Origin of the sequence: Enterobacter cloacae complex sp. IR5428 (genome assembly GCF_049238585.1) — a bacterium.
Classification (GTDB): domain Bacteria; phylum Pseudomonadota; class Gammaproteobacteria; order Enterobacterales; family Enterobacteriaceae; genus Enterobacter; species Enterobacter intestinihominis.
In genome coordinates this window covers 398,662-455,096 of the sequence record NZ_JBMKHV010000002.1, presented here as the reverse complement: position 1 = coordinate 455,096, position 56,435 = coordinate 398,662, and the positions used below count along the sequence as shown (strand labels likewise).

54 protein-coding genes and 1 riboswitch (1 of these 55 running past the window's edge) are annotated in these 56,435 nt (G+C 56.3%); of the genes, 28 read left to right on the top strand and 26 right to left on the bottom strand.

Annotated features, from left to right (window positions below):
* Positions 1–541, top strand: partial view of a bifunctional D-glycero-beta-D-manno-heptose-7-phosphate kinase/D-glycero-beta-D-manno-heptose 1-phosphate adenylyltransferase HldE gene (gene hldE, locus ACOTXC_RS04505; RefSeq protein WP_015571898.1) — the end only. The gene continues 890 nt to the left of window position 1, outside the view; the window shows 541 of its 1,431 coding nt (coding positions 891–1,431); its start codon lies beyond the left edge, outside the window; its stop codon occupies positions 539–541.
* Between the two features lie 114 nt (positions 542–655).
* Here hldE and ubiK read toward each other — a convergent pair whose 3' ends face one another.
* Positions 656–952 (bottom strand): ubiquinone biosynthesis accessory factor UbiK, encoded by a 297-nt coding sequence (ubiK, locus tag ACOTXC_RS04500; RefSeq protein ID WP_000566823.1) that lies wholly within the window; start codon positions 950–952, stop codon positions 656–658.
* A gap of 120 nt (positions 953–1,072) precedes the next feature.
* Positions 1,073–1,223: riboswitch (FMN riboswitch) on the top strand.
* A gap of 105 nt (positions 1,224–1,328) precedes the next feature.
* Here ubiK and ribB point away from each other — a divergent pair.
* On the top strand, positions 1,329–1,982 hold the full coding sequence (gene ribB / locus ACOTXC_RS04495) for a 3,4-dihydroxy-2-butanone-4-phosphate synthase (RefSeq protein WP_003862538.1): 654 nt from the start codon (positions 1,329–1,331) through the stop codon (positions 1,980–1,982).
* 44 nt (positions 1,983–2,026) lie between these two features.
* Here ribB and ACOTXC_RS04490 read toward each other — a convergent pair whose 3' ends face one another.
* From ACOTXC_RS04490 to zupT, 5 genes are all read right to left on the bottom strand, one after another.
* Positions 2,027–3,088, bottom strand: coding sequence for a type 1 fimbrial protein (locus ACOTXC_RS04490; RefSeq protein ID WP_048965607.1), 1,062 nt, complete (start codon positions 3,086–3,088; stop codon positions 2,027–2,029).
* Complete coding sequence (locus ACOTXC_RS04485) at positions 3,072–3,833, bottom strand: fimbrial biogenesis chaperone (RefSeq protein WP_023306972.1); 762 nt, start codon at positions 3,831–3,833, stop codon at positions 3,072–3,074. The genes ACOTXC_RS04490 and ACOTXC_RS04485 overlap by 17 nt, the downstream gene beginning before the upstream one ends.
* 9 nt (positions 3,834–3,842) lie before the next feature.
* The gene (locus ACOTXC_RS04480; protein WP_045307993.1) at positions 3,843–6,287 is read right to left on the bottom strand and encodes a fimbria/pilus outer membrane usher protein; all 2,445 of its coding nucleotides are present in this window, start codon (positions 6,285–6,287) and stop codon (positions 3,843–3,845) included.
* Positions 6,288–6,363: 76 nt separating this feature from the next.
* Entirely contained in the window at positions 6,364–6,924 is a 561-nt protein-coding gene (locus ACOTXC_RS04475; protein ID WP_022649431.1) for a fimbrial protein, read from the bottom strand.
* A 266-nt stretch (positions 6,925–7,190) separates the two neighbouring features.
* Entirely contained in the window at positions 7,191–7,964 is a 774-nt protein-coding gene (gene zupT, locus ACOTXC_RS04470) for a zinc transporter ZupT (protein ID WP_022649430.1), read from the bottom strand.
* A 130-nt stretch (positions 7,965–8,094) separates the two neighbouring features.
* Here zupT and ygiD point away from each other — a divergent pair, with 130 nt between their 5' ends.
* Positions 8,095–8,883, top strand: a complete 789-nt coding sequence (ygiD, locus tag ACOTXC_RS04465) for a 4,5-DOPA dioxygenase extradiol (protein WP_421767436.1) — start codon at positions 8,095–8,097, stop codon at positions 8,881–8,883.
* Between the two features lie 81 nt (positions 8,884–8,964).
* Here the strand turns inward: ygiD and ACOTXC_RS04460 are convergent, their stop codons facing one another.
* The 3 genes from ACOTXC_RS04460 to tolC all read right to left on the bottom strand — a co-directional run bounded on the left by ACOTXC_RS04460 (position 8,965) and on the right by tolC (position 12,462).
* Positions 8,965–10,125 carry a glutathionylspermidine synthase family protein gene (locus ACOTXC_RS04460; protein WP_022649428.1) on the bottom strand — a complete coding sequence of 387 codons (1,161 nt, stop codon included), beginning with the start codon at positions 10,123–10,125 and terminating at the stop codon, positions 8,965–8,967.
* 2 nt (positions 10,126–10,127) lie between these two features.
* On the bottom strand, positions 10,128–10,793 hold the full coding sequence (locus ACOTXC_RS04455) for a DUF1190 family protein (protein ID WP_006811983.1): 666 nt from the start codon (positions 10,791–10,793) through the stop codon (positions 10,128–10,130).
* A 190-nt stretch (positions 10,794–10,983) separates the two neighbouring features.
* On the bottom strand, positions 10,984–12,462 hold the full coding sequence (tolC, locus tag ACOTXC_RS04450) for an outer membrane channel protein TolC (protein ID WP_022649426.1): 1,479 nt from the start codon (positions 12,460–12,462) through the stop codon (positions 10,984–10,986).
* A 203-nt stretch (positions 12,463–12,665) separates the two neighbouring features.
* Between tolC and nudF the strand changes: the two genes are divergently transcribed.
* Genes nudF through parE form a run of 5 tightly spaced genes read left to right on the top strand, consistent with a single transcriptional unit; the run spans position 12,666 to position 17,074 of the window.
* Positions 12,666–13,298 (top strand): ADP-ribose diphosphatase, encoded by a 633-nt coding sequence (nudF, locus tag ACOTXC_RS04445; protein WP_022649425.1) that lies wholly within the window; start codon positions 12,666–12,668, stop codon positions 13,296–13,298.
* Complete coding sequence (locus ACOTXC_RS04440) at positions 13,295–13,717, top strand: DUF1249 family protein (RefSeq protein WP_003862516.1); 423 nt, start codon at positions 13,295–13,297, stop codon at positions 13,715–13,717. The genes nudF and ACOTXC_RS04440 overlap by 4 nt, the downstream gene beginning before the upstream one ends.
* A 27-nt stretch (positions 13,718–13,744) precedes the next feature.
* Entirely contained in the window at positions 13,745–14,572 is an 828-nt protein-coding gene (cpdA, locus tag ACOTXC_RS04435; protein ID WP_022649424.1) for a 3',5'-cyclic-AMP phosphodiesterase, read from the top strand.
* Positions 14,572–15,153 (top strand): esterase YqiA, encoded by a 582-nt coding sequence (gene yqiA / locus ACOTXC_RS04430; protein WP_023306967.1) that lies wholly within the window; start codon positions 14,572–14,574, stop codon positions 15,151–15,153. The genes cpdA and yqiA overlap by 1 nt, the downstream gene beginning before the upstream one ends.
* A gap of 28 nt (positions 15,154–15,181) precedes the next feature.
* Complete coding sequence (gene parE / locus ACOTXC_RS04425; RefSeq protein WP_058700593.1) at positions 15,182–17,074, top strand: DNA topoisomerase IV subunit B; 1,893 nt, start codon at positions 15,182–15,184, stop codon at positions 17,072–17,074.
* Positions 17,075–17,200: 126 nt separating this feature from the next.
* Here parE and ACOTXC_RS04420 read toward each other — a convergent pair whose 3' ends face one another.
* Positions 17,201–19,330, bottom strand: a complete 2,130-nt coding sequence (locus ACOTXC_RS04420; protein WP_110129214.1) for a TonB-dependent siderophore receptor — start codon at positions 19,328–19,330, stop codon at positions 17,201–17,203.
* 384 nt (positions 19,331–19,714) lie between these two features.
* On the opposite strand from ACOTXC_RS04420, the gene ACOTXC_RS04415 reads away from it, so the two are divergent.
* The 5 genes from ACOTXC_RS04415 to ACOTXC_RS04395 are packed head-to-tail and all read left to right on the top strand — an operon-like array spanning position 19,715 to position 24,376.
* On the top strand, positions 19,715–20,527 hold the full coding sequence (locus tag ACOTXC_RS04415) for an ABC transporter ATP-binding protein (protein WP_023306964.1): 813 nt from the start codon (positions 19,715–19,717) through the stop codon (positions 20,525–20,527).
* On the top strand, positions 20,524–21,507 hold the full coding sequence (locus tag ACOTXC_RS04410) for a FecCD family ABC transporter permease (protein ID WP_022649420.1): 984 nt from the start codon (positions 20,524–20,526) through the stop codon (positions 21,505–21,507). Before ACOTXC_RS04415 ends, ACOTXC_RS04410 begins: the two co-directional genes overlap by 4 nt.
* The gene (locus tag ACOTXC_RS04405; RefSeq protein ID WP_421767435.1) at positions 21,504–22,544 is read left to right on the top strand and encodes a FecCD family ABC transporter permease; all 1,041 of its coding nucleotides are present in this window, start codon (positions 21,504–21,506) and stop codon (positions 22,542–22,544) included. The genes ACOTXC_RS04410 and ACOTXC_RS04405 overlap by 4 nt, the downstream gene beginning before the upstream one ends.
* Positions 22,545–22,553: 9 nt before the next feature.
* Positions 22,554–23,504, top strand: coding sequence for an iron-siderophore ABC transporter substrate-binding protein (locus tag ACOTXC_RS04400; RefSeq protein WP_023306962.1), 951 nt, complete (start codon positions 22,554–22,556; stop codon positions 23,502–23,504).
* Positions 23,501–24,376 (top strand): MurR/RpiR family transcriptional regulator, encoded by an 876-nt coding sequence (locus ACOTXC_RS04395; RefSeq protein ID WP_015571883.1) that lies wholly within the window; start codon positions 23,501–23,503, stop codon positions 24,374–24,376. Before ACOTXC_RS04400 ends, ACOTXC_RS04395 begins: the two co-directional genes overlap by 4 nt.
* A gap of 467 nt (positions 24,377–24,843) precedes the next feature.
* Here the strand turns inward: ACOTXC_RS04395 and ACOTXC_RS04390 are convergent, their stop codons facing one another.
* A complete protein-coding gene (locus ACOTXC_RS04390; RefSeq protein ID WP_022649417.1) occupies positions 24,844–25,683 on the bottom strand; it encodes an AraC family transcriptional regulator in 840 nt (279 codons plus the stop codon).
* Positions 25,684–25,849: 166 nt separating this feature from the next.
* On the opposite strand from ACOTXC_RS04390, the gene ACOTXC_RS04385 reads away from it, so the two are divergent.
* From ACOTXC_RS04385 to ACOTXC_RS04375, 3 genes are read left to right on the top strand one after another with little or no spacing between them, the layout of a single operon-like run.
* Complete coding sequence (locus ACOTXC_RS04385; RefSeq protein ID WP_421767434.1) at positions 25,850–27,664, top strand: DUF2264 domain-containing protein; 1,815 nt, start codon at positions 25,850–25,852, stop codon at positions 27,662–27,664.
* A 31-nt stretch (positions 27,665–27,695) separates the two neighbouring features.
* Entirely contained in the window at positions 27,696–28,961 is a 1,266-nt protein-coding gene (locus ACOTXC_RS04380) for an oligosaccharide MFS transporter (RefSeq protein ID WP_022649415.1), read from the top strand.
* A gap of 28 nt (positions 28,962–28,989) precedes the next feature.
* Complete coding sequence (locus tag ACOTXC_RS04375; RefSeq protein ID WP_045622724.1) at positions 28,990–30,177, top strand: glycoside hydrolase family 88 protein; 1,188 nt, start codon at positions 28,990–28,992, stop codon at positions 30,175–30,177.
* Positions 30,178–30,189: 12 nt separating this feature from the next.
* On the opposite strand, the gene ACOTXC_RS04370 is transcribed toward ACOTXC_RS04375, so the two are convergent.
* From ACOTXC_RS04370 to qseB, 6 genes are all read right to left on the bottom strand, one after another.
* Positions 30,190–30,717, bottom strand: coding sequence for a hypothetical protein (locus tag ACOTXC_RS04370; protein ID WP_022649413.1), 528 nt, complete (start codon positions 30,715–30,717; stop codon positions 30,190–30,192).
* A 39-nt stretch (positions 30,718–30,756) separates the two neighbouring features.
* Positions 30,757–31,197, bottom strand: a complete 441-nt coding sequence (gene lysM, locus ACOTXC_RS04365; protein WP_022649412.1) for a peptidoglycan-binding protein LysM — start codon at positions 31,195–31,197, stop codon at positions 30,757–30,759.
* Positions 31,198–31,348: 151 nt separating this feature from the next.
* The gene (locus ACOTXC_RS04360; RefSeq protein WP_003862506.1) at positions 31,349–31,663 is read right to left on the bottom strand and encodes a putative quinol monooxygenase; all 315 of its coding nucleotides are present in this window, start codon (positions 31,661–31,663) and stop codon (positions 31,349–31,351) included.
* Positions 31,664–31,693: 30 nt separating this feature from the next.
* Positions 31,694–32,275 (bottom strand): NAD(P)H-dependent oxidoreductase, encoded by a 582-nt coding sequence (locus ACOTXC_RS04355; protein ID WP_022649411.1) that lies wholly within the window; start codon positions 32,273–32,275, stop codon positions 31,694–31,696.
* Positions 32,276–32,379: 104 nt separating this feature from the next.
* The gene (gene qseC / locus ACOTXC_RS04350; RefSeq protein ID WP_023306956.1) at positions 32,380–33,729 is read right to left on the bottom strand and encodes a quorum sensing histidine kinase QseC; all 1,350 of its coding nucleotides are present in this window, start codon (positions 33,727–33,729) and stop codon (positions 32,380–32,382) included.
* Positions 33,726–34,385, bottom strand: coding sequence for a quorum sensing response regulator transcription factor QseB (qseB, locus tag ACOTXC_RS04345; RefSeq protein ID WP_063147389.1), 660 nt, complete (start codon positions 34,383–34,385; stop codon positions 33,726–33,728). The genes qseC and qseB overlap by 4 nt, the downstream gene beginning before the upstream one ends.
* Positions 34,386–34,524: 139 nt before the next feature.
* Here qseB and ACOTXC_RS04340 point away from each other — a divergent pair, with 139 nt between their 5' ends.
* The 5 genes from ACOTXC_RS04340 to ACOTXC_RS04320 all read left to right on the top strand — a co-directional run bounded on the left by ACOTXC_RS04340 (position 34,525) and on the right by ACOTXC_RS04320 (position 42,007).
* Positions 34,525–34,926, top strand: coding sequence for a YgiW/YdeI family stress tolerance OB fold protein (locus tag ACOTXC_RS04340; protein WP_022649408.1), 402 nt, complete (start codon positions 34,525–34,527; stop codon positions 34,924–34,926).
* A 118-nt stretch (positions 34,927–35,044) separates the two neighbouring features.
* On the top strand, positions 35,045–37,303 hold the full coding sequence (parC, locus tag ACOTXC_RS04335) for a DNA topoisomerase IV subunit A (RefSeq protein ID WP_023298608.1): 2,259 nt from the start codon (positions 35,045–35,047) through the stop codon (positions 37,301–37,303).
* A 163-nt stretch (positions 37,304–37,466) separates the two neighbouring features.
* The gene (gene plsC, locus ACOTXC_RS04330; RefSeq protein WP_022649406.1) at positions 37,467–38,204 is read left to right on the top strand and encodes a 1-acylglycerol-3-phosphate O-acyltransferase; all 738 of its coding nucleotides are present in this window, start codon (positions 37,467–37,469) and stop codon (positions 38,202–38,204) included.
* A 61-nt stretch (positions 38,205–38,265) separates the two neighbouring features.
* On the top strand, positions 38,266–39,678 hold the full coding sequence (gene ftsP / locus ACOTXC_RS04325) for a cell division protein FtsP (protein ID WP_023298607.1): 1,413 nt from the start codon (positions 38,266–38,268) through the stop codon (positions 39,676–39,678).
* A 151-nt stretch (positions 39,679–39,829) separates the two neighbouring features.
* The gene (locus ACOTXC_RS04320) at positions 39,830–42,007 is read left to right on the top strand and encodes a YgiQ family radical SAM protein (protein WP_046618810.1); all 2,178 of its coding nucleotides are present in this window, start codon (positions 39,830–39,832) and stop codon (positions 42,005–42,007) included.
* 89 nt (positions 42,008–42,096) lie between these two features.
* On the opposite strand, the gene dkgA is transcribed toward ACOTXC_RS04320, so the two are convergent.
* Both dkgA and yqhD read right to left on the bottom strand, forming a co-directional pair.
* Positions 42,097–42,924 (bottom strand): 2,5-didehydrogluconate reductase DkgA, encoded by an 828-nt coding sequence (gene dkgA, locus ACOTXC_RS04315; protein ID WP_023298605.1) that lies wholly within the window; start codon positions 42,922–42,924, stop codon positions 42,097–42,099.
* A gap of 105 nt (positions 42,925–43,029) precedes the next feature.
* Positions 43,030–44,193: an alcohol dehydrogenase gene (gene yqhD / locus ACOTXC_RS04310; protein WP_421767433.1), complete on the bottom strand. Its 1,164-nt coding sequence runs from the start codon at positions 44,191–44,193 to the stop codon at positions 43,030–43,032.
* A gap of 195 nt (positions 44,194–44,388) precedes the next feature.
* Between yqhD and ACOTXC_RS04305 the strand changes: the two genes are divergently transcribed.
* A complete protein-coding gene (locus ACOTXC_RS04305; protein WP_017382749.1) occupies positions 44,389–45,288 on the top strand; it encodes an AraC family transcriptional regulator in 900 nt (299 codons plus the stop codon).
* A 45-nt stretch (positions 45,289–45,333) separates the two neighbouring features.
* Here ACOTXC_RS04305 and yghB read toward each other — a convergent pair whose 3' ends face one another.
* Positions 45,334–45,993 (bottom strand): DedA family general envelope maintenance protein YghB, encoded by a 660-nt coding sequence (yghB, locus tag ACOTXC_RS04300; RefSeq protein ID WP_015571869.1) that lies wholly within the window; start codon positions 45,991–45,993, stop codon positions 45,334–45,336.
* Positions 45,994–46,135: 142 nt separating this feature from the next.
* A complete protein-coding gene (gene metC / locus ACOTXC_RS04295; RefSeq protein ID WP_045623055.1) occupies positions 46,136–47,323 on the bottom strand; it encodes a cystathionine beta-lyase in 1,188 nt (395 codons plus the stop codon).
* 251 nt (positions 47,324–47,574) lie between these two features.
* On the opposite strand from metC, the gene exbB reads away from it, so the two are divergent.
* Positions 47,575–48,306, top strand: a complete 732-nt coding sequence (gene exbB, locus ACOTXC_RS04290) for a tol-pal system-associated acyl-CoA thioesterase (RefSeq protein WP_023298602.1) — start codon at positions 47,575–47,577, stop codon at positions 48,304–48,306.
* A gap of 4 nt (positions 48,307–48,310) precedes the next feature.
* Complete coding sequence (exbD, locus tag ACOTXC_RS04285) at positions 48,311–48,736, top strand: TonB system transport protein ExbD (RefSeq protein WP_023298601.1); 426 nt, start codon at positions 48,311–48,313, stop codon at positions 48,734–48,736.
* 91 nt (positions 48,737–48,827) lie between these two features.
* Here the strand turns inward: exbD and ACOTXC_RS04280 are convergent, their stop codons facing one another.
* Positions 48,828–49,265 carry a hypothetical protein gene (locus ACOTXC_RS04280; RefSeq protein ID WP_023298600.1) on the bottom strand — a complete coding sequence of 146 codons (438 nt, stop codon included), beginning with the start codon at positions 49,263–49,265 and terminating at the stop codon, positions 48,828–48,830.
* Complete coding sequence (locus ACOTXC_RS04275) at positions 49,258–49,662, bottom strand: hypothetical protein (RefSeq protein ID WP_023330187.1); 405 nt, start codon at positions 49,660–49,662, stop codon at positions 49,258–49,260. The genes ACOTXC_RS04280 and ACOTXC_RS04275 overlap by 8 nt, the downstream gene beginning before the upstream one ends.
* A gap of 102 nt (positions 49,663–49,764) precedes the next feature.
* On the opposite strand from ACOTXC_RS04275, the gene ACOTXC_RS04270 reads away from it, so the two are divergent.
* Positions 49,765–50,268, top strand: a complete 504-nt coding sequence (locus ACOTXC_RS04270; RefSeq protein ID WP_023298598.1) for an ESA_00282 family adhesion-associated protein — start codon at positions 49,765–49,767, stop codon at positions 50,266–50,268.
* Between the two features lie 43 nt (positions 50,269–50,311).
* Entirely contained in the window at positions 50,312–50,800 is a 489-nt protein-coding gene (locus ACOTXC_RS04265; protein WP_006811956.1) for a TIGR00645 family protein, read from the top strand.
* A gap of 113 nt (positions 50,801–50,913) precedes the next feature.
* Here the strand turns inward: ACOTXC_RS04265 and ACOTXC_RS04260 are convergent, their stop codons facing one another.
* Positions 50,914–51,954 carry an aldo/keto reductase gene (locus ACOTXC_RS04260; protein ID WP_023306937.1) on the bottom strand — a complete coding sequence of 347 codons (1,041 nt, stop codon included), beginning with the start codon at positions 51,952–51,954 and terminating at the stop codon, positions 50,914–50,916.
* 82 nt (positions 51,955–52,036) lie between these two features.
* Here ACOTXC_RS04260 and yghX point away from each other — a divergent pair, with 82 nt between their 5' ends.
* Complete coding sequence (gene yghX, locus ACOTXC_RS04255) at positions 52,037–52,924, top strand: YghX family hydrolase (protein WP_421767432.1); 888 nt, start codon at positions 52,037–52,039, stop codon at positions 52,922–52,924.
* 113 nt (positions 52,925–53,037) lie between these two features.
* Complete coding sequence (locus ACOTXC_RS04250) at positions 53,038–54,585, top strand: methyl-accepting chemotaxis protein (protein WP_161177561.1); 1,548 nt, start codon at positions 53,038–53,040, stop codon at positions 54,583–54,585.
* A gap of 2 nt (positions 54,586–54,587) precedes the next feature.
* Here the strand turns inward: ACOTXC_RS04250 and fucR are convergent, their stop codons facing one another.
* A complete protein-coding gene (fucR, locus tag ACOTXC_RS04245) occupies positions 54,588–55,337 on the bottom strand; it encodes an L-fucose operon activator (RefSeq protein ID WP_058677012.1) in 750 nt (249 codons plus the stop codon).
* Positions 55,338–55,413: 76 nt separating this feature from the next.
* Positions 55,414–56,280 (bottom strand): glutathione-dependent disulfide-bond oxidoreductase, encoded by an 867-nt coding sequence (gene yghU, locus ACOTXC_RS04240; RefSeq protein ID WP_023306934.1) that lies wholly within the window; start codon positions 56,278–56,280, stop codon positions 55,414–55,416.
* Between the last annotated feature and the right edge of the window lie 155 nt (positions 56,281–56,435).

Here is a 56,435-nt window from a genome sequence, read left to right as displayed (position 1 = left end):
ACTCGGAACCTCCACCGTTTCGCCAATCGAGCTGGAAAATGCGGTGCGTGGGCGTGCGGATACCGGCTTTGGCGTCATGACCGAAGACGAGCTGAAAGTGGCCGTTGCCGCCGCGCGCAAACGCGGTGAAAAAGTGGTGATGACGAACGGCGTGTTCGACATCCTGCATGCGGGTCATGTCTCGTATCTGGCGAATGCGCGCAAGCTGGGCGACCGCCTGATTGTGGCGGTCAACAGCGATGCCTCAACCAAACGACTGAAGGGTGAAACGCGTCCGGTGAACCCGCTGGAGCAGCGCATGATAGTGCTCGGCGCGCTGGAAGCGGTGGACTGGGTGGTCTCATTTGAAGAAGACACTCCGCAGCGCCTGATTGCCGGAATTCTGCCTGACCTGCTGGTGAAGGGCGGTGATTACAAACCAGAGCAAATCGCAGGTAGCGAAGAGGTCTGGGCGAATGGCGGTGAAGTGATGGTGCTCAACTTTGAGGACGGGTGTTCAACCACCAACATCATTAAGAAGATCCAGAAAGACAGTCAGTAAAAAACGGGCCAGTTGGCCCGTTTTTTTATGTCGGGTGGCGGCTGCGCCTTACCCGACCTACGCGTTCATGTAGGCCCGGTAAGGCGTAGCCGTCACCGGGCACAACAGACCGCACTATGCCTGGTCATCCACCGGTGGAATAGCTGGCGCTGGCTTCACCTCTTCCGGCGCATTGCGGCTCTCCAGCTCGCTCAGACGCTGTTCCAGCAGCGCCAGCTTCTCGCGGGTGCGCAGCAGCACCTGCGTCTGCACGTCAAACTCTTCGCGGCTGACTAAATCAAGGCGAACCAACTGTGCCTGCAACGTCTGGCGAATTTTCTTCTCAACGTCATCACCAAACTCACGAATACCTTTCGGCATGGACTCATGAACCTGACGCGCGATCTGCTCAATTTTCTTTGGGTCAATCATTGTCGTTTCCCTTGATGAAAAGGTGTTAGTGCCTATTGTAGCGCGTCATGCCGCGGGTTAAACAAAATTGTTTGAAGCTTATGCATTGCCCAGGGTAATCAATAGCGTTATAGTTATCTCGCTTATTCTCAGGGCGGGGCGAAATTCCCCACCGGCGGTAAATCAGCTTAACGCTGAAAGCCCGCGAGCGCTTTGGGTGAATTCTCAAAGGTCAGCAGATCCGGTGTAATTCCGGGGCCGACGGTTAGAGTCCGGATGGGAGAGAGTAACGATCCAGTCGGGCAAGGCCCGCTCACGTTATTTTTTTGCCGCTTGTACGGCGCTCCTAAGACTGCCCTGATTCTGGTAACCATAAAGTTAATGAGGTTTTTTTACCATGAATCAGACGCTACTTTCCTCTTTTGGCACTTCAACTCAACGTGTTGAACATGCACTGGATGCACTGCGCGAAGGCCGCGGTGTGATGGTGCTTGACGATGAAAACCGTGAAAACGAAGGCGACATGATTTTTGCCGCCGAGAACATGACCGTTGAGCAGATGGCGCTGACCATCCGTCACGGTAGCGGCATCGTATGCCTGTGCATCACCGAAGACCGTCGCCAGCAGCTTGATCTGCCGATGATGGTTGAAAACAACACCAGCGCCTTTGGTACCGGCTTCACCGTGACCATTGAAGCGGCACATGGCGTCACCACCGGGGTGTCGGCGGCTGACCGCCTGACTACCGTGCGTGCAGCGATTGCTGATGGTGCAAAACCCTCCGATCTGCACCGCCCTGGTCATGTCTTCCCGCTGCGCGCGCAGCCGGGCGGCGTGCTGACCCGTGGTGGTCATACCGAAGCGACCATCGATCTGGTGACGCTGGCTGGCTTCAAACCCGCAGGCGTGCTGTGCGAACTGACCAACGATGATGGCACCATGGCGCGCGCGCCGGAGTGCATCACCTTTGCGCGTCTGCACAATATGCCAGTGGTGACGATTGAAGACCTGGTTGAATACCGCCGGGCGCATGAGCGTAAAGCCAGCTGAACATGCTGATGTGAAAAAGCCGGGGAAACCCGGCTTTTTTGTTTCTAGTGGTAGTTAATTTTGAACAGTACCACGGTTTCAAACGGCCCGGACTGAATCGCTTTTCCTTCATCCCGCGAAAGTTCAGCCGTGTAGTTTTGCTCAAGATTCATCATATCGCCCGTAAAATCGGCGTATTCCTTGTACTGGTTGAATGTGTAAGGCTCCGTTCCGTTAAGAATACGCAGCTTTAACCCATTCCCTATTAGTACCGCGGTGTCGTCTGCGCTGAGCGTTTCGGTTGTGTAAAATGACGAGTCCATCTTAAATCCGTCCGAGCACTGGGCATCCTGCACTTTGGTGGTTCGTATTGAAAACATGCGAATACGCTTCTGCTGATTCACAATGTCGCGCGCACTGAAGGTGCCGAAGTCGATCTCCTGATTCTCAGGGTAAATGCTAAACGTCGCCCCGCAATCAAGTACCGTAATGTTTTGCAGCCCGTTGATGTGATACTTCAGGTTCTTCGCGTCGGCCATCTGATTAACGCCACCCTTACCGTCAAATTGCACAACGATGTAATCGCTGAGCGAACTGACATAGCCATGCGGCGGCACAGCCTTTATTCTCACGAAAAGTCGTAATCGGGCGACGAACGTGCGCGAAATATGGATATCATCCGGATTACCAGAGCAAATGCGATTCTCCCACCCCATCTGGCGGATTTGAGCAGGGGTGTAAATAGTGATGTTATTGTTGTCCAGACACTGGCGGGTATCCACGCCGTTGGGCTGACCTGTAGCATCGTAATCTATACCTTCATAGGTGACGCCCAGCTCATAATAGGGATCGGTTGCGGCAGGATAAGGATTTACCCAGGCAAAGACATCTTCCGGCTTAAAATTGCTCGAGACGTTGTTATCACACGTCACCGGAATCTTAATGTCATCAGACTCCCATATTTTTTGGCCAATTTGGGCGTTGCTGGGTATGGCAAAGGGGGAGATCGTTTTTGTCTCCTCGACGGAACCGCCAGAGCCACCCAGATAACAGTTAAGCGCCATGGCATCTTCCAAAGGCAGCGCTGAAAGCAGCAATGTAAGCAGGACACTAGCGAGCTTTCGCATCTTTATCGATTTTCCGTTCGGTAAGTTTACATTGCGCCGTTCCGGTGCACTGCACGTCGACTTTTTTCAGGGCACCGTAATCGTCGATATAGCCGATGCTGTAATAACTACCGTGGTAATCGCCGGTAGACGCGGTTGCCGTGGCGAAAGGCGCAATCATCAGACTGTCAAAACCCGGCAGCATGGTTTTAGCATTTTTGCTCAGCCACGCCAGCGTGATGTAGTACGGCGTAGGGTTGTGGACCGTGAGCCCATCCGCGTTGGCGGAAATTTCCATTCGCATTTCAGTCAGTTCGCCGGATTTTTTGCTAATCGCTTCTGGACGCCAGAACAGCTTAATTCGGCTCTGCATTGCTACCTGCATCACGCTGCGCTCCTCGCTGGCGCTGGTGTTTTTTGGCGGTACTTCACGCAGGTTGAAATAAAACAGCGATTCCCTGTCTCCTGGCAGCTGGCGAGTAGTGGCTTGTTTAACAATCCTTATCTGCGACGAGGTGCCCGCTTCGATACGTTGAATGGGGGGAAGCGCCATAAAGTGCGTATCTTCTTTTTGTCCCTTTTCATCTTCAATCCAGGAGAGCGCCAGATAAGGCAGCACCTTGCTCTGATTGTCCACTTTCAGGCTGCTGGCCTTGTCGCTTTCTGGAAAAACAATGCGCGTGCGGTCCAGATTAATGGCTGCGTGGGTAGCAAATGCTGTGCTGGTTAGCATCAGGCACAGGCTTTTAAACGGCGTTAATTTCATGATGATTTCTTACTGACACGGCAGTATCAACTGCATACTGTTTTCTAAGTGAGAAGGTAACGAGAAGCGACACTGTTGGTTGTCGCCCCATGTCACGCGAAACTGCTGTTCTGGCTCAACGGCGGCCAGCCAGACGCGGCCTTCATCGGCCACCATCCCAACCTGCAAATTGCTTGCTTCCAGGCGAACAATCGCCCCGAGAGGTGGCGCTCCTGATGACATTCGCAGAACGCCTGTCACGTCCTTACCTGCGCGCGTGGCAATCTGACGATAACCAATGGCTCCCTCAGTCCAGGTTGAGGTCACGACGCGGTTGTCTACGTCCACGCCATCAGGGAGGTTGTTCAGATTGACCTGCACGCTGGAGGGGGAATAGCTGGAGAATGACGGTAAAACGCCGATGCCAAAACGGTTGGTCTCATCTCGCGACATGTTCAGCGGGATATTGCCTACCCCGTCGGTGCTGACCATCACACGAGGTTCATTACCGTAGCTTCGCCGGTGCAGCGCGGCGCCTTTCGCCGTTGAGGTGAAGGAACCACTCCAGCTCGCGCTGAGGGAGTTATATTCGTCAGCTTTATAGCTGCCTGAGAGATTGAGATCGCCGTACGTAGAATAATGCTGATAATTCCCGCTGACCTGCGCGCCGGAATCTGGCTTTCCGCTCTCCGCGCCTGCGGAAACGCCCCAGGTATTATTGCGATCCGACGTGTCATACCACGACACGTTATGACTCAGCGTGTCGCTGTTACGCAGGTCATAGTTAAGACGATGGTCGGGATCGAGCGGTACGCTGAGCGAGAGATAGAACTGAGTATCGTCACTTTCGTCTTCCTCATCGTAATGCGTTTTACTCCAGGACAGGGTTACGCCGAGGTTCTTCCAGCGGCCCATATCAAAGTTGTAGCCCGCCGTGATGCTGCCGGTCGTGGAAGGTGAATCATTCCACCATGTCTGACGCAGCATGTTGACGTACAGGTTCAGGGATAACGCCGAAATGTACTGGCTTGCCGTCACGCTCAGGGTTTGTTTCTCCGACTGGCGGTCACCGTCGTCATAATCAAGGTAGCGGGCGTAGCTCAAAAACTGGGGGTCTGAGTAGCGGTAGCTGGCAAGCGTAAGCTGACTGCCGGTGGTATCGAAACGCTTGCTGTAGTTAATGCGATAGCTGTAACCCGTCTGACTGCGCTGGTGTGGCAGCTGGCTGGTGGCCTGCGTGACGTCAAAAGAGAGCGCCCCCAGCCAGGCCATATTCTGGCCGATCCCGGCAGCGACGGAACGATAACCGTCGCCATCAGTCAGCGTGCCGCCATACAGGGAGGTGTGTGACAGCATGCCCCAGGAAAATTCGCCGCTCATGAAGGCGTTATCTTCAACGTTATGGGAGGCACCCTGGCGCGCTTTACCCGCCGCGAACTTGTAGCGAACCTGACCCTTGCGCGTTAAAAACGGCACGGACTCGGCAGAGACCTGGAAGGTGCTGACGCGGCCGTCCTCTTCCGTGACTTTGACGTCCAGCGTGCCCTGAACCGACTGGTTAAGATCCTGAATAACAAACGGGCCTGGTGGCACTTTACTTTGGTAAATCACGCGATCGGCAAGGCTTACGGTCACCGTGGCGTTGGTTTGCGCTATCCCGGTAATCTGCGGGGCATAGCCGCGCAGCGACCATGGCAGCATACGTTCTTCGCTGATAAGCGATGCGCCGGTATAGGTAAAGGCGTCAAAAATTGCGGACTGGAAATCCGTTTCACCCAGCGTCAGTTTCGCTCCGATTGAGGGCAGAGGGCGGAACATATATACGCGTGAAAAACGGCCATCCTGCTCTGAGCCTGCTTCAGTATCGCTTCGCGTGTACTGGTAATCGCTTCGCAGGCGCCACGCGCCCATGTTCGCACCGACGGTGCCATAGGTATTGGCGTTGTTATTGCTGCTGCCGCTATTGGGCTGATAATGGCTGGCAAAAAGATTGTAATCCAGTAGTACGCCCGGCACGCCGTTGTCCCAGGTGGATGGCGGCATCCAGTCCACCGCACGGTATTGCAGCCATGCCTGGGGGATCGTCACATTCAGGGATTGGCTATCTTGCTCAAACGTAAATCTGATGTCTGGTCTGGCGGCGAAATCAACGCATCCCTCTTTTTCTGGCAAAGCGTGACGAACCTCATCCTGTAACGCAAATGTATCGGCCAGTTCGGGAGGAATACACACCTGAACCGCGTTATTTATTTCTCTCCAGCGAAGGAGCCAGCCATTTGCCAGCGGAATATCATTAACTGAAACCGTAACGAAATAGCTTCCCGGCGTAACCGATATTTGATCTTTAAAACGTGATAAATCGACGCTGCCGCGCTGATCTTTATCGATGGCGTTTATATTAAATTCAGTGGCAGAGGTAAGTCTCGTCATTAACAGGGATGCAATGATGATTATCCATTGTAATTTGTATGTCATCATCCTGTTACTCGAATATATAAAGGATGCCGACCGGCATGAATTACCAGTCGGCTAATACTGTTACGTAACAGAATTATTTGTACAACAGGACGTAGTTAGCCGTGGCTTCAACCTGGCCTGCCGTCGCAGTTTTACCCGTGGGGACTTCCATAACCGCTTTGAAATGCAGCGTCTGGGTGGTTGATCCTGCCAGCAACTCAACCTCGTTGGATTCTCCCAGCGTGATAGCAGCCTCCGCATTATCCAGCAGACGTACACCCACGTTCTGCGCACCACTTGCATAGGTGTTACTCATCAGGCTGGTGTCTGTCGCGTCTGTCGCTGCGCTGGTGAAGGTGACATCCACTTTGGTAATTGGCGTGTCGGTTTCGTCTGCCGGATCGTCAAGCTGGCAGTTTTCCAGATTAATATCGACCGGAACCGGCGTGGATTTTTTGTTGGCGTTGATAACGGCCGTAGTCACTTCACCCAGATCGACTTCTTTATCAACGCTGTCTGGTGCGATGCTGCACGGTGCGTCAATAACAACACCTTTGAATTTGATTTTGCCAGAGCCTTGATCTTCAGCAAAAGCAGAACCCGACACAATGCCAGCCATAGCCGCTGCTAACAGTAATTTCTTACCCATATACATGGAAATATCCTTTTTCAGAGTGATTCATAATGTGAATATTAATTTCAGAATACTTGCAAAGTATACGGATTGGGGTGGGAATACGCGATTAACGTGACTTAAATATATTTGTAGGTGCTTTTAATTAATATTTTCAGGCTATCTTAAGAGACGCCTTTTTTTGAAATTCTAATGGGTTTATATTTGGTGGGTTATTATAGGGTAAATATATAGGATTGTTATTTTGAATAGTATAATGCCTCCGTATGAAACGGAGGCATTAATTCTTAACCAATACCTGCCGTTTGTAGCAGAACCAGACTCATCCCCATCACTGACATTCCACACAGCACGCCGTAGCTTGGGTTATTGTTGGGATCGATCTCTTTTGCCAGCGGCATCAGCTCATCGACAGAGAGCGCGACCATAATTCCGGCCACGGCAGCCATAATTGCAGCCATTACAACCGGGGATACGAGGCTACCGAGGATCAGCCACGCCAGCACGCCGCCGAGAATTTCAGCCATCCCGGAGATACCCGCCCAAAAGACAGCTGTACGTTTTGAACCCGTGGCGGCATAAACGGGCCCGGCAACGGCAAGTCCTTCAGGAATATTGTGCAAAGCAACGGCCAGCGCGACACCAAAACCCATTTCCAGGTTGCTGCTGGCCGTGACATAGGTGGCGATACCTTCCGGAAAGTTATGCAGGCTGATACCCAGCGTCAGCAGAATGGCCGTGCGTTTGATATTGCCAGGGATGGGGGCAACGCTTTTTTGCATTAGATCCTGCGGGTGCGCGTGAGGAAGGATACGGTCGAGTGCAAAATAACCCAGCAGGCCAATGATAAACATGCCATAGCCCAGAACAGGCGACATCCCTTCGGCGTGAAGCGCGGCGGGCAGCATCTCCATCAGCGAGATAAGCAGCATGATCCCGGCGGCGAAACCCAGCGAGAAGGCCAGCAGGCGATTAGAGGGTTTTTGACCGAGTACCCCAAGGAACGCACCGATAAAGGTCGCGGCGCCCGCAAGTAAGGTCAAAATCAAAGGTACTGACATGCATTCTCCTTAAGCGATATCTGGCATTCAAATTTCCTGATGATGATCTTCACGGTTATCTACGTTCATCTTCACCTGAATGCGCGTAATGTAGGCCCATCACTTTGTCACTTCCTCTAAGGATATCACCATGTCTCCTTCTCGTATGCCAGCACTGTTTTTAGGCCATGGCAGCCCCATGAACGTTCTGGAAGATAACGTCTATACCCGCGCCTGGCGTCAGCTGGGTAAGACGTTACCGCGTCCGAAGGCAATTGTGGTGGTCTCTGCGCACTGGTTTACCCGGGGTACCGGCGTGACGGCCATGGAAGCGCCAAAAACGATCCATGATTTTGGCGGTTTTCCGCAGGCGCTATACGATACGCATTATCCGGCCCCCGGTTCGCCTGAGCTGGCGCAGCGGCTGGTTGATCTGCTCGCCCCTGTTCCGGTTGCGCTGGACAAAGAAGCCTGGGGCTTTGACCATGGCTCGTGGGGCGTGCTGATTAAGATGTATCCTGATGCGGATATCCCGATGGTGCAACTGAGTATCGACAGCACCAAACCGGCTGCCTGGCACATGGAGATGGGGCGTAAGCTGGCTTCGCTTCGTGATGAGGACATCATGCTGATTGCCAGTGGCAACGTGGTACACAATCTGCGTACGGTACGCTGGCACGGTGAAAATACGCCGTACCCTTGGGCAACAGCCTTTAATGACTATGTAAAAGACAACCTGACCTGGCAAGGGCCGGTCGAACGGCACCCTTTGGTGAACTATCTGGATCACGACGGCGGTTCGCTCTCTAACCCGACGCCGGAACACTTCTTGCCATTGCTGTATGTATTAGGCGCATGGGACGGTCAGGAGGTTATTACAACACCGGTCGACGGTATTGAGATGGGGAGCTTGAGTATGCTGTCGGTGCAGGTGGGGTAAAACATGCCCGGTGGCGCTGCGCTTACCGGGCCTACGCTCGACATGTAGGCCGGGTAAGGCGAAGCCGCCACCCGGCAAGTCTTATTCAATAAAAATATGCGGGTAGAAACGCGACAGATCCTGCGTAATCAGCGCGCGATCTTCGCGAATGCCAATCCCGGCAGGCTGATCGTTAATAAGCCAGCTGCCGATCAGCGTATAGCTGTCGCCAAACTTCGGCAGTTGATAAAACGCCTGGACGATCATCCCTTCCTCACCGTACGGCCCTTCAACCGCTTCCAGCGTTTTACCGTTTTCGATAATCGAGACGTTCGCGCCTTCACGGGAGAAGATTGGCTTAACGACGTATTTCTCCATTGGCGGGAAATCATCTTCGGCAAAGTAAGCAGGCAGCAGGTTCGGGTGGTTCGGGAACATCTCCCACAGCATCGGCAGCAGGGCTTTATTGGAGATAATGCTCTTCCAGGCTGGTTCCAGCCAGCGCACACCGGCGTCTTCCAGCTTGGTAGAAAACATTTCGCGCAGCATGTATTCCCACGGGTAGAGCTTGAACAGGTTGCTGATCACCTGATCCTGCGTGTCCGTAAACTGACCTTTTTCACCTAAACCGATCTCTTCGATATAGAGGAATTCCGTCGCCACTTCCGCTTCGGCTGCGCAGTCCTGCAAATACTGAACCGTACCGCGATCTTCTTCGGTATCGCGACAGCAGGCGAGGTGCAACAGGTTGAAACCGTGCTGTTCTCGCAGTTCGGCGAAACGCTCAATCAGTTTTTCCTGAAGGCTGTTGAACTGGTCGCTGCCTTCCGGCAAGTTTCCGGCATTCGCCTGATCTTCCAGCCAGATCCACTGGAAGAACGCGGCTTCGTACAGGGAGGTTGGCGTATCTGCGTTGTTTTCTAAAAGCTTCGGTTCACCCACGCCATCCCATGCCAAATCGAGGCGAGAGTAGAGCGAAGGCTGGTTCGTTTTCCAGGACTGACGAACAAAGCTCCAGGTGTGCTTCGGAATGCGGAATTTGGTCATCAGCTCATCGCTGTCGATGACTTTCTCTACCACCTTCAGGCACATCTGGTGCAGTTCTGCGGTCACCTCTTCAAGCTTTTCGACCTGCGCGAGCGTGAGCTTATAGTAAGCGTCTTCACACCAGTACGGCTCGCCGTACATGGTGTGAAAGTTGAAACCGTATTCGGTGGCTTTTTCGCGCCAGTCCGGGCGCTCGACAATACTGACTCGTTCCATGATCAGCCGCCCATTGAGCGAGTCGAAGAGCCGGTCGCACTACGCTGCATGGTGGTTTGTTTCGCCACAGACTCACCGAAGCCGCCACGGGTAATGGTGCTGGTAGTGGCTGGTTTCGGTGCCATCGCGGTTTTCGGTACGGTCATCGTACGGCCAGGCGTTGCAGCACCGTAACCCTTGCCGGTGGCATCGGTGTATTTACCGTACGCCGGGCTGTTTGGGTTTTTAGAACTAAACAGTGGTTGCTGCTGGTAGCCCGCGCCGCCGCTCATCAGACGGCCCATCATATAACCCGCCATCAGAGGCATCCAGAAGCTACCGCTGGACTGTGCCTGCGCCTGGTTTTCCGGCGCCATACCTGCCTGAGCAGGAGCCTGCTGGCACTGGCCTTCGCCGAATTCGGCTACACAGTCTTCGCGTGAGGCATATTTCGGCGCGGTACGTTCTGCCTCTTTCAGGGCGTTGTTATAGGCCGTCGTACACTCGGCGGCTTTACCGGTTGCGCTCGCACAATCGTCAGCGTTTTGATAGAGCGACACCGTTTCGTCGCTTTGCTCACAGCCTGCCAGCATAAAGACGGCGGTGACCGCCAGCGCGACAGGTGTCAGGTGGCGTGCGTTCCAGCTTTTGCGGAACGACGCGTGATTCATCGTTTTTGTCCGTTTCATATTTGTCTTCCAGGACCCAGGGGTATTAACGCTCAGGATAGAGGATGAGTGGTTGAAAATGAAGCGAAGAGGGGCGAAATCCGGGGGATCTTTACGTTGGCTTACGTTCGGGGGGGATTAATGTGCTCCCTCTCCCTGTGGGAGAGGGCTGGGGTGAGGGCATCAGGCCGCACTGGGCCTGATGACACACTTAGTTGCGGAACGGATTCGTGCCGCTGCTCGCAGGTGAGGTGCTGCGCGCTGCCGCTGGCTGTGCAACCGGGGCGCTGCCGTTAGCGTTGAAGTTATCAACCGCGGCATCCTGCTCTGGATTTTCCGGCGCCACGCTGTCAGGCGACGTGGATACCGGTTTACCCAGCGTACTGTTCAGCATTTGCAGATCCTGCTCGTTCAGCGTACCCAGCGCCTGCTTGATGTTCAGCTGGTTAATCAGGTACTGGTAACGTGCGCTGGAAAGCTGCTGTTTCGCGTTATACAGCGTGGTCGTTGCGTCTAACACGTCAACGATGGTACGCGTACCGACGGAGTAGCCTGCTTCCATCGCGTCCAGAGAGCTTTGCGCAGAGACAACGGCCTGTTTGTAGGCGTTGATGCTACTGATAGAGGCATTGACGTTGTTAAAGGAAGAACGCACGGTCTGCACCACGTTGCGGTGCGCGCTTTCCAGCTGCTCGCTGGCACCCACAAAGTTGTACTGCGCCTGTTTCACCTGAGAGTTAACCATCCCGCCCTGGTACAGCGGCAGAGAGAAGCTGAGGCCCACTTTGTTCTGGCCAACGTTGCTGTCGTCATAGGCCTGAGACGTCGTTTTAGACCCGCTGTAGCTGGTATCCGATACGCCGGTAGAGGCGCTCAGGCTCAGGGTTGGCAGGTGACCATCCTGTGCAAGGCGGATCTGCTCGCGTGCCAGATCCTGGCTCAGGCGCGCCTGCAATAAGGTCAGGTTACGGTTTTCCGCTTCTTTCAGCAGAGCATTAACCGCCTGCGGTTTGTCCGTTTTGAAACTGTCCACGTTCAGAGAGGCCAGCTCAGGATAGTAGTTACCGGTGACCTGACGCAGTGCTTCCAGTGCGTTGTCGAGGTTGTTACGTGCGGTCACTTCGTTAGCCAGTACGGTATCGTACTGTGAACGGGCGTTCTGCACGTCCGTGATCGCGACCAGGCCTACGTTAAAACGCTGGGTGGTTTGATCTAACTGACGGTAAATCGCCTGTTTCTGCGCTTCGGTATAGGAGAGCGCGTCAATCGCGCTCAGTACCTGGAAATAGGCGGTCGCGGTATTCAGGATCAGCGTTTGCTGATCGGTCTGATAGGTGACATCCTGAATGCCTGCGCTCTTTTCCTGCAAACTCAGTTCACGCCATTTGGACATGTCGAACAGGGTCTGTGTAAGCTGTAAAGAGGCGCTGGTGGCATTCGAGTCGATGCCATTGTTATCGCGAAAACCGTTAGTGTAGGTATAATCTGCACCTAAGCCTAACTGCGGCAGCAGTGGACTACGTGCTTCGTTAATCTTTTCAAACGCAGCATCACGATCGGCCGCTGATTTACGTAAATCAGGGTTGCCCAGACGTGCCTGCTGGTAGACCTGTAACAGGTTCTCTGCCTGGCTCATTGCACTGAAGCCCGTCAGGCTCAGGCCGATAAGGATGGGGAGCAATTTCTTCATTTGCATTCCTTGTTGTGAAGCAGTATTAGCGCTGATCTAATTAAAAATAATTGCCGATTCTAACAGAATCATCCACACCAAAAGGTTGGCGTAACGTGCCATCTGGCGGTAATTTGCTCCAATCTACCATATAGCCATACAAACGGCAGCCAAACAGCCTTGAAATTCACAATTTCATCACCATTGCTACCAGGACTCGACCGATGCAAAAACCAGAAAACGTGCCTGTCACCTTCGCCAAAAACGATGTAGAAATTATTGCACGAGAAACGCTTTATAGCGGTTTTTTTTCAATGGAACTTTACCGTTTCAGGCATCGCCTGTTTAACGGTGAAATGAGCGGTGAAATCAAACGCGAAATTTTTGAGCGCGGGCATGCGGCAGTCTTGCTACCCTTTGACCCAGTGCGTGATGAAGTCGTGCTGGTCGAGCAGGTCCGTATTGCGGCGTATGATACCAGCGAAACGCCGTGGTTGCTGGAGATGGTGGCCGGGATGATCGAGGAGGGTGAGTCGGTCGAAGACGTCGCTCGCCGCGAGGCGCTGGAAGAGGCAGGCCTGGCGATCGGTCGGACGAAACCGGTGTTGAGCTACCTGGCAAGTCCGGGGGGAACAACGGAACGCTCATCTATTATGGTGGGCGAAGTGGACGCCACGACAGCGAAAGGGATCCACGGTCTGGCAGATGAAAACGAAGATATTCGGGTTCATGTGGTGAGTCGGGAGCAGGCTTACCAATGGGTAGAAGAGGGTTTAATCGACAACGCAGCGTCTGTCATCGCCTTGCAATGGCTGCAACTGCATCATCAGAATTTACGAAACGAGTGGAAAAAATGAAGCGCTATACACCTGACTTCCCAGAAATGATGCGCCTGTGCGAAACCAATTTCGCCCAGCTGCGCCGCCTGCTGCCGCGAAACGACGCGCCCGGCGAAACGGTAAGCTATCAGGTGAGCAACGCGCAGTATCGGTTAACGATAACAGAATCAACGCGCTACACTACGCTGGTGGAGATTGAGCAAACGGCGCCGAGCATCAGCTACTGGAGCCTGCCGTCGATGACGGTACGTCTTTATCATGATGCGATGGTCGCTGAAGTGTGTTCAAGCCAGCAGATCTTTCGCTTCAAAGCGCGGTATGATTATCCGAATAAAAAGTTGCATCAACGCGACGAAAAGCATCAAATTAACCAGTTTTTAGCCGACTGGCTAAGATATTGTTTAGCACATGGAGCAATGGCGATTCCGGTTTGTTAGCGTCATAAACCTACCTAAGGACACCATTTGGAAAGCCTGTTGAACCTGACTGTTGCTGGTGGGGCGCCAGTCAGGATATTACAAATCACCGACACCCACCTTTTTGCCGAAAAGCATGAGACGCTTCTGGGCGTGAACACCTGGGAGAGTTATCAGGCGGTTCTTGACGCGATCCATGCTGAAAAGCGGCCATGCGATCTGATCGTCGCGACAGGCGATCTGGCGCAGGATCAATCCTCCGCAGCCTATCAGCATTTCGCCGAAGGAATTGCGAGCTTTAGTGTGCCTTGCGTCTGGCTACCGGGCAATCACGATTTTCAGCCCGCCATGTACAGTTCGCTTCAGGAGGCGGGGATTTCGCCGGCAAAATGTGTCTTTACGGGGGACCAGTGGCAAATTCTGCTCCTCGACAGTCAGGTGTTTGGCGTTCCGCACGGTGAGTTGAGCGACTATCAGCTTGACTGGCTGGAGACAAAACTGGCCGCCGAACCGAATCGTAATACGCTGCTGTTACTGCATCATCATCCGCTGCCGGCGGGCTGTAGCTGGCTTGATCAGCACAGCTTACGCAACTCTGCGGCGCTGGATAGCGTGCTGGCGAAATTCCCGCGCGTGAAAAATTTGCTGTGTGGGCACATTCACCAGGAACAGGATCTTGACTGGAACGGTCGCCGCCTGCTCGCGACGCCGTCCACCTGCGTGCAGTTCAAGCCCCATTGCGCTAACTTCACGCTGGACACCATCGGACCGGGCTGGCGCTGGCTGGACCTGCATGCCGACGGCTCGCTGACCACCGAAGTGTGCCGTCTGGCTGGCGCGCAGTTCCGCCCGGATACCGCTTCAGAAGGCTATTGATGTCGACGCTCCTCTATCTGCACGGGTTCAACAGTTCTCCGCGTTCCGCAAAGGCGACGCAGTTTCGCCAGTGGCTGAGCGAACATCATCCGCACGTGGAGATGATTATTCCGCAGCTGCCCCCTTATCCGGCGGACGCGGCAGAAATGCTGGAATCGATTGTGCTTGAACACGGCGGCGAATCGTTTGGCGTTGTCGGCTCGTCCCTCGGCGGCTACTACGCCACCTGGCTGTCGCAATGCTTTATGTTGCCCGCTGTCGTCGTTAACCCGGCGGTCCGGCCATTTGAGCTGTTAAGGGACTTTCTTGGCGAAAACGAGAACCCCTACACCGGCCAACAATATGTGCTAGAGTCACGCCATATTTACGATCTCAAAGTTATGCAGGTCGACCCGCTTGAAGCGCCCGATCTTATCTGGCTGCTGCAACAGACGGGAGATGAAGTGCTGGATTACCGCCAGGCAGTGGCGTATTACGCATCCTGCCGCCAGACTGTAGAAGAGGGCGGAAACCATGCTTTCACGGGCTTTGAAGATCATTTCACCCAGATTGTCGATTTTCTTGGACTGCACAGCCACTGACAATCAATGCGAATTGCTAGCTTAAATCATGACGCAAACCTATAACGCTGATGCCATTGAGGTACTCACCGGGCTTGAGCCGGTTCGCCGCCGCCCGGGGATGTACACCGATACGACGCGCCCAAACCACCTGGGCCAGGAAGTAATTGATAACAGTGTGGACGAAGCGCTGGCAGGTCATGCCAAACGCGTGGACGTTATCCTGCACGCCGATCAGTCGCTGGAAGTCATCGACGATGGCCGCGGCATGCCGGTGGATATTCACCCGGAAGAGGGGGTTCCTGCCGTTGAGCTGATCCTCTGCCGTCTGCATGCGGGCGGTAAGTTCTCCAACAAAAACTACCAGTTCTCTGGCGGCTTGCACGGCGTGGGGATCTCCGTGGTTAACGCCCTGTCAAAGCGCGTGGAAGTGAACGTCCGTCGCGACGGCCAGGTGTATAACATCGCGTTTGAAAACGGCGAAAAAGTGCAGGATTTGCAGGTCGTCGGGACGTGCGGTAAACGCAACACCGGCACCAGCGTCCATTTCTGGCCTGACGAAAGCTTCTTCGACAGCCCACGCTTTTCTGTTTCCCGCCTGACGCACCTGCTGAAAGCCAAAGCGGTGCTGTGCCCAGGCGTAGAAATCACCTTTAAAGATCACGTTAACAACACCGAACAGAGCTGGCGCTACGAAAAGGGTCTGAACGACTACCTGTGCGAAGCGGTTAACGGCCTGCCGACCCTGCCGGAAAAACCGTTCGTCGGGAATTTCGAAGGTGATACCGAGGCGGTGGACTGGGCGCTGCTGTGGCTACCTGAAGGCGGTGAGCTGCTGACGGAAAGCTACGTCAACCTGATCCCAACGCTGCTCGGGGGGACGCACGTCAACGGCCTGCGTCAGGGTCTGCTGGATGCGATGCGCGAGTTCTGCGAATACCGCAACATTCTGCCGCGCGGCGTGAAGCTTTCCGCAGAAGATATCTGGGACCGCTGCGCCTACGTGCTTTCCGTGAAAATGCAGGATCCGCAGTTTGCCGGTCAGACTAAAGAGCGCCTGTCGTCACGCCAGTGTGCGGCGTTTGTTTCCGGCGTGGTGAAAGATGCGTTTACCCTGTGGCTGAACCAGAACGTTCAGGCCGCAGAAATGCTGGCTGAAATGGCGATCTCCAGCGCCCAGCGTCGTCTGCGCGCGGCGAAGAAAGTGGTGCGTAAAAAGCTGACCAGCGGCCCCGCGCTGCCGGGCAAGCTGGCGGACTGTACCGCCCAGGATCTCAACCGCACCGAGCTTTTCCTGGTGGAAGGGGACTCGGCGGGCGGATCGGCCAAGCAGGCGCGCGATCGTGAGTATCAGGCGATCATGCCGCTCAAGGGTAAGATCCTCAACACCTGGGAAGTCTCGTCTGATGAAGTGCTGGCCTCGCAGGAAGTACACGATATCTCGGTGGCGATCGGCATCGATCCGGACAGCGACGATCTGAGCCAGCTGCGCTACGGCAAGATCTGCATTCTCGCGGATGCGGACTCCGATGGTCTGCACATCGCCACGCTGCTGTGCGCGCTGTTCGTGAAGCACTTCCGCACGCTGGTGAAAAACGGTCACGTCCACGTGGCGCTGCCGCCGCTGTACCGTATCGACCTTGGCAAAGAAGTCTACTATGCGCTGACGGAAGAAGAGAAAGCGGGCGTGCTGGAACAGCTGAAGCGCAAGAAGGGCAAACCGAACGTGCAGCGCTTTAAAGGGCTGGGCGAGATGAACCCGATGCAGCTTCGCGAAACGACGTTGGATCCGAACACCCGCCGTCTGGTGCAGCTGACCATCAGCGACGAAGACGAACAGCAAACTAATGCCGTAATGGATATGCTCCTTGCCAAGAAACGTTCGGAAGACCGACGTAACTGGCTGCAGGAGAAAGGCGATATGGCGGATATAGAGGCCTGATGCTGAAAAAGCCCTGCGATGCAGGGCTTTTTTTTGCCCGGTGGCGCTGCGCTTACCGGGCCTACGATCGATCCCCTCGCCCCTCTGGGGAGAGGGTTAGGGTGAGGGGAACGCCTCGCACTGACGTCAAAACTCCATCTTCACCGTAAACTGCACTTCACGCGGGTCGCCAATCTGGTTGCCCAGGTTATTGGTCGCAATCGACGACGTGTAGTAGGTCTTATCAAACAGGTTTTTCACGTTCACCTGTAGCGTCACCGGATATTGCAGCTTCATTTTGTACGCCGCAAATGCATCCGCTACGAAATAGCCCGGCAGATAATAATCCGCACCGTTAGTCGCTGAACGACGGCTCACGCCGTGCCCGCCGCCGCCAATTGTCAGCGTATTCCCGGCAAACGCATTGTGAATATCGTACGTCAGGAACAGGGAGCCGGTATGGCGCGGCACGTTCGGCAGCGGTTTGCCCGCGTAGTCCGGGTCTTCCAGCACCTTCGCATCGGTATAGCCGTAGCTGGCGATAATGTTGGTGTTCTCTGTCAGCGATCCGGCGAGATCCACTTCGACACCCTGCGAGCGCACGCGGCCCGCGGTTTTGGCGACGGTTTCATCACCGATGCTCTCGGTGTACAGCACGTTGCGCTTGTGGATATCAAACAGCGCGATGTTGGCAGTAATGCCGTCGAACAGGTCGAATTTAGCGCCTATTTCATACGCGTTCGACGTTTCCGGCGGCAGGTCGCCGATGTAGCTCGCAATGGACGACTGCGGCATAAACGTCTGGGAATAGTTAGCAAACAGGGAGACTGCCGGCGTGAGCTTGTATACCAGGCCCAGCTTCGGCGTCCACTGGTCGTCGCGGCTGTCGGTGTTGACGTTAAACGGACGGCCTTTGCCCGCGTACTGGGTGTAATACTGGTAGCGCAGTCCGGCAACGGCGATCCATTTATCGGTCAGGTACAGCGCGTCCTGCGCGTAGGCGGAGTAGCTCTCCTGCTTGATGGTTTGATCGCTGTCGGATGCCGAGACGGTGGTGCACTTGCCGAGGCTGCCGTAGCTCGGGTTGTAAATATTGAAATCCTTAACGTTCTTACAACGGATCATGTCCGTACGCAGCAGATCGTACTTCTCATACGACACGCCGGTCAGGATCTCATTGTAAAAGCCCGCGATGTCCACGTTCCCCTGCAAATCTGCCCGCGTTGTGTGCATACGCTGGGTCGAACCCTGGGTCGCATCCACGCGGCGGGTCAGGTTGCCGGTTTTTGAATCGTAGGCCATCACGCGAGCCTGGTTATCGCTGTACTTATCCTGGCTGTAGCTGTAGTCGAACTTCGCGGTCCACTGGCTGTTAAGGCGATACTCCGCGTTAAGCTGAGCGAGGTCGGACTGACCGTCGGTCACGTTAAATGGCTCATCAAAGCGGGTTTTGCGATCGACGTCGACGGCCTTTTTGGTGTTGAGATCGAAGATCGTTCCGCGATCGAACGGCGTTTTATAGTCGCGATGCGAATAGAGCACGGTCACGGTGGCATCATCGCCGAACCAGGTCAAAGACGGGGCGATAAAGGTGCTGCGTTCGGTGCCGTAATTACGCCAGTAATCCTCGTCCTGATACTCCCCCGTCAGGCGATAGGCCAGACGCGTACCTTCAATCGGACCGGTGACGTCAAACTGTCCGGTACCGCCGCCAAAGCTGGTTGATGTGGCAGAAATCGAGCCGCCGAAGGTTTTCTCCGGGCGTTTGGTCACTACGTTAATCAGGCCGCCGGGGTCGAGAATACCGTAAAGGGTCGAGGCCGGGCCTTTTAGCACCTCCACGCGCTCGGTTGCGGCATTGAAGCTGCGCGGCAGCACGGTGCGCAGGCCGTTGGTCATGATCGAGCCATCGCGGTTTGCGCCGAAGCCACGGCGCACGAAGGCATCCTGCGTGCCGCCCAGGGTGTTGGTCTGCACCACGTTGCTGACGTTATACAGCGCCTCGTCGAGCGTGGTCGCGTTTTGGTCTTCCAGCACTTTATCGCTGACGGTATTGACCACCTGCGGGATGTCCAGCATCGGCATGTTGGTCAGCGTGGCGGTGGAGGTGTTCAGGGGCTGATAGCCGCTGGTGGCGTCGGTGGAAGCGTAAGGGTCGGCAGTGACGGTAAGCGTCTCACCGTCTTTTGCTGCTGCGTGCACCAGAGGTGCCATGAACAGGAGTGAAAAGAGCGCGCGCCCTTTTACCCCGGCGAATGAAGGTGTGAACTTAGCCATTACATCTGTTTTCCCAAAATATCCTGCGATGAAATGCTCGCGGAAGAATGTGTGAGTCATTGCCCTTACGGTCTGTCCGTTAGCCTCTACGGCATCGGACTTGTAATTGAGAATCATTCAAGCATGAGGGAATGTAGTAGTAAATGGAATAAATAAAAATTTCGCTACAGAGGTTTCTCTCTGGCTAATACGCGTTGGTTTCTTGTTTAAGGCATTGAAAATAGTTGATAAAAATGAATTTTAATTTGTGCAGCGATGCTCAGTTATCCCTGGGGTTTACAGGGTGTATCTTCGCTTGACTACTACATGGCGCGGCGGCAAACTCACAAAAGAGAATGAGTTTTATTTTTATTTGTTGGTTTTTTTTCTTACGTTGGCGTTCACGTGGCTCACTACATCAAAAAGCCGGGACTGGTTCTTGAGAACCTCTCCGCGGGTTACCAGAAAAAAATCATCGTTGATGATATCTCCCTTGCGATCCCCCAGCAGAAAATGACTGTTCTGGTGGGCGCAAACGGCTGCGGAAAATCGACGCTGTTAAGTACCCTCGCGCGGCTGCTTCAGCCGCTCGGCGGCAGCGCGGTGCTGGACGGCAAAGCCATCCACTCGCAGCCAACCAAAGCGGTCGCCCGCCAGCTCGGGATCCTCCCGCAGTCTCCGCTGCTTCCAGAAGGGTTAACCGTATTTGAGCTGGTCTCGCGCGGACGTTTCCCCTGGCAGAACGTGATGCGCCAGTGGAGCGAGGAAGACGAGCGGGCCGTGGAAGAGGCGTTACGCCTGACCGGAACGGCAGAGTTTGCCCATCATCTGGTTGAAAGCCTGTCCGGCGGCCAGCGCCAGCGCTGCTGGATTGCCATGGTGCTGGCGCAGCAAACGCCCTACATCCTGCTGGATGAACCCACGACGTATCTCGATCTTCGCTACCAGGTGGAGATCCTCGAACTGCTGCACACGCTGACGCGCCGGCACGGGCGCACCGTGGTGGTGGTTCTGCACGATCTCAACTTCGCCGTGAACTACGGTGATTCGCTGGTCTTTTTACGTCAGGGAAAGGTTGAGGGGGTACTTCATGAGGGCGATGCCTGCACGCCGGAGCTGATCAAAGCGGTGTTTGATGTCGACGTGCATATGTCGGTTAACCCGCTGACCGGCAAGCCGTTCTTTATGCCGTTCCGTCAGGCTGTCGACAAACCATGATGCGCACGTCTGTGGCCTTTATTCTGTTTACGCTGCTGCTTCTGGCAGGCGCGATTGCGCACCTGAGCATCGGGGCGCGCGTTATCGCCCCCCGGACGGTAGTAGACGCATTTTTCCACTTCGACCCGCGCAATTTTGAGCATAGCGTGATCGTCAGGCTGCGCTTGATGCGACTGTGCGCCGCCCTGGTGACGGGCGCGGCGCTCGGCGTCGCGGGCGTGCTGCTGCAGTCAGTGATCCGCAACCCGCTCGGCGAGCCGCATATCCTGGGGCTAAATGCAGGGGCGGCGCTGGCGGTGGTGCTGACGAGTGCCCTCGGGCTGTCGCTGCCGTTTGGCCGCCCTCTGATAGCCGCAGCCGGCGCCGCCGCGCTCTTTTTGCTGGTGCTAACGTTCTCCTCATCCGGGCGTACCGGTCTCACGCCGATGAAGGTCACGCTATGCGGCGTGGCGATGTCGGCATTTGCCTCATCGATAACCGCCACGGTGTTGATTCTGGATGAACAGACGCTGCTGGCCATGCGGACCTGGCTTGCGGGGGATGTGGCGGGAGTCATCGGCGAGACGACCGCTAGCGCCGCGGGGGCCGCTGCCGTGGGTTTTGCGCTGGCGCTCTGGCTGTCGCCGTCGCTGAACATGCTGGCGCTGGGGGACAGAATGGCGCAGGGGCTTGGCGTGTCGCTGCTGAAAACGCGCCTGCTCGCGCTGCTGGCCATCGCCCTGCTGTGCGGCGCGGCGGTTTCAGTTGCCGGACCGATCGGGTTTATCGGACTCGTTGTGCCGCAGCTGATTCGCCGTCTGGTATCGGTGGACCTGCGCGTGATGGTGCCGCTCTCAGCCCTCTGCGGGGCGCTGGTTCTGCTGATGGCGGATATCGCCGCCCGCACGCTGTTTACGCCGTATGAGCTGGCAACCGGCGTGATGACTGCGCTGGTCGGCGCGCCGGTCTTTATCCTTATGGCGTCAAGGATGTTCAAATGAACCGGGCTGGATTGAGGGCAGTACGATTTTCCTCCTTCTCGGCGCTGGTTCGCCCGAGGGCGCTGCTCTATCTGACCGTTTTAACCCTTGCCGTTTTACTGCTGCTAAGTTTTGGCCTGACGCACGGCTCGCTGCCCATTCCTGCTTCCGCCATCGGACGTGCGCTGTTTTATCCTGAACGTCTGACGGCGGATGCGCATTACATTGTGATGGATATCCGCCTGCCGCGCCTGCTGATGGCGGTGCTGTGCGGCGCGATGCTCGGCATGGCGGGGGCGGCCATGCAGTCCATTACCCGCAACGGCCTTGCTGACCCCGGACTTATCGGCGTGAAAGAGGGCTGTAGCGCGGCGGTGCTGCTGCTGATTTTTCAGTTTCCGGGATTGGGGCCGTACTGGCGTCCACTTATCGGCATGGCCGGTGGGCTGCTGACCGCGCTGCTGGTAGTGGCGCTGGCGCGTGATATCTCGCGCCCGCGATTCATCCTGATCGGCATCGGCGTGTCATGGGCGTTTGCCGCCGCGATGGGGGTCTTTATGACGACCGCCGACGTGCGCGACGTCCAGACGGCGATGCTGTGGCTGGCGGGGAGTCTGCATGCGGCAAGCTGGACGCTGGTCAGCATCGCTGCTGCCTGGACAGTGCCGGCGTTTGCGCTGCTGCTCTTTACCGCGCGCGCCGCAGACGTAGCCTTGCTCGGCAACCACACTGCGACGGGGCTGGGCGTGCGGACTTCACGCCTCGCGCTGCTGCGCGTGTTTGCCCCCGTGGTGCTCACCGCGGCCTGCGTCTCCTGCGTGGGGAGTATCGGCTTTGTCGGGCTGATTGCCCCGCACATGGCGCGCCTGCTGCTGCGCGGAGGGCAAACGGCACTGCTGACGGGAAGTGCCGTACTGGGCGCGCTGCTGGTGATGCTGGCGGATAACGTCGGGCGGCTGGCATTTCTCCCGTTGCAGCTGCCGGCGGGAATTATCATTTCACTGATTGGCGGACCGTTTTTCCTGCTGCTGCTCTGGCAGCGTCGGGATCGATTTTAGGGGATAGAAATGCGCGTATTTTTTGCAATGCTGGTGCTGGTGGGTTTTGCTGCAGGAGCCGCAGAGCCAACGCAGACGTTTACTGACGACCTGAACCGCAAAGTGGTGGTGCCGGTTAACCCGAAGCGGATTGTGTCCCTGCACGACCTGGATATCACCATTCCGCTGATCGAGCTTGGCGTACCGCCGGTTGCCAGCCATGGCCGTACCCGACCGGACGGCAGCCATTTTCTGCGCTCCAGCGGCATGCTGACGGGCATCGATTTTGATAATTCCGACATCACATTCATCGGCACCGCCGATATCGATATTGAAGCCATCGCCGCGGCGAAGCCGGATCTTATCATCACCGAGCCGACCCGCAACACGCCGGTCGAACAGCTGGAAAAAATTGCCCCGACGGTGAGTATCGATCACCTCGACGGCGGCGCGCCGGAGATCTACCGCAAGCTGGCGCAGCTTACCGGGACAGAGGCGCGGCTGAAGATTCTGGAGCGTCGCTATCAGGAGCAGATCGAGGCGCTAAAGGCGACCATCGATACGAGCAAACTGACCGTCTCGGTGATTCAGGCCAATCAGGGCAAAATCAACGCCATGCACAGCTACCACTCGCTTGGGCGCGTGCTGCGCGACGCAGGGTTCAGGTTCCCGCCGCTGATTGAGAGCATCCCGGAGGGCGGGCGCATCGACGTCAGCGCCGAGCGTCTGCCGGAGCTGGATGCTGATTTTGTCTTTGCAACCTGGCGCGGGGACACCGGCGGAAAACCGCAGGACGAGCTGGCGGCGATGGATGCGGTGATGCCGGGCTGGTGTCAGTTTCTCAACGCCTGCCGAACCGGGCATTACGTGCTCATCTCCCGCGAGGAAGCGATCTCAAATTCATTTGCCTCGCTGGGGCTGATGGCCGCGCAGGTGCAGTCGCAGATAGCGGGCCGTCCGCTGCCGGAGGCCGCACGATGATCCGAAAAATTGATGTCTACGGCGACCGCCTCCGCTCGCGGGCGCACCAGCTGACGCCGCGCCTGCTGCAGGTGGCGAGCTATATCAATGAAAATCGTGAAGCGGTTATGGAGCAGACGGCAATGGAGATTGCCGCTGTGCTACACACCTCGGACGCCACCGTGGTGCGTGCCATTCAGGCGCTTGGGTTTGGCGGGCTGCGGGATCTCAAGCAGACCCTGGAGCAGTGGTTTGGCCCGGTGGTCACCTCCAGCGAGAAGATGTCCACGACGGTAAACACGCTTACCAGCGACGTCGACGCGAGCATCGATTTTGTGCTGGAAGGCCATCAACACACCTGCGCGGTGTTGTCCGAACCGGGCAACCGCTACGCGATGGCGCAGGCGGTGTCGCTGCTGGCGCAGGCGAGACAGGTCGCTATTTTTGGCATTGGCGCATCCGGCATTCTGGCTGAGTACACCTCGCGACTGTTTAGCCGTATAGGCCTGCCTGCGATCCCGCTCAACCGCACCGGTATTGGCCTCGCCGAACAGCTGATTGCCCTACAGCGCGGTGACGTGCTGGTAATGATGGCGCAAAAATCCGCGCACCGGGAGGGACAGACCACGCTGCGCGAAGCGAAGCGCCTGGGTATTCCCACCATTTTGCTGACCAACGCCACTGACTCGCGCTTTAGCAAAGAGGCAAGCGTAGTGATCCACGTCCCGCGCGGCGGCGAGAAGGGCAAAATCCCGCTGCACGGCACGGTGCTGCTGTGCCTGGAGATGATTATTCTGTCCGTCGCCTCCACCGAGCCGCAGCGCACCATCAAGTCGATGAAGCGCATCAACGAGTTACACCGCGGATTAAAGCCGGGCAAGAAGAGCGGTTGATTTTCCCCCTCTCCCCGTGGGCTGAGGGATCCCCAGTAATTTTTTTATGCAGAAGCAATAAAGTTGCTTTCTAAATGACTGAGGGCTGTCAGCGATGCTCTGGTCCGGCTGTAAATCGCTGAGGCGTTTGCCTTCCGGCCGGGGCGAGGCGCAGGGATGCGCCGAGAGGGCGGCTTTACAGGGACGTTGCCTCCGCCCGTACCCGATAAGCCGGAAGGAATAAGCCGAGGGCACCGCGAAGCGGCGATTTACCGCCGGGAGCCCGGGTCGCCAGGGTGGTGGCGACTGAGCCACCCTGGCACGTTCACCGGTCATGTCGTTACAGAGTAGCAAGGAACATAAAGTGAACGGAATGACCACCACCGCCGTATGTTCCCCTCACCCTAACCCTCTCCCCGGAGGGGCGAGGGGATTGCTCAGTGCTCGCATTAATTTGTGGGGAACCCTCAGCCCCGTGGGTGAGGGCGTCAAACCGCACGATGGTTCTTCCGGTACTGCAGCGGCGTCTCGCCAATCCCTTTTTTAAACGCGCTGATAAACCACGTCACGTCGGAAAAACCCGTCTGTGCGGCAATGTCACGCACGCTCGAATCAGTGTGGAGTAAACACTCACACGCCTTACGCAACCTTAGCGTATTCAGGTAGTCGTGAATTTTTTCGCCCGTTTCTGCATGGAATTTTCGCGATACGTAGCTGCGGGATTTTCCCAGCTCATTGGCCAGCGCATCCAGACGAAATTTCTCCTGATAATGCTCGTCGAGCCAAAACATCACCTGGCTGGCGATCCCCTGGCTGTTTCCCGGCTCGCCGTCGCGATCGTCGGGCAGCATCGCGAACAGGCCTATCAGCAGGCTGGCGATGCTCTCGCCGTTCATCGGCGGTTTATAGCAGCTAAACAGATGGTCGATATGGTGATGGAAGTGGGCTAAATCGGCGACCCACGCTTCGCCGCCACGGCGTGACAGCCGCTCCAGACGCTGCCGGGTCTGGGGAAAATCCCGCAGGATCTTCAGCACCGCGTGCTGGTCGAGATGAATAATGGTGCGGCGGTAAATTGCCTCCGCCTGTTCGTCCACCATGACCTTGTGCAGCGTAAAAGGCGGGAAGAAAAACAGCCGTCCGGGGCGCATGGTGTAGTGACGATTATCGACAATCGCCACGCCAAAGCCCTCTTCCACATAGAGGATCTCCAGACACTGGTGCCAGTGATGGTAGCGCACGGTATTGGCAAACAGGCGGCTGAACGAGGCCACGGTATCGTTCAGGGCGATCAGTTCCAGAAGATCGGATGTCGGCGTGTCGCGCATAGTGCAATAAAACTCAACTTTTTCCTGTCTGATCGTCTTTATAAACCACCTTTTTAAATTTTCTCAACTGGAGGTTTATTCATCGTTCATGCCTGTGACACGGCTAACATTTCTGCCCCTTGCGGATTCACTATGCTTTGCCGCAGTTGATTACGAGGGCGAACCGATGTGGGCGGCAAACAAAGAAAAATCAAATCCGTTGTCTTCACGCCAGGAGGTAGTGGCGTCGTTGAATGCACTTTTACAGGCGCTGGACACGCAATTTCCGGCGAACCGTTCACGATTCTCGCTGGGTGATACCTGCGCCCATTACACAGCGGATATTGCGCAGATGGAGGGACTTTCCCGCGCGCTGTGGGGGCTGTTTCCGCTGATGGCATCCGGCGAAAGCACGCCGTTCAGCGAGAAGTACCTTACTGCCATTAAGCTTGGTACCGACCCGCAAAGCACCGGCTACTGGGGTGAAACCGGCCCGTACGATCAGCGTCTGGTAGAGATGGCGGCCTACGGTCTGGGGCTCGCTCTGCTGGGAGATAAACTCACCGCGCACTTTACCGGGCGCGAGGTGATGAACCTGCACGCGTGGCTCAACCAAATCACCGACGCGCAGATGCCAGACAGCAACTGGAACTATTTTGCCATTATGGTCCAGCTCGGCTTTAAGCGCGCCGGCCTGCCGTACGATCAAGCCGCCATTGACCACCGCTTTGCGCTGATGGACGCCTACTATCTCGGCGACGGCTGGTACTCCGACGGTCCTGGCCGCCCGAAAGACTATTACATCTCCATGGCTTTCCATTTTTACGGCCTGATTTACGCCACCCTGAGTGACGACGAGGCGAGGGCGAAGGTGCTGCGCGAGCGCTCGCGTCTGTTCGCGGAAGACTTTATCTACTGGTCCGCCGCCGATGGTGCCTCGGTGCCGTTTGGCCGCAGCCTGACCTACCGCTTTGCCATGGTTGCCTTCTGGAGCGCGGTGGCTTTTTCTCAGCTGGACGTCTTCACCCCGGGTATCGTGAAGGGCATTGTGCTGCGGCATCTGCGCTGGTGGCAGCAGCAGTCGATTGTCGATCGCGACGGTATTCTTACCCTGGGGTTTGCGTATCCGAACCTGGCGATGTGCGAGGATTACAACTCCCCCGGTTCACCGTACTGGGCGCTGAAAACCTACCTGATCCTGGCGCTGCCGGAGGCGCATCCGTTCTGGCAGGCCGACGAGCAGCCGCTGCCCGCGCTTGCTGAAAAATATGTGATCCCGCATGCGCAGCAGATCCTGATGCATTCGAAAGCTTCGCAGCACGTCGTCATGCTCACGGCTGGTCAGCTGGAGCTGAATAACTACGTTAACACCGAAGCGAAATACACCAAATTTGCCTACTCCAGCCGCTTCGGATTCACCATTGAGCGCGGGCGTTTTGGCCTGAAGCATGCCGCCTGCGATTCGATGCTGCTGCTGGCGGACGGAGATGACTATTTCCGTGGTCGTCGCGAGTGCGAAGAGGTTCGGGTAGATGAACATAACATTTTCTCGCGCTGGTCGCCTTGGCGAGACGTGCATATTGCGACCTGGCAGATCCCGTTCGGGGAGTGGCACCTGCGCCTGCACCGCATCAACAGCGCGCGCACTCTGCAAACCGTCGAGGGCGGCTTTGCGGTGATGAAAACCGCCCACCAGGTGCGCGATCGCGGTTGTTATCTGATGGCTGAAAACGGCAGCAGCGTCATTGTCGATCTTTCGCCGGTCATTCACCGCCAGCCAGACAGCATCGTCACGCCGCCGAACAGCAGCATTATGTTTGCGGAGTGCGCTTCCATTCCGTTGTTAAAGGCCGACCTCCCGCAAGGGGAAAGCTGGCTCTGTTGCGCCGTTCTGGCTGGCGGAAAACAGCCCGTTGCGGCGACGCCGCAGCTGAATATAACCCATAGCCGGGTCGTCATTAGCGAACCCGGAAGCGAACGTAAGCTGTCGTTCACATTATAAAAATCTGGCCCTACACGTCGGCGAGGATGATATGAAAAGCACATCGACAACTAACAGAACTGAATATTACAAAATCAGTAGCTTTATCTTTCTCTATTTCTTTACCTGGTCTGCCAGTATTGGACTGCTGGCGATCTGGCTTGGCCAGAAAGCCAATCTCAGCGGCTCGGTGATTGGAACCGTTTTTGCGGTGAACGGGATATTCTCCGTTATTCTTAAACCGATCTACGGCTATATTCTCGATAAGATCGGCATGAGCAAATACCTGCTCTATTTTGTGGTGATCATGTCGGCCCTGATGGCGCCGTTCTTTATTTACGTATACCAGCCGCTGTTAATGTCTAATACCCTGCTGGGGATTATTATCGGCGCGCTCTATTTAAGCTTTGCCTGGTACGCGGGTGTGGCGGCGTGCGAATCGTATTCCGACCGCTTTAGCCGATTAAACGGCATGGAATTCGGGCAAATTCGCATGTGGGGTTCGCTCGGCTGGGCGGTGGCATCGTCCTTCTCCGGCCTGCTGTTTAACCTCTCACCGGCGTATAACTTTATTCTCGGCAGCGTGGCGTCGGTGGTGATGCTGATCGTCCTGCTGAGCCTGAAAGTGAACACTAACTCCATTCACGCGGGCGAGGTGCTGACGAAAGAGAAAATCGCCCCGTCAGACGTTTACGCCCTGCTGCGAAACCGCAAATTCTGGGCCTTCTGCCTGTACGTGGCGGGCGTGGCGTGGATGATGTTTATCGCCGAGCAGCAGTTCTCGCGCTATTTCGTCACCTTCTTCGATGATATTCATGAGGGCAACGCGGTATTCGGTTATCTCGGGACCGTGCAGTCGGGCATGGAATTTGTCATGTATATGGTGGTCCCGCTGTTTGTGAACTTTATTGGCGCCAAACGCGGGCTATTAATTGTCGGGCTGGTGGTCGGGGCGCGTCTGATTATTTCCGGCATGTGTGATTCTCACCTGTTAATTTCAGTGCTTAAGCCGCTGTACGGTCTGGAAATTTGTCTCCTGCTGGTGTCGGTATTTAAATATATCGCCGAGCATTTCGACAAGCGCGTCAATGCCACCATGTATTTACTCGGCTATCAGGCAATGCTCTACGTTGGCAACGTGGTGGTCTCTTCCCCTGCCGGGTATATGTATGACCGTATTGGCTTTGAGCACACCTATATCATCATGGGCGCAACGGCGCTGACCTTTACCCTTATTTCTGCTTTTACGTTATCCGCCTGTCAGAGCAAATGGCGCGGGGCTCGTGCGCTGAACGTAGCAGAAACGTCAACACGATAAATTACGCCGTCAAAGAAGGAACCGAAATATGTTAAGTCGTATCAAAGAAGAACGTCTGCCTGTTATCGCTGCGCCCGTTGACTCCCGCGCATTCAGCGATGAACTGAATTCGGCGCGCAGCCACGTTCTGGACCTGATTAGCCGTCATTTAACGGAGTTCGGCGACAAATTCCCGGCGGAAACCTGCCAGAACGGTTTTTATCCGCTGACTGACAACGTGGAGTGGACCACCAGCTTCTGGACCGGGCAGCTATGGCTGGCATGGGAGATGAGCGGCGAGGAAAAATTCCGCGCGATGGCGGAAAAACACGTGCGCTCGTTTGGCCTGCGCATCGCCGGGCGCAACGACACCAACACCCACGATTTAGGCTTCCTCTACACGCTCTCCTGCGTAGCCGCGTGGCGGCTGACCGGAAACCGCGAGGCGCGCGGCTTCTCGCTGCTGGCGGCGGAAGCTCTGCTGGAACGCTTCCACGAGAAAGCGAAGATCATCCAGGCGTGGGGCGATCTCTCCGATCCGGACCAGGCCGGGCGGATGATCATCGACTGCAACATGAACCTGCCGCTGCTCTACTGGGCAACGGAGCAGACGGGCGATCCGCGCTTTGCCGACGCCGCAAAAGCGCACGTCATGCAGGCGGCGACGTACCTCATTCGTGACGATGCCTCCACATTCCACACCTACTATATGGATGTGACAACCGGCGCACCGCGCTACGGCAACACCCAGCAGGGCTACGCCGACGACTCCTGCTGGTCACGCGGGCAGGCGTGGGGAATTTACGGCTTCCTGCTGAGCTATATCTATACCGGCGACGAGACGATGATCGCCCTGTCAAAACGGCTGGCGAACTACTTCCTCAATCGCCTGCCCGACGACTACGTCTGCCACTGGGATCTGGCGCTGGTGGGCACCGACGCGCTGCGTGACTCTTCCTCGGCGGCGATTGCGGTATGTGGGCTGCTGGAGCTGGTGAAACACCTGCCGGTCACGGATCCGGATCGCGAGCGCTATATGGAGTGGGCTAAAGGCATTATGTCGTCACTGACGAAACACTATCTGATGGGGAGAGAAGAAAAGGGCAACGGGCTGCTTAAACACTCGGTTTACCACCTCGGGAGCAACAAAGGCGTGGATGAGTGCGCAAGCTGGGGAGATTACTTCTACGTTGAGGCGCTGGTGCGTTTCACCCGGAGCTGGAAACTGTACTGGTAACTGGCCGGGGGATTACCATCCAAGCACGTCTTTAATGACGCGCCGGTAGGGCGTATCAAGCTGGGCAGGCACGCGGCAAATATAGTCCTGCGCATGGCTGCGGGTCTCTCCGCTGAGGCCGTCGAGATAAGCGATGGCTTCGTCCACGGCAGGAACCCTGCCTTCCTGTGACGCGCTTCTCGGCGGGAGCCCGGTCCAGATGATCGCTTCAATACCTTTCTCCCTGGCCCATGTTGTCAGGATACCCGTGTCGCGTCCGGTGATTAGCAGCGAGCCAATGCCATCGCAGCGATCCTCGGGAATGGCTTCGCGCTCACGCAAAGCGCGGCAGGCCACGCTCAACGTTGTGGCCTCCAGCCATGCCCAAAGCACCGGCACGGCAGGGGCATTCATACAGATGGCGGTCGCCAGTTCACCGCCATCGCTGACCCGACAGAACTCGACGGGCAAAGAAGGCCCGTCGGTCTGCCACTCACCGGCTACCGGTAACGCGCCGCTTTTCCAGATTAACGAACCCCAGCCAAGACAAGCTATTTTCATTCTGTTCCTCTGCGCGACGTGAACCGACTGTTTTAGACGTTATGCTTTAGGAATACGCAGCGTCTGGCCGGGATAGATTTTATCGGGGCTGGAGAGCATAGGGCGGTTAGCCTCAAAAATCTTGTTGTACTGGTTAGCATCGCCGTACACGGTTTTAGAGATCGCGCTCAGGGTATCGCCGGATTTCACCGTATAGTAAGTAGCTTCATCTTTGGCATCTGTCGCGGTGATGTTGTTCTCCACCTCGCTGACGCCTGCGATGTTGCCGACGGCGACCTGGATTTTTTCTTTCTGCTCCTGCGTCAGCCCGTCGCCCGTCACGCTGGCTTTGCCGTCGGTGACGTCAACCTGAACCTTATCGGAACCGGGAATGTTGAGTTTCTTGAGGTGCTCGGTGATTTTGTCGCTCTGACCCTTATGATCGGTCAGATTGTCCCACAGCTTTTCGCCTGCTTCTTTTACGAAATTAAAAAGACCCATTCCATCCTCCTGTTTAACATGAAGTCAGAATAAGCATAGCAGTTGAGTGTTAAGGTGATAAAAAAAGCCCGGTGGCGTTAACGCTTACCGGGCCTGGGAGGGAAGTTGTAGGCCGGGTAAACGCAGTGCCACCCGGCAAATTTCACAGAACTTAAACCCCTTGCTCCAGAATACGAATATGGGTTTCCAGAACGTCCCCTTTCACCGCGTCGCTCCACGCTTTCATATGCGCGGTCTGCAAATGCGCTTCAAGGTGCGCGACGGTTTCCCACTGCTCAACCATGATGATCGAGTCTGGCGCGGTCGCCTGGAAGCTTGCGCTGGTGGCGGCGTCCACCATTGGCGCGTAGCCGTGGCAGCCTTCTTCTTTCAGTACGGTCGGGATGATCTTTGCGAACTCATCCAGCACCGCCTGGCGGTGATGTTGGCCAGGACGCGTACGGATTTCAGCAATAACGGTAAGCATAATTAACTCCTTCTAATTCCAGGCTACCAGTTAAGCAAAAATTTCCGCGAGATGCTTGCGATATTCTGCGATATAGCGTGGGACGTCCGGCATTTTAATTACGTCATTGACGATAAAGGTCGGCAGCGGCTCCATAGCCAGGAACTGATTCGCCTTGTGGAATGGCAGATACGCGCCGTCTACGCCTACGCCTTCAAAGAACTGATCTTGCTCGGTGAACGCTTCAAGCGGGGCATTCCAGGTCAGGGAGAGCATGTATTTCTTGCCCTGCAACAGGCCGCCGGAACCGTATTTTTTAGACGCGTCTGAGCGGGTGCGGCCGTCGCTGGCATACAGCGAACCGTGACCTTCGGTAAACACATCGTCCATGTATTTTTTCACGGTCCACGGTGCGCCCATCCACCAGCCCGGCATCTGCCAGATAACCACGTCGGCCCACAGGAAGTTCTGCACTTCGGCCTTCACGTCGTAATCGCTGTCCGCGCGCACAACCTTAACATCATGTCCGGCGTCGCGCAGGAAACCATCCGCGACCTCGGTCAGGGTGTCATTGAGCTGGCCTTTAGAGTGCGCAAATTCTTTCGCGCCGTTGATAATCAGAATGTTGCTCATTATTTGTCCTCGATGCTGAGAGTATGCCAGGTATTCTACGCGCGAGGACGGAGCGGAAAAATAAGCAAAATGTGCAAAGTCTTTTGCGCTCAGCGCAATAATGGCTACCAGCTGACGGTCACCTCAAAGCCCCCTTCAGGCGCATTGCCCAGCGAGACGCGCATCCCGTGTAACGCCGCGATGCGCTTCACGATAGACAACCCCAGACCGCTGCCGGTGGCGTCCTGGCCCGGTGGACGATAAAAGCGCTCGCCGAGACGCGCCAGCGCATCGGTTGAAATGCCCGGGCCGTTGTCGCGCACGGTAAAGCTTTGGGTGTTCAGCGTCACGTCCACCACGCTGCCGCGCGGGCTGTAACGAACGGCGTTGTCCAGCAGGTTACGCGCCAGCAGGCTCAGCAATAGCGGCTGTCCGTGACGCATCACCTCGGGCGCGTTGACGTTGAGCCGAATATCAATGCCCGCCTGCTGCGCCGGATGCCAGATATCCAGCACCGCGGATTGCAGCAAATCGGCCATCATCACGGGTTCGACGTCATCAAGATTATCCAGTGAATCCAGGCGCGACAGGGTGAGAAGCTGATCCACCAGCCGGGAGGCGCGGTCGATGCCCGCATGCAGCTGCCCCAGCGCTTTAGACTGCGCCCCGGGATCGTCAAGGGAAAGCTGCGCCACGTCGGTTTGCACCTTCAGCGCGGCAAGCGGGCTGCGCAACTCATGAGCGGCATCCGAGGTGAAGCGGCGCTCGCGGGCCATCATCTCCTGCGTACGGGCGAAAAGATGGTTAAGCGCATCAAGCAGCGGGCGAACCTCCGTCGGCACGCCGTGGGTGGGCAGCGTATCGGTCGCATCCGGCGAGCGTGAACGCAGGGTCTGCGCCAGGTTTTTCAGCGGTTTCAGTTCCCGGCTCAGCAGGACAATCAGCAACAGCAGCATTACGGGCAGCGCCACCAGCCACGGCGTCAGCTGCGAGCTGACCACGTCCAGCGCCATATCCTGTCGGTACTCCCACTCCTGGCCAACCACCACGCGGTATTTCCCGTCCGGGGAGGTCAGCCACAGGAAACGCCATTCGTCGTTGTCATCCTGCAACCGACCGTCATCAAATCCGTCCCGGCGGTAGTGATAAGGTATGTCGCGCCCGTTCTCACCGTCGTTAAGCACCATGCTGCCGTCTGCGGTGAAGATTGCGAAGGCCAGCGCATCGTCGTCAAGATGGCCGTGTTTGGCTTTTTTCGGCACCTCGCGCATGCGTTCCGGGGCGCGGAGTTCGTCCACGTCCATCGTCAGCAGCCGTTTGGCAAACAGCATCTGCTGGGTATCGAACAGCTTATCGAGCTTGTCGGTCGTCTGGTGCCAGGCCACCACGCTTGCGGCAAACCAGGCCGCCAGGGACAGCAGCAAAAAGAGGAGCGTCAGGCGCAGCTTCAGGCTCAGGCGTTGGGTCAGTTTCATGCGTCACCCAGGGTATAACCGATGCCGTGCACGGTGCGGATAAATTCGCTGCCGAGCTTGCGGCGTAAATGATGAACGTGGACTTCGATGGCGTTGCTGGAGACGTCATCATCCCAGTTGTAGAGTTTCTCTTCGATGGCCTTGCGCGGCAGCACGCGGCCCGCGTTGCGCATCAGCAGTTCCAGCAGGGCGAACTCTTTGGGTTTGAGCACCAGCGTTTCGCCCTCCAGCGTGGCGACGAGACTTGCCGGATCGAGCGTGACCTTGCCGTGACGCAGCTCGCTGCGCGCCTGCCCGTGGCTGCGGCGCACCAGCGCTTCGAGGCGGGCTGCCACTTCAATCAGCGCGAACGGCTTACACAGGTAATCATCCGCCCCCAGGCGTAACCCTTCGACGCGCTGATTCAGCGCATCCCGCGCGGTGAGGATCAGCACCGGTTCGCTCTTACCGCTTTCGCGCCAGGCGCGCAGGATCTCAAGCCCGTCGATTTCCGGCAGCGTCAGGTCCAGCACCACGGCATCGTACGGCGCGGTGTACAGGGCCGCCTGCCCGGTTTTACCGTCGGTAAACCAGTCCACGTTAAAGCCCATTTTGCTTAAGCCCGCTTTGATGCCATCGCCGATGAGCTTGTCGTCTTCTACCAGTAAAATGCGCATATTTCCTCCTTGATGCCGTCAGTAAACCTTCTGCAAGCGCCTGCTGTACAGTAAAAATAAATAAATTTTCCCCTTAAGAAGTTGTTAAGGTTTACCCTGTTTAATGGATTGTGAAACGACATTAAAGGGAGAGATTAAGATGAAAAAATACGCTGCAATTGCTGCCATCATGATGATGACCACTGCCCCTGTTTTTGCTGCACAGGGTGGCTTCTCTGGCCCATCTGCGACACAGACCCAGACGCAAACCCAGCAGGGTGGCTTTGTCGATAATAACGCCAACCTCACTACCGCGGCTAAAGTCAAAGATATGAAGGACGACAGCTGGGTGAAGCTGCGCGGTAATATTACCGAGCGCCTGTCCGATGACCGTTACACCTTCCGCGATGAAAGCGGCACGGTGGTGGTGGAGATCGACCACAAGCGCTGGAACGGCGTGACGGTGACGCCACAGGATAAAGTCGAACTCCAGGGTAAAATCGATAAAGACTGGAACGAGTTTGAAATCGACGTGAAGCAGGTTATCAAGCTGAACAAATAACCCGGAAAGGGCCGCATGAGCGGCCCTTTTTCTTTGTGACTCAACTCGCCAGATGAGGTAGTATCTGCGGCAATATTGCCTGAAACCCATCGGTTTCTGAGTTGAGGAATCACACGTAATGAGCGATATGGCAGAGCGCCTCGCGCTACATGAATTCACGGAAAACGCCTACCTGAACTACTCCATGTACGTCATCATGGACAGGGCGTTGCCGTTTATCGGGGATGGCCTGAAGCCCGTTCAGCGCCGCATCGTCTATGCGATGTCCGAACTGGGGCTGAATGCGACCGCCAAGTTCAAGAAATCCGCCCGTACCGTCGGCGACGTGCTGGGGAAATACCATCCGCACGGTGACAGCGCCTGCTATGAAGCGATGGTGCTGATGGCCCAGCCGTTCTCTTACCGCTATCCGCTGGTGGATGGTCAGGGGAACTGGGGGGCGCCGGACGATCCGAAATCCTTCGCGGCAATGCGTTATACCGAATCCCGTCTGTCTAAATATGCCGAAGTGCTGTTGGGCGAACTGGGGCAGGGTACGGTCGACTGGGTGCCAAACTTCGACGGTACGATGCAGGAGCCGAAAATGCTGCCTGCGCGTCTGCCGAACATCCTGCTGAACGGCACGACCGGTATCGCCGTGGGCATGGCGACGGACATTCCGCCGCACAACCTGCGTGAAGTGGCGAAAGCGGCCATCACCCTGATTGAGCAGCCAAAAACCTCGCTGGACGATCTGCTGGATATCGTGCAGGGGCCGGACTATCCGACCGAAGCCGAGATCATCACCTCGCGTGCGGAAATCCGTAAAATCTACCAGAACGGCCGAGGCTCCGTGCGCATGCGCGCGGTATGGACCAAAGAGGATGGCGCCGTGGTGATCACCGCGCTGCCGCACCAGGTCTCCGGCGCGAAGGTGCTGGAGCAGATTGCCTCCCAGATGCGCAATAAAAAGCTGCCGATGGTGGACGACCTGCGCGACGAATCGGACCACGAAAACCCGACCCGTCTGGTAATCGTGCCGCGCTCTAACCGCGTGGATATGGAGCAGGTGATGAACCACCTGTTCGCCACTACCGATCTGGAAAAAAGCTACCGCATCAACCTGAACATGATTGGTCTGGACGGTCGTCCGGCGGTGAAAAACCTGCTGGAGATCCTCACCGAATGGCTGGCCTTCCGCCGCGATACGGTGCGCCGCCGTCTGAACCATCGCCTGGAGAAAGTGCTTAAGCGCCTGCATATCCTCGAAGGTTTGCTGGTGGCGTTCCTCAACATTGACGAAGTGATTGAGATCATTCGTACCGAGGACGAACCTAAGCCTGCCCTGATGTCGCGCTTTGGCATCAGCGAAACCCAGGCTGAAGCGATCCTCGAACTGAAGCTGCGCCATCTCGCTAAGCTGGAAGAGATGAAGATCCGCGGCGAGCAGAACGAGCTGGAAAAAGAGCGCGATCAGCTTCAGGCGATTCTGGCGTCCGAGCGCAAGATGAACACCCTGCTGAAGAAAGAGCTGCAGGCCGATGCCGACGCCTTTGGCGACGACCGTCGTTCTCCGCTGCATGAGCGCGAAGAAGCGAAGGCGATGAACGAGCACGACATGCTGCCGTCCGAGCCGGTGACCATCGTGCTTTCCCAGAGCGGCTGGGTGCGTAGCGCCAAAGGCCACGATATCGACGCGCCGGGTCTGAGCTACAAGTCCGGTGACAGCTTCAAGGCGGCGGTGAAGGGCAAGAGCAACCAGCCGGTGGCGTTTATCGACTCCACGGGCCGTAGCTACGCTATTGATCCGATCACGCTGCCATCCGCGCGCGGGCAGGGCGAACCGCTGACGGGCAAGCTGACGCTGCCGCCGGGCGCCACGGTTGACCATATGCTGATGGAAGCCGACGATCAAAAACTGCTGATGGCGTCTGATGCTGGCTACGGCTTTATCTGCACCTTTAACGATCTGGTATCGCGTAACCGCGCCGGTAAAGCGCTGATCAGCCTGCCGGATAACGCCCACGTCATGCCACCGCTGATCATCGAGAACGAAAGCGATATGCTGCTGGCGATCACCGCTGCCGGACGCATGCTGATGTTCCCGGTCAGCGATCTGCCGGAGCTGTCGAAAGGTAAGGGCAACAAGATCATCAGTATCCCGTCAGCGGAAGCGGCAAAAGGCGAAGATAGCCTGGCGCATCTCTTCCTGCTGCCGCCGCAGAGCACGCTGACCATTCATGTCGGCAAACGTAAGATCAAACTGCGTCCGGAAGAGTTGCAGAAGGTGGTTGGCGAGCGCGGACGTCGCGGCTCACTGATGCGTGGCCTGCAGCGCATCGACCGCGTGGAGATCGACTCGCCGGCGCGCAGCAAAGCGGACGACAGCGAAGAGTAACCTGTTTCATCCCCCCCTCTTTCCGGAGGGGGATTACCATAAAATTTCCCGTAAAAACGTTGTTAATTCGTGCGTTGCGATTAACAATACGCGCTCGTAATAAAGTCCTTACCTGGCCACAGGTGAAGTATAATTGTCAGCTGTCAGGGCTTCAGAGGTCGCTATGCTATACATTGTTCGTCTTATTCTTACCGTTATTTACTGCATTCTGGTCTGTATTTTCGGATCGATTTATTGCCTGTTCAGCCCGCGTAACCCAAAACATGTCGCGACGTTCGGGCACATGTTTGGTCGCCTTGCGCCATTGTTCGGCCTGAAGGTTGAAAAGCGTCTGCCTGAAGGGGCGGAGAATTTCGGTAACGCCATCTATATCGCTAACCATCAGAACAACTACGATATGGTGACGGCCTCAAATATTGTTATTCCGCCGACCGTAACCGTCGGGAAAAAGAGCCTGCTGTGGATCCCGCTTTTCGGCCAACTGTACTGGCTCACCGGTAACTTGCTGATTGACCGCAACAACCGTGCGAAAGCGCATGGCACCATTGCGGAAGTGGTGGATCAGTTTAAAAAGCGCCGGATCTCAATCTGGATGTTCCCGGAAGGGACGCGCAGCCGCGGTCGCGGCCTGCTGCCGTTCAAGACCGGCGCGTTTCATGCTGCAATTGCGGCAGGCGTTCCAATTATTCCCGTGTGCGTTTCCAATACATCGAATAAGATTAATCTTAACCGTCTGAAAAACGGACTGGTCATTGTCGAAATGCTACCGCCGGTGGATACCTCCAAATATGGTAAAGACCAGGTGCGCGAGCTGGCCACGCACTGCCGCGAGCTGATGGCTCAGCACATTGCACAGCTCGATAAAGAAGTTGCAGAGCGAGAAGCCGCCGGTAAGATTTAACCCGGTTTCGTTCAAGGGAAAACGAATTCCCGCGTTGTTAGTCGTTTCAGATGGAGCTTATATGTCACTCAGTCGGCGTCAGTTTATTCAGGCTTCGGGTATCGCCCTTTGTGCGGGTGCGATGCCGCGGACAGCCAGCGCCGCCGGGCAGCAACAGCCGCTGCCTATTCCGCCGTTGATTGAATCCCGTCGCGGACAGCCGCTATTCCTCACGCTTCAGCGTAGCCACTGGTCCTTTACCCAGGGAACGCGCGCGCAGGTATGGGGCATTAACGGACGCTACCTCGGGCCGACCATTCGCGTGTGGAATGGGGATGACGTCAAGCTCATCTACAGTAACCGGACGACGGAAAATGTCGCAATGACCGTCAGTGGGTTGCAGGTGCCGGGGCCGCTGATGGGCGGCGCGGCGCGCATGATGTCGCCGAATGCCGACTGGGCGCCCGTCCTCCCGATTCGTCAGAGCGCGGCGACATTGTGGTATCACGCCAACACCCCGAACCGCACCGCCCAGCAGGTCTATAACGGCCTGGCCGGGATGTGGCTGATTGAAGATGAGGTCAGTAAAACGCTGCCGATCCCGAATCACTACGGTGTTGATGATTTCCCGATCATTATTCAGGACAAGCGTCTGGATAACTTCGGTACGCCGGAGTACAGCGAGCCGGGCAGCGGTGGCTTTGTGGGCGATACGCTGCTGGTTAACGGCGCGCAAAGCCCGTATGTCGAAGTGTCTCGTGGCTGGGTGCGCCTGCGTCTGTTGAATGCCTCTAACTCGCGCCGCTACCTGCTGCAAATGAGCGACGGCCGCGCCCTGCATGTGATTTCAGGCGATCAGGGGTTATTACCTGCGCCGGTGTCGGTGAAACAGCTGGCGCTTGCGCCGGGCGAACGTCGTGAAATCCTCGTGGATATGACCAACGGGGATGAAGTGTCCGTGACCTGCGGCGAAGCGGCAAGCATTGTTGACCGCATACGCGGCTTCTTTGAACCGTCGAGCGTTCTGGTCTCCACGCTGGTGCTGACGCTGCGCCCGACCGGCCTGTTGCCGCTGGTGACCGACAGTCTGCCGATGCGCCTGCTGCCGCAGGAAATTGTGACCGGCCCTGCAGTACGCAGTCGCGATATCAGCCTTGGCGACGATCCGGGCATCAACGGCGCGCTGTGGGACGTAAACCGTATTGATATCACCGCCCAGCAGGGAACCTGGGAGCGCTGGACCGTCCGCTCGGAGATGCCGCAGTCGTTCCATATTGAAGGGGTGTCATTCCTGATCCGCAACGTCAACGGGGCGATGCCGTTCCCGGAAGACAGGGGCTGGAAAGACACCGTCTGGGTGGATGGGCAGGTAGAACTGCTCGTCTACTATGGACAGCCGTCATGGCCGCACTTCCCGTTCCTGTTCCACAGCCAGACGCTGGAGATGATGGACAGGGGGTCGGTAGGGCAGATGCTGGTGAATCCGGCACCGTAAAACGAGTCGGGTGGCGGCTTCGCCTTACCCGACCTACAGGCCCGTAGGCCCGGTAAGCGTAGCGTCACCGGGCAATAAATACCCCTTCATTTCCCCCGATAAACCAGCGTATAATCCCGCTCCTTTTGTCTATTTTTTCTTCGGAAGCATTATGAGCGCAATTTCCCTGATCCAGCCGGATCGCGACCTCTTCTCCTGGCCCCAGTACTGGGCAGCCTGCTTTGGACCGGCGCCGTTCCTGCCGATGTCCCGGGAAGAGATGGATCAACTGGGCTGGGACAGCTGCGATATCATTCTGGTGACGGGTGATGCGTATGTCGATCACCCGAGCTTTGGCATGGCGATCTGCGGCCGTATGCTGGAAGCTCAGGGTTTCCGCGTGGGGATTATTTCTCAGCCTGACTGGAACAGCAAAGACGACTTTATGCGTCTGGGTAAACCTAACCTGTTCTTTGGCGTGACCGCGGGCAACATGGACTCGATGATCAACCGCTATACCGCGGACCGTAAGCTGCGTCATGACGACGCTTATACGGCAGATAACGTGGCGGGTAAACGTCCCGATCGCGCGACCCTCGTCTACACCCAGCGATGCAAAGAAGCATGGAAAGACGTGCCGGTGATCCTGGGCGGCATCGAGGCGAGCCTGCGCCGCACCGCGCACTACGACTACTGGTCTGACACCGTGCGCCGTTCGGTGCTGGTGGATTCGAAAGCCGACATGCTGATCTTCGGCAACGGCGAGCGTCCGCTGGTGGAAGTGGCGCATCGCCTGGCGCAGGGTGAAGCGGTCAGCGAGATCCGCGACGTGCGCAACACCGCGATCATGGTGAAAGAGGCGCTGCCGGGCTGGAGCGGGGTGGATTCCCGCATTATCGATATGCCGGGCAAAATCGACCCTATCCCGCACCCGTACGGTGACGATCTGCCGTGCGCGGATAACAAACCAGTTGAGCCGAAGAAAGCGGAAGCAAAGGCCGTGGTGGTGCAGCCGCCGCGTCCGAAGCCGTGGGAAAAGACCTATGTGCTTCTGCCGTCATATGAGAAGGTCAAAGCTGACAAGGTGCTCTACGCACACGCCTCCCGTATTCTGCACCATGAAACCAACCCGGGCTGTGCCCGCGCGTTGATGCAAAAGCACGGCGAGCGTTATATCTGGGTTAACCCGCCGGCGATCCCGCTCTCTACCGAAGAGATGGACAGCGTTTTTGCCCTGCCGTACAAGCGTGTGCCGCATCCGTCATATGGCAACAGCCGTATTCCGGCGTACGAGATGATCCGCTTCTCGGTCAACATCATGCGCGGCTGCTTCGGCGGGTGCTCCTTCTGTTCGATCACCGAACACGAAGGTCGTATTATTCAGAGCCGTTCCGAAGAGTCGATTGTTAACGAGATCGAAGCGATTCGCGACACGGTCCCGGGCTTTACCGGCGTAATCTCCGATTTGGGTGGTCCAACGGCTAACATGTACATGCTGCGCTGCAAATCGCCGCGCGCTGAGCAGACCTGTCGTCGTCTCTCCTGCGTCTATCCGAGCATTTGCGAGCATATGGACACCAACCACGAGCCGACGATCAACCTTTACCGTCGCGCCCGTGACCTGAAAGGCATCAAGAAGATCCTGATCGCCTCCGGCGTGCGTTACGACATTGCGGTGGAAGATCCGCGCTACATCAAAGAGCTGGCGACGCACCACGTTGGCGGTTATCTGAAGATCGCCCCGGAGCACACCGAAGAGGGCCCGCTGTCCAAAATGATGAAGCCGGGCATGGGCAGCTATGACCGCTTTAAACAGCTGTTTGATACCTTTTCAAAACAGGCGGGGAAAGAGCAGTATCTGATCCCATACTTCATCTCCGCGCACCCCGGCACCCGTGATGAAGACATGGTGAACCTGGCGCTGTGGCTGAAGCAGCGTCGATTCCGTCTGGATCAGGTGCAGAACTTCTACCCGTCGCCGCTCGCTAACTCGACGACCATGTATTACACCGGCAAAAACCCGCTAAGTAAGATTGGCTATAAGAGTGAAGACGTGGTGGTGCCGAAAGGGGATAAACAGCGCCGTCTGCACAAAGCGCTGCTGCGCTATCACGACCCGAAAAACTGGCCGCTGATCCGTCAGGCGCTGGAAGAGATGGGGAAAAAGCACCTGATCGGCTCGCGTCGTGATTGCCTGGTGCCTGCGCCAACGCTGGAAGAGATGCGCGAAGCGCGCCGCCAGAACCGCAATACGCGCCCGGCGCTGACCAAGCACACGCCAATTGTGCATCAGCGTTCGAACGGTGGGGCTTCGGGGACGAAAAAAACGGGAAAACGTAAGATCGGATAACGATGATGCCCTCACCCCGGCCCTCTCCCACAGGGAGAGAGTGGAAAGCATTCCCTCTCCCTGTGGGAGAGGGTTAGGGTGAGGGGAAACTACCCGCCAAACTGATCCGGATCCGGGCCTAAACGTTTACCTTTATCCAGCTTCGCAATCTCACCCAGCTCGTCTTTATCCAGGCGGAAATCCCAGACGTCGAAGTTCTCGGCGATACGCGATGGCGTGACCGATTTCGGGATCACCACCAGACCGCTATCAAGATGCCAGCGAATGACGATCTGCGCCGGCGTTTTGCCGTACTTATCCGCCAGCTCGCGGATAATTTTCTGGTCAAACACCCCTTCGCCGCCCTGAGCCAGCGGGCTCCAGGATTCGGTCTGGATCTTGTGCGTGGCGTTCCACGAATGAAGCTGGCGCTGCTGCATCAGCGGGTGTAGCTCAATCTGGTTAATCACCGGCGCGACGCCCGTTTCATCAATCAGGCGTTGCAGATGATGAACCTGGAAATTACAGACGCCGATGCTTTTTATCAGCCCCTCTTTTTGCAGCTCAATCATCCCTTTCCAGGCATCAACGTAATGGTCGATAGCCGGTACCGGCCAGTGCATGAGATAAAGATCGACGAAATCGAGCTGGAGTTTCTCCAGGCTCTCCTGCAACGCTTCGCGGGGACGCTTTTGATCGTCGTTCCACAGCTTGGTTGTGATGAATAACTCATCGCGGGGAATGCCAGCGCTGGCAAGCGCGGTCCCCACGCCGTCCTCGTTTTTATAGGCGGCGGCGGTATCAATGGACCGATAGCCGACTTCCAGGGCTTTATGAATGGCGGAGACGACCTCGTCGTTACCGGCTTTCCATACACCTAGCCCCAGCTGGGGCATCACGTTGCCGTCCTGTAGCTTGATTACGGTTTGGTTTGCCATTTTTCCTCCTTCAGGTGCTCATCGCCGGAGGGAACCTCCGACGATGTGATGTGCATTAAGTCTGGACGAAATGTCAAAAAACGAAAGTCAGGATCCTAAAAACGCTTAGCGTGCCGCTTCGTAAATACGACGGCTGACGTCCAGGGTGATGTCGCCGTGCTCGCCGATCTGCGTCATACCGTGTGCTTCCAGCTTCGCCAGCAGGGCAGGGATGGAGCTGCCGTCCAGGCCGTAGCCAGAGAGACGCGTAGGCACGCCCAGGCTTTCAAAGAAGTGACGGGTGGCTTCAATTGCGGCATCAATACGCGCATCGTCGGAACCCTCGGTGATGTTCCAGACGCGTTCGGCGTACTGGAGCAGTTTGGCGCGTTTAGCGTCACGTTTTTCATTCCACAGCGCAGGCAGAACCACCGCCAGCGTCTGGGCGTGATCCAGGCCGTGCATCGCCGTCAGCTCGTGGCCGAGCATATGGGTAGCCCAGTCCTGTGGCACGCCTGCACCGATAAGGCCATTCAGTGCCTGTGTTGCAGCCCACATCACGTTAGCACGCACGTCATAGTTTTCAGGCTCTTTCAGCGCTTTCGGACCTTCTTCAATCAGCGTCAGCAGAATGCCTTCCGCGAAACGATCCTGAATTTTGGCGTTCACCGGGTAAGTGACGTACTGCTCAACGGTGTGAACAAAGGCGTCGACCACGCCGTTCGCCACCTGACGCGCAGGCAGGGTATAGGTGTAAACCGGATCGAGGATCGCGAACACGGGCTGAACGTGTTCGTTCATAAAGGCCTGCTTGTCACCGGTGGTTTTACGGGAGATGACCGCGCCTTTGTTGGACTCAGAGCCGGTGGCCGGCAGCGTCAGCACGGAGCCCATCGGGATCGCACTGCTGATGTCGCTGCCGCCCGTTTCCAGAATATGCCACGGGTCGATGCCGTCAGCGTAATGCGCTGCCGCCGCGATGAATTTGGTGCCGTCCAGCACGGAACCGCCGCCCACCGCCAGCAGGAAAGTGATCTGCTCGTCACGGGCGATTTTTACCGCGTTCATCAGCGTTTCATAAGACGGGTTAGGCTCGATACCGCCGAACTCGCGTACGTCCAGCCCTTCCAGAGCGCTGTAAACCTGATCCAGTACGCCGGTTTTTTTCACGCTGCCGCCGCCGTAGGTAATCAGGACGCGGGCGTCCGTCGGGATTTGCGCGCGCAGGTCAGCGATAGCGTCTTTACCAAACAGAATGCGGGTTGGGGTGTGAAGATTAAAGTTGTTCATGGCTTGTTCCCTGTGGTGGGTAAAAAATCGTGGTGGCGCAGAAGGCAACCTGATGCTGCACATTGTGGCGGGCAGGCGCTATCCTCTCAATGCACATTCCTGCCGATGTCTTGCCCATTTCTACAGCACGCTGGAGAAACGGGAAGAAAATGCGCACACTGTCAGCGTCGGAAACCGTACCCGGAGTAACTGAAAATGAACCGTGATGCCATCTGCCGCCAGCTAACGTCGCAGATTAAAAGACTGATAGATAACGGAAATGATTCGGCTGAGCTGTTGCCGGATATCCGATTGCTCTACGGTACCCAGCCCGGAACGCGCACCCCGGTGATGTATCAGCCCGGCATCGTGTTTCTCTTTTCTGGCCATAAGATTGGCTATATCAATGAGCGCGTGTTCCGTTACGACACCAATGAATATCTGCTTCTGACTGTACCTTTACCCTTCGAATGTGAAACTTTCGCGACAGAGGAGGTACCGCTGGCCGGGATCCGCGTCAACGTCGACATTCTCCAGTTGCAGGAGTTGCTGATGGAGATTGGGGAGGACGAACTTTTCCGGCCGTCGATGGCGGCAAGCGGTATCAACTCCGCGACCTTATCGGAGGAAATTCTCTGCGCGATTGAACGCCTGTTAGACGTGATGGAAAGGCCTCTGGATGCGCGTATTCTCGGAAAGCAGATTATCCGCGAAATTCTTTACCATGTGCTGCTGGGACCGGGCGGCGGGGCGCTGCTGGCGCTGGTAAGCCGGCAAACGCACTTCAGCCTGATTAGCCGCGTGCTGAAGCGCATCGAGAGCCAGTACACGGAAAACCTCAGCGTTGATCAGCTGGCGGCGGAAGCCAATATGAGCGTCTCGGCGTTTCACCATAACTTTAAATCCGTCACCAGCACGTCGCCGTTGCAGTACCTCAAAACTTACCGTCTGCATAAGGCGCGGATGCTGATGATCCACGATGGCATGAAGGCCAGCGCCGCGGCGATGCGGGTCGGGTATGAAAGCGCGTCGCAGTTTAGTCGGGAGTTTAAGCGTTACTTCGGCGTCACGCCGGGGGAAGATGCGTCACGTATCAGAACCATGCAGGGAGCGTGAGGGGAAACGGAGGCCGGGTGAGCGGTAGCGCCACCCGGCTTTTATTTATGCGCTGCAATACTTTTTCTTGATCACCACCGCAATGGTACCCACCAGCCCTGCAACCAGCAGGAAAATCGGCAGGATCATCAGGAAGGTCATCACCTGGTCTTCATGGCGCTTAACAAAGGGGATCATATTCAGCGCGTAGCCGAGCGTGGTAACCACGCCCACCCAGAGCAGGGCGCTCAGCCAGTTGAAGAACTGGAAGCGGCGGTTAGAGAGGCCTGAAATACCCGCCATGGTAGGCAACAGGGTGCGAACGAACGCCAGAAAACGCCCGGCAAGCAACGCCAGCAGGCCGTGACGGTCAAACATGCAGGTCGCGCGCTGATGATATTTATGCGGCAGCTGCGCCAGCCAGCCTTTCACCACGCGGGTGTTTCCAAGCCAGCGCCCTTGCAGGTAGCTCAGCCAACAGCCGAGACTGGCCGCAGAGGTGAGGATCACCATTGTCGGTGCGAAGTCCATCACGCCCTTGCCGATTAACGCCCCTGCGAGCAGGAGCAGGCTGTCACCGGGTAAAAATGAGGCTGGCAGTAATCCATTTTCCAGAAACAGCGTCGCGAACATCACGAAATAGACAATCCCGACGACATGTGGGTCCGCCAGCGCGGCAAAATCGTGTTGCCAGAGCGCCGTGATGATATTTTGAATAACAGCCATGGACTTTCCTGTGGAACAGCAGATATAACGCTATTGTACTCCCAATTTTGCCTGTCGGGGTTGATCGCAGGCGCATCTCATACAGACTTTTCTGCTTGCGGTGTTCAGAATAGCGTCCAGGGAGTACATGTCAGCCAGCACTTTACACGATGCGCTCAAATCCTGCCGATAAATCCGCAATTAAATCGTCCACATTTTCCAGCCCGATATGCAGGCGGATTAAGGTCCCCTCGAAGTCCACCTCGCCGCCCGGGCGCAGGGCCGCAATCTGCTCCGGCTGATTGGGCAGGATCAACGATTCAAACCCACCCCATGAATAGGCCATGCTGAAGAGGGTAAAGTTATCCAGATAGCTTGCCAGCTCGGCGTCATTCAGGCGCTTCTTGAGAACAAATGAGAACAACCCGCTGCTGCCCGTAAAGTCACGTTGCCAGTATTCGTGGCCCTTGCTGCCAGGCAGCGCCGGATGGTTAACGCGCTCCACCTGTGGATGCAGCGCCAGCCACTGTGCAATTTGCAGGCTGCTTTCGTGATGCTGACGCAGACGCACGCCGAGCGTACGGATGCCCCGGCTGGTCATGTAGGCGGTATCGGCATCCACCATCTGGCCCATCAGGTAGGCGTTTTCACGCAATTGCTCCCAGCAGCGGGCATTAGATACCGCCGTACCGATCATGCCGTCTGAGTGGCCAATCAGGTATTTGGTCGCCGCCTGAATGGAGATATCGATGTCAAATTCCAGGGCTTTAAACAGCACACCTGCCGCCCAGGTGTTGTCGATCATAATGATCGCTTCCGGCGCTATGCTGCGCACCGCCTTCACGATGGCCGGGACATCATGCACTTCCATGGTGATGGAGCCGGGAGATTCCAGGAACACAACGCGCGTGTTGGGCTGAATAAGCCCGGCAATACCGGCCCCAATCAGCGGATCGAACCAGCTGGTGGTGACGCCGAGCTTGCTGAGTATTTTGGTGCAGAAGTCCTGGCTTGGCTCGTAGGCGGTATTGGTCATCAGGACGTGGTCACCCTGTTCCACAAACGCCAGAATGGTATTGGCGACCGCCGCCGCACCGCACGGGAACAGCGCGCAGCCCGCGCCGCCCTCCAGTTCGCACATGGCTTCCTGCAACGAGAAATGGGTTAACGTGCCACGGCGACCGTAAAACAGCCCGCCCTTCGCGCGATTACGCGTGGCGATTTTTTTATCTTCGACGGTATCAAACACCAGCGAGGAGGCACGCTGGATCACGCTGTTGACCGAGCCCTGGGTGTATTTTTTACTGCGTCCTGCCTGCACCAGCGTGGTCTCAAGCTGCTTTTTAGTCATGTTCGCTAACCCTATTTTTATACGTCTGGACGTCCAGACTACCACGATTGTCACAATGTGCATCCGGATGCTTATCGAATAAGCAGAAAATATTATCAAATATTCGCATAAGAAATTTTTACTGCGTAAGCGCAAGGAAAGTGAGCGAAAATTACGGCACTATGTAAATACTAATGAGAACTACTATCAATTCGACGACGTTTTGATATTATTACGTTCAGATTGTGTGATTTGCGTCCTGGAGATACAGAGTGGGTAATAATTTGATGCAGACGGATCTCTCCGTTTGGGGCATGTATCAACATGCTGACATCGTCGTTAAGGTTGTGATGATCGGCCTGATTCTGGCGTCCGTGATCACCTGGGCTATCTTCTTCAGCAAGAGCGCCGAACTTCTTTCACAAAAACGCCGCCTCAAGCGTGAGCAGAAGCAGCTGGCGGAAGCCCGCTCTCTGGATCAGGCTTCTGATATCACCTCATCCTTCCATGCGAAAAGCCTGACTACCCTGTTAGTGAACGAAGCGCAGAACGAGCTGGAACTCTCCGCAGGCAGTGAAGATAACGAAGGCATTAAAGAGCGTACCGGCTTCCGTCTGGAGCGTCGCGTTGCGGCCGTGGGTCGTCATATGGGCCGCGGTAACGGCTACCTGGCGACTATCGGCGCTATCTCCCCGTTCGTCGGCCTGTTCGGTACCGTCTGGGGCATCATGAACAGCTTTATCGGTATCGCCCAGACGCAGACCACTAACCTTGCGGTCGTCGCGCCGGGTATCGCAGAAGCGCTGCTGGCAACGGCTATCGGTCTGGTTGCCGCTATCCCTGCGGTAGTTATCTATAACATCTTCGCGCGCATGATTGGCAGTTACAAAGCCACACTGGGTGACGTTGCCGCGCAGGTTCTGCTGCTGCAAAGCCGCGATCTGGACCTGAACGCCAGCGCCGTTAAACCGGTGCATGCGGCGTCCAAACTGCGCGTAGGTTGATTGTATGGCAATGCGTCTTAATGAAAATCTGGACGATAACGGTGAAATGCATGAGATCAACGTGACGCCGTTTATCGACGTCATGCTGGTTCTGCTGATTATCTTTATGGTTGCCGCGCCGCTGGCGACGGTGGACGTGAAGGTGAATCTGCCAGCGTCCTCCAGCCAGCCGCAGCCGCGTCCGGAAAAGCCTGTCTACCTGTCCGTGAAGGCCGATAAGTCCATGTTCCTGGGCAACGATCCGGTGACGGATGCCTCGGTTATTCCGGCGCTGGACCAGCTGACCGGCGGCAAGAAAGACACCACCGTCTTCTTCCGCGCGGATAAAACCGTCGATTATGAAACCATGATGAAGGTAATGGACACGCTGCATCAGGCGGGATACCTGAAGATTGGTCTGGTCGGCGAAGAGAAAGCGGCCGCGAAGTAAAACGAAGGCGAAGCCGCCTTCCGTGCCGGGTGGCGGCTTCGCCTTACCCGGCCTACAATCTCAGGCTAGCGCCGCCGGGCGAACCACGTTGTCAGCAGTTAGAAGATGTTGTTGACGCCTCTTCATCGAGCGCCACGCAGGTGACGTTTGATGTGCGATAGTTGCCTTCCGAGAGTTTACGGGTCAGGCGCAGGGTGGCTGTCTCGCGTGCCAGCAGGTACTGATAGTTCGTCTCCAGTCGCCCAAGGATCTTCTCTTTAAGCTCAGGGCGCAGCTCAATAATGGCGTTCATCACCGCGCCGTAAATCTCCTCTTTGGCCTGCAAGGCATAAATTTCCCGACGGTTCTGCCATTTCAGGCGCACCAGCGTGGCCGGAATCGAAACCAAGTCCTGCGTTATTCGCGTCATCTCGTCATTTTTTATCTTTTTCAGGGCGTCGAGATTCTGCTTTAAGATAAATTCATCGCTTTTCTTATCATCTAAAGTCAAATAAACGTTATTACCGCTATCATCATTCACGTTAATCATCCCCCAGGTTATAAAAAATGGGATTGCTTTTTTCACGCGTAATTAAGTTAAGCCAAATTTCATTGCCAGCTTCATTTATTTGCTGTGTTTTCTCGGCCATTATTTGACTTAGAGCCTGGGCATCTATTTCCCCTTCGGCCTGTAAATCATTTAGCAGATGAACTAAGGCTTCAATCTTGATGGCACGAAATAACCGTTCTTTTAAATGGCGATCGTGCTCTTCCAGCACCATATTACGGGATTTGCCGGTGCGTGAAACACCAATTAATATATCGGCTTCATAGTCGGAGAGTTTTCTTTTTCCTTGAGTGAAATTCGCCTCTTTATCTGCTTCCGTCGAAGGCTGTTCCACAGGCGTAATGTGGTACTTTGCCGGGACAAGATTGTCGGGCAGCATTTTAATTTCCTTTAATTTCAAAAGGGTGGGGTTGGAAAAAGGGTGAGATTCGTTGACAATATCATGAGGCAATTTTAAAATCAAAAAAAATGGAGCCTACCCATGAACAGCATTTTCTTCACGGTCGTAACGTTACTATTACTGACCGCTGGCGTGCTTTTATTGATGCAAGAGTTCAATAAAACGAAAGTGTCAAATGACGCCAGTGAACCACCGCAGCCTGAATTGATGTCCAAAGAGGAGGGGGAAGATCATTTCTCCGTCTTGATGAACGCCGTGACGCCAGTCTGGTACTGGCGGGTGAATCACGAATATATCGATTTTCTCCATGCGACAATTAAGCGAATGAAAATGGCCGAAATTAATGATACGCCCGGCCTGTTCGACGCGCAGCGCCGCTGTAGCGACCTTAATTCGGCGGTCTATAAATATTACGACAATATCAAAAAACGCTGTCTGAATGGCGAGAAGGTGTCGTATTCCGATTTAGACGTATTAAATCTGCGCCAGTGTTTTCGCGAGTTTAGCCTGGAAGCCTACCCGGAACTGGTCGCACTGGTCTGGCCGGAGTATGCGCGTCCGGATGTGGATCCCAACGAGGTATAGTTGAGATATACTGAGCGCTGGTTTCGTTTGCAGACAGGATTTTATGGAACGCTTCTTTGAAAACGCAATGTATGCCTCTCGCTGGCTGCTCGCACCCGTCTATTTTGGTCTCTCTCTGGCGCTGGTCGCCCTGACGATCAAGTTCTTCCAGGAGATATTCCACGTCCTGCCAAACATTTTCTCCGTGGCAGAAGCCGATTTGATTCTGGTTCTGCTGTCGCTGGTGGATATGACGCTGGTAGGAGGATTACTGGTGATGGTGATGTTCTCCGGTTATGAGAATTTCGTCTCTCAGCTTGATATCGCCGAGCACAAAGAAAAGCTCAACTGGCTGGGGAAAATGGACGCCTCATCGCTGAAAAATAAAGTCGCGGCGTCGATTGTGGCGATTTCGTCTATTCACCTGTTACGTGTCTTTATGGATGCTAAAAACGTCCCGGATAATAAGCTGATGTGGTATGTGATTATCCACCTGACGTTTGTACTGTCGGCGTTTGTGATGGGGTATCTGGATAAGATCAGTAAGAAATAAATTTACCAGGCCCCTCACCCTGCCCTCTCCCCAGAGGGGAGAGGGTGTTCAAGTTCCCTCTCCCCTCTGGGGAGAGGGTTAGGGTGAGGGGCGAAAGCATCGGACCGCACTATTTATTTATCCGACGACGCCTGCCACAAATTCAGCTCACCATCCGCCACGTGCTGGTCAATCCGCGTCAGTTCATCTTCGGTAAAGCACAGGTTATTCAGCGCCTGAACGTTCTCTTCCAGTTGCTCCGGGCGGCTCGCGCCAATCAGCACTGACGTTACACGTGTATCTTTCAACAGCCAGCTTAGCGCCATCTGCGCCATCGTCTGCCCGCGCGCGTGCGCCATCTCGTTCAGCAGACGAAGGCTGCTCAGGTTGGCTTCGGTCAGCATTTTCTCCGTCAGGCCGCGTACTTTTTTCCCTTCGCGCTGCATACGTGAACCGTCCGGAATACCGTTCAGGTATTTCCCGGTCAGCAGGCCCTGCGCCAGCGGGGTAAAGGCGATACAGCCCGTTCCGTTTTTCTCCAGCGCGTCCAGCAGACCAGTCTTGTCGACCCAGCGGTTAAGCAGGTTGTAAGACGGCTGGTGGATCAAAAGCGGGATCTTCCACTCGCGCAGCAATTCGGCCATCGCCGTCGTGCGTTCCGTGGAGTAGGACGAAATGCCGACGTACAGCGCTTTTCCGCTCTGCACCGCGTGTGCCAACGCGGCGGCGGTCTCTTCCATCGGCGTGTTTTCGTCTACGCGGTGAGAATAGAAAATATCCACATACTCCACGCCCATGCGTTTCAGGCTCTGGTCGAGGCTGGCGAGCAGATACTTACGTGAACCACCCGAACCATACGGTCCTGGCCACATGTCGTAGCCCGCTTTGGTGGAGATGATCAGCTCGTCGCGATACCCGGCAAAATCTTCTCGCAGCAGGCGGCCAAAATTTTCTTCAGCGCTGCCTGGAGGGGGGCCGTAGTTGTTGGCAAGGTCAAAATGGGTAATGCCGAGATCGAAGGCCTTACGCAGCAGCGCGCGCTGGGAATCGAGCGCCTGAACGTGGCCAAAGCTGTGCCACAGACCCAGCGACAGCGCCGGTAAGCGCAGGCCGCTTTTGCCGCAGTATCGGTACTGCATGTTTTCGTATCGGCCGGTGTAAGGGTGCCAGGACATGATGTCTCCTTTCTTATCGGTGAATTTTCGAAACAGCGTTTTTATTCTAAGCTTATCAAATCATAAATCATGGAGATAAGCGATGACGCGCCTGACTGCCAAAGATTTTCCGCAAGAGCTGCTTGATTACTATGACTATTACGCCCACGGTAAAATCAGCAAACGCGAATTTCTGAATCTCGCGGCGCGCTATGCCGCAGGCGGCGTAACGGCGCTGATGCTGTTTAATATGCTTAAACCCAACTACGCCCTCGCGGAGCAGGTTAAATTCACCGATCCCGATATTCGTCCGGAATACATCACTTATCCCTCGCCCAATGGTCACGGCGAAGTGCGCGGTTACCTGGTGAAGCCGGCCAAATCTACCGCGAAAACGCCCGCGGTAGTGGTCGTGCATGAGAACCGGGGGCTGAATCCGTATATTGAAGACGTGGCACGACGCGTGGCGAAAGCGGGGTATATCGCGCTGGCTCCCGACGGCCTGAGCTCGGTGGGGGGATACCCCGGCAACGACGACGAAGGAAAGGTTTTGCAGCAGAAGGTCGACCCGACAAGGCTGATGAACGACTTTTTTGCCGCCATAGAGTTTATGAAAAATCATCCGGAAGCCACCGGGAAGGTGGGGATTACCGGTTTTTGCTACGGCGGCGGCGTATCGAATGCCGCCGCCGTAGCGTATCCGGAACTCGACTGCGCGGTGCCCTTCTATGGTCGTCAGCCGCGGGTGGAGGATGTGCCAACAATTAGCGCGCCGCTCCTGCTTCATTATGCCGAGCTGGACAAAAATATTAACGAGGGCTGGCCTGCCTATGAGGCCGCGCTGAAATCAAATAATAAGGTTTATGAAGCGTATATCTACCCCGCCGTAAACCATGGATTTCACAACGATTCTACCCCACGCTATGACCAGCCCGCAGCCGAGCTGGCCTGGTCGAGAACGTTAAGCTGGTTTAAAAAATATCTGGAATGATAAGCCCTGCTTAAATAAATCATCACAAAGGGTTATCTTTTCCCCTGTCCCTGCCGATAACGAGGGTAGTACTCGCCTCTGGGCGAATTCACCCTCACGGCAAGGAATACTCAATGAAGATGCTTCGTAATTTCACCATCCGTTTCGTCATGCTGACGGTACTGGGGATCTTTTGTGTCATGTGGGCAGGCGTGGGGCTTTATAGCACCTGGTCTCTGTCTCGTGTTTCTGATGGTAATGACGTTGACCGCCAGCTGGTCAGGCAAATGACGGTGCTGAGCCAGGGCAACGATCAGTATTTCCGTTTCGTCACCCGCCTGAGCCGGGCGATGGAAGCTAAAGCAGCGGGCGGCACGCCGGACCTGGCTCCTGCTCAGCAGGCGCTGGATAACATGAGTAAAAAGCTGGCAGAGATGAAGGCTATCTCCCCGGGCCCGATGGATGAAAAGGTCTCTGCGCAGGTGATTTCCACCTGGCAGGCGCTGCTCGATCGGGGCGTTACGCCTCAGATGGTGCAGGCAAAGCAGGCGACGCTCGAAGGCTATCGTCAGCATGCCAACAACGTTACGCCGCCGCTAAGCCGCGCGTTTGGCGCCGCGGTTGAGAACTTTAACAATTCTGCGGTGAAGGCGCTCGACAGTACGCGCGTTGTGGTCGACAGCCTGACCAGCATGACCCGGACGGTGATTATCACCGCCACGATCGTGGGTCTGCTGATCCTGCTGTTCACCGACCGCTACCTGGTGGCGCTGCTGGTAAAACCGCTGGAGCGTATCCGTCAGCAGTTCCGCCAGATTGCGCAGGGCGATCTCAGCCAGCCGATTGAGCCCATTGGCCGCAACTGCGTGGGGCAACTGGTTCCGCTGCTGAGCGCCATGCAGGACAGCCTGCGGGAGGCGGTCAGCACGATTCGTTCCGGCAGCGAGAATATCTGGCGCGGGGCAACGGAGATCTCCAGCGGGAATAACGATCTCTCTTCGCGTACCGAAGAGCAGGCCGCTGCGCTGGAAGAGACCGCGGCCAGCATGGAGCAGCTTACCGCAACGGTGAAGCTGAACGCCGAAAGCGCGCGCCAGGCCAGCCAGCTTGCGGATGTCGCCTCCAGTACGGCCAGCCGCGGCGGGTCGCTGGTAGACGATGTGGTCACGACCATGAGCGGCATTTCGGACAGCTCGAAGAAAATTGCTGAAATCACTACCGTTATCAACAGCATCGCCTTCCAGACCAATATTCTGGCGCTGAACGCCGCGGTGGAAGCGGCTCGGGCCGGGGAGCAGGGGCGCGGCTTTGCGGTCGTGGCGGGTGAGGTGCGTAATCTGGCCAGCCGCAGCGCGAATGCGGCAAAAGAGATCGAAGGGCTGATTGCGGATTCCGTTGCCCGCGTGGAGCAGGGGGCGCAGCTGGTGAACGATACCGGCACGACGATGGAAGCTATCCTGCGCGACGTGAAGGAGGTGACCGTCATTATGAAGCAGATCGCCACCGCGTCAGAGGAGCAGAGCAAAGGTATTTCTCAGGTCGGCGTAGCCATCACGCAGATGGACGGCGTGACCCAGCAGAATGCCTCGCTGGTGGAGCAGGTTTCCGCCGCTGCGGCCGCACTGGAACGGCAGACCGAAGAACTCCAGCGCTCAGTGCAGAAGTTCCGTCTCTCCGCGTAACATCATCGCGTCAGGCCGTCTCTGGCGGCCTGACATTTATCGCTCTGAATAATCTGTGTCACCTGCGACAGCTGACCGATTTTCACTTCGCTTGCCCGCATAAATTTACTTTTGTCGATCAGCAGCAGCGACTGGCTGGCCCGGTTTAACAGCAGCGCCTTAAAGCCCGCGTTGTGCTCGGACGGATCCCAAAGGACGCCATGCTCATCAACCCCTTCACACGAGAAGATAAACAGATCGATCTCCAGCCCTTTAAGCTGCGTCACCAGCGCCGGATTAACATAGCAGCGATACTTACGCTCAAGCGTTCCGCCGGAGCAGATAAGCGTGATCCGCTCGCGCTTTGCCATCTCGTGGCAGACAGGCAGGCTATTGGTAAACACGGTGAGTTCGATATCCGGAAGCTGGCGCGCCAGATGAAAGCAGGTCGAGCTGGCGTCGAGGGCGATGGTCATCCCTTCGCTGATCCAGCCCAGCGCGTGTCGGGCAATATCGGCTTTGTCGGCATAATGGCTTTTCAGGCGTGCGCCAAAGGGTTCACCGCTGTCGCGGCTGTCCGGGTGAATCAGACGCGCACGCCCATGCTGGCGCAGAAGTTTCCCCTGCTGCTGTAACGACTTCAGATCCCGGCGGATCGTCTCTTTGCTGACGGAGAGCTTTTCAGCCAGGGCATCGGTGGTCAGCCAGTCACTTTTACTCAGCAGGGTGATGATGCTCTGCTGTCGGGTCGTTTTTAGCGTCTGGTCTGACATTCGAGGATCCTTGCTCACGCGTGCTGACTCATTTTTCTCATCGCAGAAGAGGGGCGGCGAACCGCCCGGTCATGGGTCAATCCTGACGTTTATCTTCCGTCTGGGTATCGAAGTCGCTCGCTGAATGGCGCTCATGCAGCTGCTCGTTCAGCTCGCCGTTGGTGCGGTTAACAATGCGCCCGCGTTTAACGGCCGGGCGATTCGCCACATCTTTTGCCCAGCGCTGCACGTTGGTGTACTTCCCGGCGTCGAGGAATTCGGCGGCGTTGTAGACGCTGCCCAGCGCCACGCAGCCAAACCATGGCCAGACTGCCATATCCGCAATGGTATATTCCTCACCCGCTACATAACGACCGCGCCCCAGCTGCTTGTCCAGCACGTCGAACAGGCGTTTAGCTTCCATGGTGAAGCGATCGATAGCGTACTCAATCTTCACCGGCGCGTAGTTATAGAAGTGGCCAAAACCGCCGCCGAGGAACGGGGCCGCGCCCTGTAACCAGAACAGCCAGTTCAGGGTTTCCGTACGTCCAGCCGGATCTTTTGGCAGGAAGTGACCAAATTTCTCGGCCAGATAGAGCAGGATATTGCCGGATTCAAAGACGCGCGTCGGCGGGGTGGTAGAGTGGTCACGCAGTGCCGGGATCTTCGAGTTCGGGTTCACGTCGACAAAACCGCTGGAGAACTGATCGCCCTCACCGATGCGGATTAACCATGCGTCGTATTCCGCGCCCGTCACGCCCAGCGCCAGCAGCTCTTCCAGCATGATGGTAACTTTCTGTCCATTCGGCGTACCCAGAGAGTACAGCTGGAGCGGGTGCTCGCCCACAGGCAGCTCTTTCTCGTGCGTAGCGCCCGAGACGGGACGGTTGATATTGGCGAACGCGCCGCCGTTATTCTGTTTCCATTCCCACACTTTCGGTGGCTGATAGGTGTTATCTGACATGTTGGCCTGCCTTTTTGGTGTTGTGTTGAGGCAGTGTAGCAGGAGATAGGGGAACCGTTTAACGATGCGAGCGTAATGGGCAGGGCGGGTGTATGATAACGCCACCTCTGTCAGTTAATTACAACGTGCAGACGACGACAACCCCACAAAAAAAT

Coding starts and splice junctions, on each gene's coding strand:
- ubiK (WP_000566823.1), bottom strand. CDS start 952: ATGATTGACCCAAAGAAAATTGAGCAGATCGCGCGTCAGGTTCATGAG.
- ribB (WP_003862538.1), top strand. CDS start 1,329: ATGAATCAGACGCTACTTTCCTCTTTTGGCACTTCAACTCAACGTGTT.
- ACOTXC_RS04490 (WP_048965607.1), bottom strand. CDS start 3,088: ATGCGAAAGCTCGCTAGTGTCCTGCTTACATTGCTGCTTTCAGCGCTG.
- ACOTXC_RS04485 (WP_023306972.1), bottom strand. CDS start 3,833: ATGAAATTAACGCCGTTTAAAAGCCTGTGCCTGATGCTAACCAGCACA.
- ACOTXC_RS04480 (WP_045307993.1), bottom strand. CDS start 6,287: ATGACATACAAATTACAATGGATAATCATCATTGCATCCCTGTTAATG.
- ACOTXC_RS04475 (WP_022649431.1), bottom strand. CDS start 6,924: ATGTATATGGGTAAGAAATTACTGTTAGCAGCGGCTATGGCTGGCATT.
- zupT (WP_022649430.1), bottom strand. CDS start 7,964: ATGTCAGTACCTTTGATTTTGACCTTACTTGCGGGCGCCGCGACCTTT.
- ygiD (WP_421767436.1), top strand. CDS start 8,095: ATGTCTCCTTCTCGTATGCCAGCACTGTTTTTAGGCCATGGCAGCCCC.
- ACOTXC_RS04460 (WP_022649428.1), bottom strand. CDS start 10,125: ATGGAACGAGTCAGTATTGTCGAGCGCCCGGACTGGCGCGAAAAAGCC.
- ACOTXC_RS04455 (WP_006811983.1), bottom strand. CDS start 10,793: ATGAAACGGACAAAAACGATGAATCACGCGTCGTTCCGCAAAAGCTGG.
- tolC (WP_022649426.1), bottom strand. CDS start 12,462: ATGAAGAAATTGCTCCCCATCCTTATCGGCCTGAGCCTGACGGGCTTC.
- nudF (WP_022649425.1), top strand. CDS start 12,666: ATGCAAAAACCAGAAAACGTGCCTGTCACCTTCGCCAAAAACGATGTA.
- ACOTXC_RS04440 (WP_003862516.1), top strand. CDS start 13,295: ATGAAGCGCTATACACCTGACTTCCCAGAAATGATGCGCCTGTGCGAA.
- yqiA (WP_023306967.1), top strand. CDS start 14,572: ATGTCGACGCTCCTCTATCTGCACGGGTTCAACAGTTCTCCGCGTTCC.
- parE (WP_058700593.1), top strand. CDS start 15,182: ATGACGCAAACCTATAACGCTGATGCCATTGAGGTACTCACCGGGCTT.
- ACOTXC_RS04420 (WP_110129214.1), bottom strand. CDS start 19,330: ATGGCTAAGTTCACACCTTCATTCGCCGGGGTAAAAGGGCGCGCGCTC.
- ACOTXC_RS04410 (WP_022649420.1), top strand. CDS start 20,524: ATGATGCGCACGTCTGTGGCCTTTATTCTGTTTACGCTGCTGCTTCTG.
- ACOTXC_RS04405 (WP_421767435.1), top strand. CDS start 21,504: ATGAACCGGGCTGGATTGAGGGCAGTACGATTTTCCTCCTTCTCGGCG.
- ACOTXC_RS04400 (WP_023306962.1), top strand. CDS start 22,554: ATGCGCGTATTTTTTGCAATGCTGGTGCTGGTGGGTTTTGCTGCAGGA.
- ACOTXC_RS04395 (WP_015571883.1), top strand. CDS start 23,501: ATGATCCGAAAAATTGATGTCTACGGCGACCGCCTCCGCTCGCGGGCG.
- ACOTXC_RS04390 (WP_022649417.1), bottom strand. CDS start 25,683: ATGCGCGACACGCCGACATCCGATCTTCTGGAACTGATCGCCCTGAAC.
- ACOTXC_RS04385 (WP_421767434.1), top strand. CDS start 25,850: ATGTGGGCGGCAAACAAAGAAAAATCAAATCCGTTGTCTTCACGCCAG.
- ACOTXC_RS04380 (WP_022649415.1), top strand. CDS start 27,696: ATGAAAAGCACATCGACAACTAACAGAACTGAATATTACAAAATCAGT.
- ACOTXC_RS04375 (WP_045622724.1), top strand. CDS start 28,990: ATGTTAAGTCGTATCAAAGAAGAACGTCTGCCTGTTATCGCTGCGCCC.
- ACOTXC_RS04370 (WP_022649413.1), bottom strand. CDS start 30,717: ATGAAAATAGCTTGTCTTGGCTGGGGTTCGTTAATCTGGAAAAGCGGC.
- lysM (WP_022649412.1), bottom strand. CDS start 31,197: ATGGGTCTTTTTAATTTCGTAAAAGAAGCAGGCGAAAAGCTGTGGGAC.
- ACOTXC_RS04360 (WP_003862506.1), bottom strand. CDS start 31,663: ATGCTTACCGTTATTGCTGAAATCCGTACGCGTCCTGGCCAACATCAC.
- ACOTXC_RS04355 (WP_022649411.1), bottom strand. CDS start 32,275: ATGAGCAACATTCTGATTATCAACGGCGCGAAAGAATTTGCGCACTCT.
- qseC (WP_023306956.1), bottom strand. CDS start 33,729: ATGAAACTGACCCAACGCCTGAGCCTGAAGCTGCGCCTGACGCTCCTC.
- qseB (WP_063147389.1), bottom strand. CDS start 34,385: ATGCGCATTTTACTGGTAGAAGACGACAAGCTCATCGGCGATGGCATC.
- ACOTXC_RS04340 (WP_022649408.1), top strand. CDS start 34,525: ATGAAAAAATACGCTGCAATTGCTGCCATCATGATGATGACCACTGCC.
- parC (WP_023298608.1), top strand. CDS start 35,045: ATGAGCGATATGGCAGAGCGCCTCGCGCTACATGAATTCACGGAAAAC.
- plsC (WP_022649406.1), top strand. CDS start 37,467: ATGCTATACATTGTTCGTCTTATTCTTACCGTTATTTACTGCATTCTG.
- ftsP (WP_023298607.1), top strand. CDS start 38,266: ATGTCACTCAGTCGGCGTCAGTTTATTCAGGCTTCGGGTATCGCCCTT.
- ACOTXC_RS04320 (WP_046618810.1), top strand. CDS start 39,830: ATGAGCGCAATTTCCCTGATCCAGCCGGATCGCGACCTCTTCTCCTGG.
- dkgA (WP_023298605.1), bottom strand. CDS start 42,924: ATGGCAAACCAAACCGTAATCAAGCTACAGGACGGCAACGTGATGCCC.
- yqhD (WP_421767433.1), bottom strand. CDS start 44,193: ATGAACAACTTTAATCTTCACACCCCAACCCGCATTCTGTTTGGTAAA.
- ACOTXC_RS04305 (WP_017382749.1), top strand. CDS start 44,389: ATGAACCGTGATGCCATCTGCCGCCAGCTAACGTCGCAGATTAAAAGA.
- yghB (WP_015571869.1), bottom strand. CDS start 45,993: ATGGCTGTTATTCAAAATATCATCACGGCGCTCTGGCAACACGATTTT.
- metC (WP_045623055.1), bottom strand. CDS start 47,323: ATGACTAAAAAGCAGCTTGAGACCACGCTGGTGCAGGCAGGACGCAGT.
- exbD (WP_023298601.1), top strand. CDS start 48,311: ATGGCAATGCGTCTTAATGAAAATCTGGACGATAACGGTGAAATGCAT.
- ACOTXC_RS04280 (WP_023298600.1), bottom strand. CDS start 49,265: ATGATTAACGTGAATGATGATAGCGGTAATAACGTTTATTTGACTTTA.
- ACOTXC_RS04275 (WP_023330187.1), bottom strand. CDS start 49,662: ATGCTGCCCGACAATCTTGTCCCGGCAAAGTACCACATTACGCCTGTG.
- ACOTXC_RS04270 (WP_023298598.1), top strand. CDS start 49,765: ATGAACAGCATTTTCTTCACGGTCGTAACGTTACTATTACTGACCGCT.
- ACOTXC_RS04265 (WP_006811956.1), top strand. CDS start 50,312: ATGGAACGCTTCTTTGAAAACGCAATGTATGCCTCTCGCTGGCTGCTC.
- ACOTXC_RS04260 (WP_023306937.1), bottom strand. CDS start 51,954: ATGTCCTGGCACCCTTACACCGGCCGATACGAAAACATGCAGTACCGA.
- yghX (WP_421767432.1), top strand. CDS start 52,037: ATGACGCGCCTGACTGCCAAAGATTTTCCGCAAGAGCTGCTTGATTAC.
- ACOTXC_RS04250 (WP_161177561.1), top strand. CDS start 53,038: ATGAAGATGCTTCGTAATTTCACCATCCGTTTCGTCATGCTGACGGTA.
- fucR (WP_058677012.1), bottom strand. CDS start 55,337: ATGTCAGACCAGACGCTAAAAACGACCCGACAGCAGAGCATCATCACC.
- yghU (WP_023306934.1), bottom strand. CDS start 56,280: ATGTCAGATAACACCTATCAGCCACCGAAAGTGTGGGAATGGAAACAG.